This window comes from Pseudomonas sp. B6001 (assembly GCF_013386015.1).
GTDB lineage: Bacteria > Pseudomonadota > Gammaproteobacteria > Pseudomonadales > Pseudomonadaceae > Aquipseudomonas.
In genome coordinates, this window is record NZ_JACAOX010000020.1 from 1 (window position 1) to 55555 (window position 55555).

Annotated in this window: 55 protein-coding genes and 1 pseudogene; 32 read left to right on the forward strand and 24 right to left on the reverse strand. The window is 61.7% G+C overall.

What is annotated here, in order from left to right; all coding sequences use genetic code 11:
• Positions 1–148: 148 nt before the first annotated feature.
• Together HX821_RS21985 and HX821_RS21990 are read right to left on the reverse strand one after the other, a co-directional pair.
• The gene (locus HX821_RS21985) at positions 149–1642 is read right to left on the reverse strand and encodes a CoA-acylating methylmalonate-semialdehyde dehydrogenase (RefSeq protein WP_003211182.1); all 1494 of its coding nucleotides are present in this window, start codon (positions 1640–1642) and stop codon (positions 149–151) included.
• A gap of 39 nt (positions 1643–1681) precedes the next feature.
• Entirely contained in the window at positions 1682–3031 is a 1350-nt protein-coding gene (locus HX821_RS21990; RefSeq protein WP_008430786.1) for an aspartate aminotransferase family protein, read from the reverse strand.
• 125 nt (positions 3032–3156) lie between these two features.
• On the opposite strand from HX821_RS21990, the gene HX821_RS21995 reads away from it, so the two are divergent.
• From HX821_RS21995 to HX821_RS22010, 4 genes are all read left to right on the forward strand, one after another.
• The gene (locus HX821_RS21995; protein WP_087693467.1) at positions 3157–4077 is read left to right on the forward strand and encodes a LysR family transcriptional regulator; all 921 of its coding nucleotides are present in this window, start codon (positions 3157–3159) and stop codon (positions 4075–4077) included.
• An 86-nt stretch (positions 4078–4163) separates the two neighbouring features.
• Positions 4164–5558 (forward strand): uracil-xanthine permease family protein, encoded by a 1395-nt coding sequence (locus HX821_RS22000; protein ID WP_003211176.1) that lies wholly within the window; start codon positions 4164–4166, stop codon positions 5556–5558.
• A gap of 87 nt (positions 5559–5645) precedes the next feature.
• Positions 5646–6305, forward strand: coding sequence for a TetR/AcrR family transcriptional regulator (locus HX821_RS22005; RefSeq protein ID WP_003211175.1), 660 nt, complete (start codon positions 5646–5648; stop codon positions 6303–6305).
• Between the two features lie 12 nt (positions 6306–6317).
• Complete coding sequence (locus HX821_RS22010) at positions 6318–6899, forward strand: YigZ family protein (protein ID WP_102368022.1); 582 nt, start codon at positions 6318–6320, stop codon at positions 6897–6899.
• A gap of 302 nt (positions 6900–7201) precedes the next feature.
• On the opposite strand, the gene HX821_RS22015 is transcribed toward HX821_RS22010, so the two are convergent.
• Entirely contained in the window at positions 7202–7594 is a 393-nt protein-coding gene (locus HX821_RS22015; RefSeq protein WP_177036397.1) for a hypothetical protein, read from the reverse strand.
• A gap of 83 nt (positions 7595–7677) precedes the next feature.
• Between HX821_RS22015 and HX821_RS22020 the strand changes: the two genes are divergently transcribed.
• The 3 genes from HX821_RS22020 to HX821_RS22030 all read left to right on the forward strand — a co-directional run bounded on the left by HX821_RS22020 (position 7678) and on the right by HX821_RS22030 (position 10245).
• Complete coding sequence (locus tag HX821_RS22020) at positions 7678–8028, forward strand: MerR family transcriptional regulator (protein ID WP_003211171.1); 351 nt, start codon at positions 7678–7680, stop codon at positions 8026–8028.
• A 26-nt stretch (positions 8029–8054) separates the two neighbouring features.
• Positions 8055–8741: an SDR family oxidoreductase gene (locus HX821_RS22025; protein WP_003211169.1), complete on the forward strand. Its 687-nt coding sequence runs from the start codon at positions 8055–8057 to the stop codon at positions 8739–8741.
• Between the two features lie 145 nt (positions 8742–8886).
• A complete protein-coding gene (locus tag HX821_RS22030; protein ID WP_003211168.1) occupies positions 8887–10245 on the forward strand; it encodes an 8-oxoguanine deaminase in 1359 nt (452 codons plus the stop codon).
• Between the two features lie 155 nt (positions 10246–10400).
• Here the strand turns inward: HX821_RS22030 and HX821_RS22035 are convergent, their stop codons facing one another.
• On the reverse strand, positions 10401–11489 hold the full coding sequence (locus tag HX821_RS22035; RefSeq protein ID WP_003211166.1) for a calcium:proton antiporter: 1089 nt from the start codon (positions 11487–11489) through the stop codon (positions 10401–10403).
• Positions 11490–11683: 194 nt separating this feature from the next.
• Here HX821_RS22035 and HX821_RS22040 point away from each other — a divergent pair, with 194 nt between their 5' ends.
• Positions 11684–12637: an adenosine deaminase gene (locus HX821_RS22040; protein WP_008430770.1), complete on the forward strand. Its 954-nt coding sequence runs from the start codon at positions 11684–11686 to the stop codon at positions 12635–12637.
• Here the strand turns inward: HX821_RS22040 and HX821_RS22045 are convergent.
• Positions 12634–13326 (reverse strand): helix-turn-helix transcriptional regulator, encoded by a 693-nt coding sequence (locus HX821_RS22045; protein WP_177036398.1) that lies wholly within the window; start codon positions 13324–13326, stop codon positions 12634–12636. The genes HX821_RS22040 and HX821_RS22045 overlap by 4 nt on opposite strands.
• Positions 13327–13464: 138 nt before the next feature.
• Positions 13465–14394, reverse strand: coding sequence for a LysR family transcriptional regulator (locus tag HX821_RS22050; protein ID WP_003211159.1), 930 nt, complete (start codon positions 14392–14394; stop codon positions 13465–13467).
• 117 nt (positions 14395–14511) lie between these two features.
• Between HX821_RS22050 and HX821_RS22055 the strand changes: the two genes are divergently transcribed.
• The 3 genes from HX821_RS22055 (at position 14512) to HX821_RS22065 (ending at position 16171) form a co-directional block, all read left to right on the forward strand.
• Positions 14512–14805 carry a putative quinol monooxygenase gene (locus HX821_RS22055; protein WP_003211158.1) on the forward strand — a complete coding sequence of 98 codons (294 nt, stop codon included), beginning with the start codon at positions 14512–14514 and terminating at the stop codon, positions 14803–14805.
• Between the two features lie 27 nt (positions 14806–14832).
• A complete protein-coding gene (locus HX821_RS22060; RefSeq protein ID WP_003211156.1) occupies positions 14833–15846 on the forward strand; it encodes a zinc-binding alcohol dehydrogenase family protein in 1014 nt (337 codons plus the stop codon).
• 145 nt (positions 15847–15991) lie between these two features.
• On the forward strand, positions 15992–16171 hold the full coding sequence (locus tag HX821_RS22065; RefSeq protein ID WP_003211153.1) for a hypothetical protein: 180 nt from the start codon (positions 15992–15994) through the stop codon (positions 16169–16171).
• Between the two features lie 6 nt (positions 16172–16177).
• Here the strand turns inward: HX821_RS22065 and HX821_RS22070 are convergent, their stop codons facing one another.
• Together HX821_RS22070 and HX821_RS22075 are read right to left on the reverse strand one after the other, a co-directional pair.
• Positions 16178–17371 carry a multidrug effflux MFS transporter gene (locus HX821_RS22070; RefSeq protein WP_003211152.1) on the reverse strand — a complete coding sequence of 398 codons (1194 nt, stop codon included), beginning with the start codon at positions 17369–17371 and terminating at the stop codon, positions 16178–16180.
• Between the two features lie 86 nt (positions 17372–17457).
• On the reverse strand, positions 17458–17658 hold the full coding sequence (locus HX821_RS22075; protein ID WP_177020798.1) for a heavy-metal-associated domain-containing protein: 201 nt from the start codon (positions 17656–17658) through the stop codon (positions 17458–17460).
• A 147-nt stretch (positions 17659–17805) separates the two neighbouring features.
• On the opposite strand from HX821_RS22075, the gene HX821_RS22080 reads away from it, so the two are divergent.
• The 4 genes and pseudogenes from HX821_RS22080 to HX821_RS22095 form a co-directional block, all read left to right on the forward strand.
• Positions 17806–18186, forward strand: a complete 381-nt coding sequence (locus HX821_RS22080) for a hypothetical protein (RefSeq protein WP_003211148.1) — start codon at positions 17806–17808, stop codon at positions 18184–18186.
• 76 nt (positions 18187–18262) lie between these two features.
• Complete coding sequence (locus tag HX821_RS22085; protein WP_102368020.1) at positions 18263–20464, forward strand: cation-translocating P-type ATPase; 2202 nt, start codon at positions 18263–18265, stop codon at positions 20462–20464.
• Complete coding sequence (gene cueR, locus HX821_RS22090; RefSeq protein WP_177036399.1) at positions 20461–20862, forward strand: Cu(I)-responsive transcriptional regulator; 402 nt, start codon at positions 20461–20463, stop codon at positions 20860–20862. Before HX821_RS22085 ends, cueR begins: the two co-directional genes overlap by 4 nt.
• A 213-nt stretch (positions 20863–21075) precedes the next feature.
• Positions 21076–21286: pseudogene (locus tag HX821_RS22095) on the forward strand (MerR family DNA-binding protein); the annotation flags it as partial.
• Positions 21287–21431: 145 nt separating this feature from the next.
• Here HX821_RS22095 and HX821_RS22100 read toward each other — a convergent pair.
• Both HX821_RS22100 and HX821_RS22105 read right to left on the reverse strand, forming a co-directional pair.
• Positions 21432–22331 (reverse strand): PA4780 family RIO1-like protein kinase, encoded by a 900-nt coding sequence (locus tag HX821_RS22100; protein WP_008438985.1) that lies wholly within the window; start codon positions 22329–22331, stop codon positions 21432–21434.
• Between the two features lie 151 nt (positions 22332–22482).
• Positions 22483–23760 (reverse strand): acetyl-CoA C-acetyltransferase, encoded by a 1278-nt coding sequence (locus tag HX821_RS22105; protein WP_177036400.1) that lies wholly within the window; start codon positions 23758–23760, stop codon positions 22483–22485.
• Between the two features lie 114 nt (positions 23761–23874).
• Here HX821_RS22105 and HX821_RS22110 point away from each other — a divergent pair, with 114 nt between their 5' ends.
• The 4 genes from HX821_RS22110 to HX821_RS22130 all read left to right on the forward strand — a co-directional run bounded on the left by HX821_RS22110 (position 23875) and on the right by HX821_RS22130 (position 29944).
• Positions 23875–25227, forward strand: a complete 1353-nt coding sequence (locus tag HX821_RS22110) for a 3-oxoacyl-ACP reductase (RefSeq protein WP_177036401.1) — start codon at positions 23875–23877, stop codon at positions 25225–25227.
• A 2-nt stretch (positions 25228–25229) separates the two neighbouring features.
• A complete protein-coding gene (locus HX821_RS22115; protein ID WP_003218642.1) occupies positions 25230–26078 on the forward strand; it encodes a MaoC family dehydratase in 849 nt (282 codons plus the stop codon).
• A gap of 292 nt (positions 26079–26370) precedes the next feature.
• On the forward strand, positions 26371–28083 hold the full coding sequence (locus HX821_RS22125; protein ID WP_218168051.1) for a collagen-like triple helix repeat-containing protein: 1713 nt from the start codon (positions 26371–26373) through the stop codon (positions 28081–28083).
• A 175-nt stretch (positions 28084–28258) separates the two neighbouring features.
• A complete protein-coding gene (locus HX821_RS22130; RefSeq protein ID WP_177036403.1) occupies positions 28259–29944 on the forward strand; it encodes a ShlB/FhaC/HecB family hemolysin secretion/activation protein in 1686 nt (561 codons plus the stop codon).
• A gap of 115 nt (positions 29945–30059) precedes the next feature.
• Here the strand turns inward: HX821_RS22130 and HX821_RS22135 are convergent, their stop codons facing one another.
• Together HX821_RS22135 and HX821_RS22140 are read right to left on the reverse strand one after the other, a co-directional pair.
• Positions 30060–30467, reverse strand: coding sequence for a response regulator (locus HX821_RS22135; protein WP_003212897.1), 408 nt, complete (start codon positions 30465–30467; stop codon positions 30060–30062).
• Positions 30468–30531: 64 nt separating this feature from the next.
• Positions 30532–30723, reverse strand: coding sequence for a Flp family type IVb pilin (locus HX821_RS22140; protein WP_008438993.1), 192 nt, complete (start codon positions 30721–30723; stop codon positions 30532–30534).
• 315 nt (positions 30724–31038) lie between these two features.
• On the opposite strand from HX821_RS22140, the gene cpaB reads away from it, so the two are divergent.
• The 8 genes from cpaB to HX821_RS22180 are packed head-to-tail and all read left to right on the forward strand — an operon-like array spanning position 31039 to position 38484.
• Positions 31039–31974, forward strand: coding sequence for a Flp pilus assembly protein CpaB (gene cpaB / locus HX821_RS22145; RefSeq protein WP_087693096.1), 936 nt, complete (start codon positions 31039–31041; stop codon positions 31972–31974).
• A gap of 20 nt (positions 31975–31994) precedes the next feature.
• Positions 31995–33218, forward strand: a complete 1224-nt coding sequence (locus HX821_RS22150; protein WP_087693097.1) for a type II and III secretion system protein family protein — start codon at positions 31995–31997, stop codon at positions 33216–33218.
• Complete coding sequence (locus HX821_RS22155) at positions 33215–34405, forward strand: pilus assembly protein (RefSeq protein WP_177008345.1); 1191 nt, start codon at positions 33215–33217, stop codon at positions 34403–34405. The genes HX821_RS22150 and HX821_RS22155 overlap by 4 nt, the downstream gene beginning before the upstream one ends.
• A complete protein-coding gene (locus HX821_RS22160) occupies positions 34402–35673 on the forward strand; it encodes a CpaF family protein (RefSeq protein ID WP_177036404.1) in 1272 nt (423 codons plus the stop codon). Before HX821_RS22155 ends, HX821_RS22160 begins: the two co-directional genes overlap by 4 nt.
• Positions 35674–35684: 11 nt before the next feature.
• The gene (locus HX821_RS22165) at positions 35685–36569 is read left to right on the forward strand and encodes a type II secretion system F family protein (RefSeq protein ID WP_177022461.1); all 885 of its coding nucleotides are present in this window, start codon (positions 35685–35687) and stop codon (positions 36567–36569) included.
• A 1-nt stretch (position 36570) separates the two neighbouring features.
• The gene (locus HX821_RS22170) at positions 36571–37455 is read left to right on the forward strand and encodes a type II secretion system F family protein (RefSeq protein WP_087693099.1); all 885 of its coding nucleotides are present in this window, start codon (positions 36571–36573) and stop codon (positions 37453–37455) included.
• An 11-nt stretch (positions 37456–37466) separates the two neighbouring features.
• Positions 37467–38189, forward strand: a complete 723-nt coding sequence (locus HX821_RS22175; RefSeq protein WP_087693100.1) for a tetratricopeptide repeat protein — start codon at positions 37467–37469, stop codon at positions 38187–38189.
• Between the two features lie 22 nt (positions 38190–38211).
• Positions 38212–38484 carry a DUF3613 domain-containing protein gene (locus HX821_RS22180; protein ID WP_008439006.1) on the forward strand — a complete coding sequence of 91 codons (273 nt, stop codon included), beginning with the start codon at positions 38212–38214 and terminating at the stop codon, positions 38482–38484.
• Here the strand turns inward: HX821_RS22180 and HX821_RS22185 are convergent.
• Both HX821_RS22185 and HX821_RS22190 read right to left on the reverse strand, forming a co-directional pair.
• Positions 38481–39269, reverse strand: coding sequence for a response regulator transcription factor (locus tag HX821_RS22185; RefSeq protein ID WP_003212915.1), 789 nt, complete (start codon positions 39267–39269; stop codon positions 38481–38483). The two genes, HX821_RS22180 and HX821_RS22185, sit on opposite strands and share 4 nt — an antisense overlap.
• Positions 39270–39383: 114 nt before the next feature.
• Entirely contained in the window at positions 39384–39869 is a 486-nt protein-coding gene (locus HX821_RS22190) for a prepilin peptidase (RefSeq protein WP_003212917.1), read from the reverse strand.
• A 71-nt stretch (positions 39870–39940) separates the two neighbouring features.
• Between HX821_RS22190 and HX821_RS22195 the strand changes: the two genes are divergently transcribed.
• Both HX821_RS22195 and HX821_RS22200 read left to right on the forward strand, forming a co-directional pair.
• On the forward strand, positions 39941–40381 hold the full coding sequence (locus tag HX821_RS22195; protein ID WP_003212919.1) for a TadE/TadG family type IV pilus assembly protein: 441 nt from the start codon (positions 39941–39943) through the stop codon (positions 40379–40381).
• Positions 40378–43125, forward strand: coding sequence for a PAS domain-containing sensor histidine kinase (locus tag HX821_RS22200; protein ID WP_177036405.1), 2748 nt, complete (start codon positions 40378–40380; stop codon positions 43123–43125). The genes HX821_RS22195 and HX821_RS22200 overlap by 4 nt, the downstream gene beginning before the upstream one ends.
• Here HX821_RS22200 and HX821_RS22205 read toward each other — a convergent pair.
• From HX821_RS22205 to HX821_RS22225, 5 genes are all read right to left on the reverse strand, one after another.
• Entirely contained in the window at positions 43122–45143 is a 2022-nt protein-coding gene (locus HX821_RS22205) for a pilus assembly protein TadG-related protein (protein ID WP_256344328.1), read from the reverse strand. The genes HX821_RS22200 and HX821_RS22205 overlap by 4 nt on opposite strands.
• A 129-nt stretch (positions 45144–45272) precedes the next feature.
• On the reverse strand, positions 45273–45830 hold the full coding sequence (locus HX821_RS22210; RefSeq protein WP_003212927.1) for a DUF4136 domain-containing protein: 558 nt from the start codon (positions 45828–45830) through the stop codon (positions 45273–45275).
• A gap of 45 nt (positions 45831–45875) precedes the next feature.
• Complete coding sequence (locus tag HX821_RS22215; protein ID WP_177036406.1) at positions 45876–46481, reverse strand: DUF4136 domain-containing protein; 606 nt, start codon at positions 46479–46481, stop codon at positions 45876–45878.
• A gap of 24 nt (positions 46482–46505) precedes the next feature.
• A complete protein-coding gene (locus tag HX821_RS22220; RefSeq protein ID WP_076017967.1) occupies positions 46506–47255 on the reverse strand; it encodes a methyltransferase domain-containing protein in 750 nt (249 codons plus the stop codon).
• Positions 47252–47557, reverse strand: coding sequence for a MazG-like family protein (locus HX821_RS22225; RefSeq protein ID WP_008439012.1), 306 nt, complete (start codon positions 47555–47557; stop codon positions 47252–47254). The genes HX821_RS22220 and HX821_RS22225 overlap by 4 nt, the downstream gene beginning before the upstream one ends.
• Before the next feature lie 162 nt (positions 47558–47719).
• On the opposite strand from HX821_RS22225, the gene HX821_RS22230 reads away from it, so the two are divergent.
• From HX821_RS22230 to HX821_RS22240, 3 genes are all read left to right on the forward strand, one after another.
• Complete coding sequence (locus HX821_RS22230) at positions 47720–48010, forward strand: hypothetical protein (RefSeq protein WP_177036407.1); 291 nt, start codon at positions 47720–47722, stop codon at positions 48008–48010.
• 294 nt (positions 48011–48304) lie between these two features.
• Positions 48305–48607 carry a DUF6124 family protein gene (locus HX821_RS22235; protein WP_023659366.1) on the forward strand — a complete coding sequence of 101 codons (303 nt, stop codon included), beginning with the start codon at positions 48305–48307 and terminating at the stop codon, positions 48605–48607.
• A gap of 164 nt (positions 48608–48771) precedes the next feature.
• Entirely contained in the window at positions 48772–50118 is a 1347-nt protein-coding gene (locus HX821_RS22240) for an MATE family efflux transporter (RefSeq protein WP_177036408.1), read from the forward strand.
• Here HX821_RS22240 and HX821_RS22245 read toward each other — a convergent pair.
• From HX821_RS22245 to HX821_RS22265, 5 genes are all read right to left on the reverse strand, one after another.
• Positions 50102–50965 (reverse strand): alpha/beta hydrolase, encoded by an 864-nt coding sequence (locus HX821_RS22245; protein ID WP_134325668.1) that lies wholly within the window; start codon positions 50963–50965, stop codon positions 50102–50104. The two genes, HX821_RS22240 and HX821_RS22245, sit on opposite strands and share 17 nt — an antisense overlap.
• A gap of 181 nt (positions 50966–51146) precedes the next feature.
• Positions 51147–53060: an arginine decarboxylase gene (speA, locus tag HX821_RS22250; protein ID WP_003217295.1), complete on the reverse strand. Its 1914-nt coding sequence runs from the start codon at positions 53058–53060 to the stop codon at positions 51147–51149.
• A gap of 212 nt (positions 53061–53272) precedes the next feature.
• A complete protein-coding gene (locus HX821_RS22255; protein ID WP_003217297.1) occupies positions 53273–53644 on the reverse strand; it encodes a translation initiation factor Sui1 in 372 nt (123 codons plus the stop codon).
• A 173-nt stretch (positions 53645–53817) separates the two neighbouring features.
• Positions 53818–54354 (reverse strand): NUDIX hydrolase, encoded by a 537-nt coding sequence (locus HX821_RS22260; protein ID WP_008439015.1) that lies wholly within the window; start codon positions 54352–54354, stop codon positions 53818–53820.
• A gap of 2 nt (positions 54355–54356) precedes the next feature.
• Complete coding sequence (locus tag HX821_RS22265) at positions 54357–55424, reverse strand: DUF2333 family protein (protein ID WP_003217301.1); 1068 nt, start codon at positions 55422–55424, stop codon at positions 54357–54359.
• Positions 55425–55555: the final 131 nt, after the last annotated feature.

The window sequence follows — 55555 nt, forward strand, 5'->3', positions numbered from 1 at the left end:
TTCCGTTTCGACTGCGCCGGAAGTGGGGCGAATTATAGACTTCCAGAATCTGCCGTCAACACCTTTTTTCACAATACTGTCATATCGGTCAAAAAAGCCCTGAAAAGCAAAGGCCGGCCCCAAGGGGCCGGCCTTCTACTTACCGAACCTACAAGCTAGGAAAGGCAAACTGCGACGCCTCATGACTGGCCCGTTGCGGCCAGCGCTGGGTAATCGCCTTGCGACGCGTATAGAACCGCACCCCATCCGGCCCATAGGCATGCAAGTCGCCAAACAGCGAGCGCTTCCAGCCACCAAAGCTGTGATAAGCCACCGGCACCGGCAACGGCACGTTGACGCCAACCATACCCACTTCAATCTCGTCACAGAACAACCGCGCCGCCTCACCGTCACGGGTGAAGATACAGGTGCCGTTGCCGTACTCGTGATCGTTGATCAACTGCATGGCCGCTTCCAGGCTGTTCACCCGAACCACACACAGCACCGGCCCGAAGATCTCTTCTTTATAGATGCGCATCTGCGGGGTCACGCGGTCGAACAAACTGCCCCCCAAGAAGAAGCCATCTTCATTACCGGCAATACTCAGGCCACGACCATCGACGACCAACTCAGCACCCGAAGAAACGCCGTCCTCTATATAGCCACTGACTTTATCGCGCGCCTGGCCAGTGACCAGCGGCCCCATGTCCAATCCACACGTGGTGCCCGCACCAATCTTCAGCGCCTTGATCTGCGGCACCAGCTTGGCGACCAATGCGTCAGCCACCTGGTCGCCGACACACACGGCAACAGAGATCGCCATGCAACGCTCACCGCACGAACCATACGCCGCGCCCATCAAGGCACTGACAGCGTTATCGAGATCCGCATCCGGCATCAGCACCGCATGGTTCTTCGCCCCGCCCAACGCCTGTACACGCTTGCCGCGCTTGGTGGCTTCGGAATAGATGTACTCGGCGATCGGCGTCGAGCCGACAAAGCTCAACGCCTTGACTTCCGGCGCTTCGATCAACGCATCCACCGCGCCTTTATCGCCATGCACCACACTCAGCACGCCTTTAGGCAAGCCAGCTTCCTGCAACAGTTGTGCAATCAGCAGCGTCGAGCTTGGATCACGCTCCGACGGCTTGAGGATGAAGCAGTTACCGCAGACGATCGCCAGCGGATACATCCACAACGGCACCATCGCCGGGAAGTTGAACGGCGTAATACCGGCCACCACACCCAACGGCTGGAAGTCAGACCAGGCATCGATATTCGGGCCAACGTTACGGCTGTACTCGCCCTTGAGGATTTCCGGTGCCGAGCACGCGTACTCCACGTTCTCGATCCCGCGCTTGAGTTCACCAGCCGCATCTTCCAGGGTCTTGCCATGCTCTTCGCTGATCAGCTGGGAGATACGCGCTTCGTTCTGCTCAAGCAATTGCTTGAAACGAAACATCACCTGGGCACGCTTGGCCGGTGGCGTATTACGCCAGGCTGGGAAAGCCGCCTTGGCCGAATCGATGGCGCTTTGAATGGTTTCACGGCTGGCCAACGGCACCTGGTGAATCACCTGGCCAGTCGACGGGTTGTACACGTCGGCAGTGCGACCGTTTTCGGTGACCAATTGGCCGTTGATCAAATGCTGGATGAGGCTCATGCAGGGCTCCTGAAAAGTTGTTCTATATAGAAGGAGGAATCAGTCGATCTTGTTCAGCACTTCGCCGACCGCATCGAACAAGCGATCCAGGTCCTGCGGCTTGCTGTTGAAGGTTGGGCCGAACTGCAGGGTGTCGCCGCCAAAGCGCACGTAGAAGCCGGCTTTCCACAAGGCCATGCCCGCTTCGAACGGACGCACGATGGCATCACCATCACGCGGGGCAATCTGGATCGCACCGGCCAGGCCATAGTTACGAATGTCGATCACGTTCTTGCTGCCCTTCAGGCCGTGCAGCGCATTCTCGAAATGCGGTGCGACTTCGGCCACGCTCTGCACCAGGTTTTCCTTCTGCAGCAGGTCGAGTGCCGCCAAGCCAGCCGCGCAGGCAACCGGGTGGGCCGAGTAGGTGTAGCCGTGCGGGAACTCCACCGCGTACTCTGGCGTCGCCTGATTCATGAACGTCTGATAAATCTCGGTGCTGGCAATCACCGCGCCCATCGGGATCGCGCCGTTGGTGACTTGCTTGGCAATGCACATCAGGTCCGGGGTCACGCCGAAGCTGTCAGCACCAAACATCGAACCGGTACGACCGAAGCCGGTGATCACTTCGTCGAACACCAACAGGATGTTGTGCTGATCGCAGATCTCACGCAGACGCTTCAGGTAACCCTGCGGCGGAACCAGCACGCCGGCAGAGCCCGCCATCGGTTCAACAAACACCGCAGCGATGTTCGACGCATCGTGCAACTCGATCAGCTTGAGCAGCTCGTCCGCCAAGGCAATCCCGCCCAGCTCCGGCATGCCACGGGAGAACGCATTGCTCGCCAGCAGGGTGTGAGGCAGATGGTCAACATCCATCAGCCCCTGACCAAAAATCTTACGGTTACCGTTCACGCCGCCCAGGCTGGTACCGGCGATGTTCACGCCGTGATAACCACGGGCACGGCCGATCATCTTGGTCTTGGTCGCCTGGCCTTTCAGGCGCCAGTACGCACGCACCATCTTCACCGCGGTATCGGCACACTCGGAGCCGGAGTCGGTGAAGAACACATGGTTCAGGTTGCCCGGGGTCAGGTCGGTAATCTTTTCTGCCAGTTGGAACGACAACGGATGACCGTATTGGAAGCCCGGCGAGTAGTCCAACGTACCCAGTTGCTTGGAGACCGCTTCCTGGATTTCCTTGCGGGTGTGCCCGGCGCCGCAGGTCCACAGACCCGACAGCGAGTCATACACCTTGCGCCCCTTGTCATCGGTCAACCAGCTGCCTTCGGCCGCCACGATCAGGCGCGGGTCACGATGAAAGTTGCGGTTGGCGGTGTACGGCATCCAGTGCGCGTCCAGCTTCAATTGGCTGGCCAGGGTGGACGGAGCGTTTTCGGGCATGTTCATGAGCAAAACCTCGCAAGGCAAAAGGCAGCGTCGGGATTGAAAAGCGTTGTTGCAGCTAAATTGCCACGGGGATAAAGTCGGTGAAATCCAACTCTTCTAACCTTCAGTCAGGCCTTCACTAAACTATGAGCAGCCGTCGACCCGACCCTCTGGCCCAAGTCAGCGACTTCGATATCCGCCTGTTGCGCATCTTTCGCAGCGTGGTGGAGTGCGGTGGCTTCTCGGCGGCGGAAACCGTTCTGGGGATTGGCCGCTCGGCCATCAGCCAGCAAATGAGCGATCTTGAACAGCGCCTTGGCCTGCGCCTGTGCCAACGCGGGCGGGCGGGGTTTTCCCTGACCGAGGAAGGACGCGAGGTTTACCAGTCGGCACTGCAGCTGCTCAGCGCCCTGGAAAGTTTTCGCACCGAGGTCAACGGCCTGCACCAGCACTTGCGCGGCGAGCTGATCATCGGCCTGACCGACAACCTGGTCACCCTGCCCCACATGCGTATCACCCACGCCCTGGCACAGTTGAAGGAACGCGGCCCGGACGTACAGATCCAGATCCGCATGATCGCCCCCAATGAAGTCGAACAAGGGGTGCTCGACGGCCGCCTGCATGTCGGCGTAGTCCCCCAGGCCAGCGCCTTGTCGGGACTTGAATACCAGCCGCTGTACAGCGAACGCTCGCTGCTCTATTGCGCAGTGGGCCACCCGCTGTTTTACGCCGACGACAAGCAACTGGACGACGACCGCGTCAACAGCCAGGACGCCATCGCCCCAACCTTCCGCCTGCCCGCGGATATCCAGGCGCACTACCAGGCACTCAATTGCACCGCCAGTGCCTCGGACCGCGAGGGCATGGCCTTCCTGATCCTGACCGGCCGCTACATCGGCTACCTGCCCGACCACTACGCCAGCCTGTGGGTACAACAAGGCCGACTGCGCGCGCTGAAACCGGCTACACGTTTTTACGATTTGAGCCTCGCTTCGGTCACGCGCAAGGGCCGTCGCCCTCATTTGGTGCTGGAAAGCTTCCTCGAAAGTCTGGCCGCAACGCGCTAACACGGGCCTTACATAAAAACCTGAGCAACTGGACAGCTTTTTGCAAGACAAGGGGATCTCGAACCGTCAGCCATGAGTTCCCCGCCATGCCGCCAGAATCCAACACCCCCAGCGACCTGATCTACGGCCTCAACGATCGGCCCAAACCTTTGCCTGCATTGCTTGCCGCGTTGCAGCATGTGTTGGCTGCCTTCGTCGGCATCATCACCCCGCCGCTGATCATCGGCTCTACCCTGGGCCTGACCGCCCACCTGCCCTACCTGATCAGCATGGCATTGATGGTTTCCGGTGTGGGCACCTTCATCCAGGCGCGCAGGCCGTTTGGCATTGGCGCCGGGATGATCTGCCTGCAAGGCACCAGCTTCGCGTTTCTCGGCGCCGTATTGTCGGCCGGGTTTCTGGTCAAGCAACGCGGCGGCAGCCCGGAAGACATCCTGGCGATGATTTTCGGTATCTGCTTCTTCGGCGCCGCAGTGCAGGTCGTGTTGAGCCGTTTCATCGGTCAGCTCAAAAGGGTAATCACGCCGCTGGTGACCGGCATCGTCATCACACTGATCGGCATCAGCCTGATCAAGGTCGGCATCACTGACCTTGGAGGCGGCTTCAATGCCCCGGACTTCGGCGCGCCAACCAACCTGGCACTCGGCCTGTTCGTGGTACTGACCATCATCCTGCTGAACCGCTCGAACACGCCATGGGTACGGCTCTCCGCCATTATCATCGGCCTCGCACTGGGCAGCCTCGCCGCCTGGTTCAGCGGCAAGTTGGTGCCCCAAGCCTTGCCTGATTTGCCATTGATCAGCCTGCCTACACCGTTCCACTTCGGTTTCAACTTCGATTGGAGCGCTTTCCTGCCGGTAGCACTGATTTATCTGATCAGCACCATCGAAACCGTCGGCGACCTCACTGCCAATTGCATGATCGCCCGCCAGCCCATCAGCGGCCCTTCCTATATAAGCCGACTCAAGGGTGGCGTACTGGGAGATGGCATCAGTTGCATGATCGCAGCCACCTTCAGTGCCTTTCCCAACACCACATTCGCCCAGAACAACGGCGTGATCCAGCTGACCGGCGTGGCCAGCCGTTACGTCGGCTTGTACATCGGCGCGGTACTGTTTTGCCTCGGGCTGTTTCCGTTGATTGGTGCGGTGCTGCAGCAAATCCCCAAGCCGGTGCTGGGCGGCGCAACCCTGGTGATGTTCGGCAGCGTAGCGGCGGCCGGCGTGCGCATTCTCGCCCAGGCCCCGCTGGATCGGCGCAGCATGCTGATCATCGCCACCTCGTTCGGCGTCGGCCTGGGGATCGCGGCGCAACCGAACCTGCTGCACCTGATGCCAACCCTGGTGCAGAACCTGTTCGACTCGGCCATCACCAGCGGCGGCCTGACCGCCATCGTATTGTGCCTGCTGCTACCTGAAGCCAAGGCTCCCGTGGATGCCGCAAACCGGACCCTGGAAAGCGACACTCTGGAGCCGCTTTAAGGGTTTTATCGTATCGGGACTTGTCTGGGGCTTGAGGGTGGGTTATCTGTGCACACGTCGCCTTCATCGATCTGCACGGAAACCTCCATGAGCCTCGAAGTTCCTGCCCACAGCAACCACGCCGGAAAACCTGCAAGCCGCATTCGCCAAAAGAACGAACAAGCGATTTTGCAGGCCGCCGAAGACGAGTTCGCCCGTCATGGCTACAAAGGCACCAGCATGAACACCATCGCGGCGAGTGCCGGGTTGCCGAAAGCCAACTTGCACTACTACTTCACCAACAAGCTGGGCCTGTACATCGCGGTGCTCAGCAACATCCTCGAATTGTGGGACAGCACCTTCAACACCCTGACCGCCGAGGATGACCCGGCGGCCGCCCTGACCCGCTATATCCGCACCAAGATGGAATTCTCCCGGCGCCAGCCACAAGCCTCGCGGATCTTCGCGATGGAGATCATCAGCGGCGGTGAGTGCCTGACCGAATATTTCAGCCAGGACTACCGCGCCTGGTTCAGCGGCCGTGCGGCGGTATTCCAGGCCTGGATCGACGCCGGCAAGATGGACCCTATCGACCCGGTGCACCTGATCTTCCTGCTGTGGGGCAGCACCCAGCATTACGCCGACTTTGCCACCCAGATCTGCCGCGTGACCGGGCGCACCAAGCTGACCAAGCAGGACATGGAAGACGCCGGCACCAACCTTATCCACATCATTCTCAAAGGCTGTGGCATCAAGCCGGCCCTCTAAACGAAGTTACCCATGCCTTTCACGCTTACCGGCCTTTGCGAGTTTCGCGAAGAAATTCGCAAAAGCCGCTTCATTACCCTCGCCGCCCCGATCAGCAGCCCCCAGGACGCCCAGGCCTTCATCGACCAGCACAGCGACCTGAACGCCACGCACAACTGCTGGGCCTGGAAACTCGGTGATCAATACCGCAGCAACGACGACGGCGAACCCGGCGGGACGGCCGGGCGCCCGATCCTGGCCGCGATCGAAGCGCAGGATTGCGACCAGGTCGTGGTGCTGGTGATCCGCTGGTACGGCGGCATCCAACTGGGCACCGGCGGCCTGGCCCGCGCCTATGGCGGCGGCGCGAACAAATGCCTGCAAGCCGCCGAACGCGTCGAGCTGATCAAACGGGTGCCGCTGAGCTGCTCCTGTGGTTTTGCCGAGCTGCAGTTGGTGAAGCTGCGAGTGGCCGAACTGGGTGGGCTGGTGATGGAAGAAACCTTCACCGCCAATGGCGTCGACCTGCAGCTGGCCCTCGGCGAGGCACATATCGACACCCTGCAAGCGCAGCTCGCCGACCTGAGTCGCGGGCGCATTCTGCTGGAGCGCTGAAACTGCCCACATCTACTGTGCACCTGCCTGTGGATAACCTGAGCACACTCGCCTGTAACCCTTCTGTCACAAGGGTTTCAGACGGTTGTACAGTTTTTGTTCAAGGCACTGCACGAAAGTATTAATCCAGCTCAAAAACAGTCAGTTAGGCGGGTTATGTCCTTTAGAACAAAGGGCCACAGCGCTTATATCCACCGGTCACGCTTGCGCACAATTACTGTGGAGCAACCTGTGGATAACCCGTGCAAGAGTGACCCCGCAGCAGAGCCTGCAACGTTCCGGCACAACTGAGCGTTTTTTGATCAACTTGCTGCTAGGCGCACCGGTATCAACTGAGCCACCGCCCACAGCACTTCAAACACCACGACAATCACCAATACAGTACTGGCACCATGGGCCAGCGCGTAGATCTGCCAGGTGGCAAACAGCACTCGGCCGGCGGCGTCGTAGCGGCCAAAGATCGCTTGTGGGTCGCGGATTCGCAGCACCGACCACACGCAGACAATCGAGCCCATCAGGTTCGCCATCAACATATGCACAGGCGCGAACGGCGGCAGCTCGCCGGGCAGGTTCAACGCCACCAGGGCGTTATGCAGCAGGACAAACGTCCAGGGTGTGACCAGTGCGGCGGTGACGATCAGGTCGTACCAACCGCTGGCCCGAACCAGTCGACGGTATTGGTGTGCGGTCCACATAGCCGTAAGCTCCTTAAATTCAAGAAGCCAGCAGGCTAAAGCCTGGAGTATGCTCCAGGGTCAAGCCCCCTTGAGCCCTCTACATGCGTATCGGCGAATTAGCCCAGGCCAGCCAGGTCAGTCGCGACACCCTGCGTTTCTACGAGCAACGCGGGCTGATTGCCGCGCAACGCAGTGCCAACGGTTACCGTGACTACCCCGCCGACATGGTGCAACTGGTGCTGTACATCAAGACCGCCCAGCGCCTGGGCTTCAGCCTGGGTGAAATCGGCAACAGCGTCGGCGCATTATGGCAAGCTCCAGACCCCGACAGCGCCGTGACCCAGCTCCTGCAAGACAAGCTCAACCTGATCGAAACCCGCATCGCCGAACTCGACCAACTGCGCCAGGAGTTGCAGCAAAGGCTCGGCCAGCGTTGTCCACTGAACCCGTGAACCTCCACCGTCAAAGGAAGCCATTCATGTCCACTTCAAAAACCGCACTGATTATCGGCGCCTCCCGGGGCCTGGGCCTTGGCCTGGCCAAGCAACTGCTGGCGGACGGCTGGGAGGTGACCGCCACCGTGCGCGACCCGCAAAAGGCCGATGCCTTGAAGGCCTTGGGCGAGGTGCAAATCGAAAAGCTCGACATGGATGACCAGCAGGCGGTAATCGCCCTCAGCCAGCGCCTCAAGGAAAAAACTTTCGACCTGCTGTTCGTCAACGCAGGTGTCAAAGGCCCGGCCAACCAGGAACCGGGCCACGCCACCCTGGCTGAAGTCGGCCAACTGTTTTTCACCAACGCCGTGGCGCCGATCAACCTGGCCCAGCGTTTTGTCGGGCAGATCCGCCCAGGCACCGGCGTGCTGGCCTTCATGAGTTCGATCCTGGGCAGTGTCACCATTCCCGACGGCTCGGACCTGGCGCTGTACAAGGCCAGCAAGGCCGCCCTCAACTCCATGACCAACAGCTTCGTCACCCAATTGGGCGATCAGAAACTGACCGTGCTGTCGTTGCACCCGGGCTGGGTGAAGACCGACATGGGTGGCGAAAACGCCCACATCGACGTGCCCACCAGCGTGCGCGGCCTGGTTGACCAGGTGAATGCCTACACCGGCAAGGGCGGCCATCACTTTGTGGACTACAAGGGCGACACCATCGCCTGGTAAAAAACCGGGATCGTTATCGGCCGATTGCCGTCGATAACGATCCACACGTAAACTGCGCACCTCGCCCTCCCCGGCGACCCTGGATCAGCAGACAGGGCAACACTGAGCTGGCAAACCTGAACCCATCATTCAGAGGAGCCGGCCAATGCCTGCGACCCGTATCTGGTTAAAAAACCCCCTTGCGATTTTCACTGCCAATGGCCTCGACGCCCGTGGCGGCCTGGTGCTGCAGGACGGTGTGATCACCGAAGTGCTGGGCTGGGGCCAAGAACCCGCCGTGCCCTGTGGACAAGTATTCGATGCCCGCGAGCATGTGGTGCTTCCGGGGCTGATCAACACCCACCATCACTTCTATCAAACCCTCACCCGCGCCTGGGCGCCGGTGGTCAACCAGCCGCTGTTTCCCTGGTTGAAAACCCTGTATCCGGTCTGGGCCCGACTCACCCCGGAAAAACTCGCCCTGGCGAGCAAAGTGGCCCTGGCCGAACTGCTGCTCTCGGGCTGCACCACGGCGGCAGACCACCACTACCTGTTCCCGGACGGCCTGGAACAGGCGATCGACGTGCAAGTCGACAGCGTGCGCGATCTGGGCATGCGCGCCATGCTCACCCGCGGCTCCATGAGCCTGGGCGAGGCCGACGGCGGGCTGCCACCGCAACAAACCGTGCAGCAAGGCGAAGTGATTCTGGAAGACAGCCGCCGCCTGATCCGCCAGTACCACGAGCGCGGTGACGGCGCACAAATCCAGATCGCCCTGGCGCCCTGCTCGCCGTTTTCCGTCACCCCGGAAATCATGGAAGCCAGCGCCGAGCTGGCCAACAACCTCGACGTGCGCCTGCATACCCACCTGGCGGAAACCCTCGACGAAGAAGACTTCTGCCTGCAGCGTTTCGGCCTGCGCACCGTGGATTACCTCGACAGCGTCGGCTGGCTAGGCCCGCGCACGTGGCTGGCCCACGGGATTCACTTCAACCCTGAAGAAATCGCACGCCTCGGAGCTGCCGGTACCGGCATCTGCCATTGCCCGAGCTCGAACATGCGCCTGGCTTCCGGGATATGCCCAACGCTGGACCTGCTGGCCGCCGGCGCACCGATTGGCCTGGGGGTGGACGGTTCGGCGTCCAATGATGCGTCGAACATGATCCTCGAAACGCGCCAGGCCCTGTACATCCAGCGCCTGCGTTACGGGGCAGAGAAGATCACCCCGGAACGGGTGTTGGGTTGGGCGACAAAAGGTTCGGCGCAGTTACTCGGTCGCAGCGACATCGGCGAACTGGCCGTAGGCAAACAGGCCGACCTGGCGTTGTTCAAGCTCGATGAACTGCGCTTCTCCGGCAGCCATGACCCGATCTCGGCGCTGCTGCTGTGTGGCGCCGACCGAGCGGACCGGGTGATGGTCGGCGGCAAATGGCGGGTGATCGACGGGCAGGTCGAAGGATTGGACCTGAAAGGCTTGATTGCCGATCACAGCCAGGCGGCGCGGGAACTGATCAACCGGACTTAACTGAAGAAACACTTTTCAAATGTGGGAGCGGGCTTGCTCGCGAATGCGTTGGGTCAGTCAACATATCTGGCGACTGACACTCCGTATTCGCGAGCAAGCCCGCTCCCACACAAGCCCGGTTTCCACAATTATTTCTGCGGTGTTTTCAGGATTGGTTACAGTCCAAGCAGCGACAGCATGATAAACGTCGCAAACAACACAAAATGGGTCATCCCTTCGATGGCGTTGGTTTCGCCATCGTTGAGGTTGATCGCACTGACAATCAGCGTGATAAACACCATCACGGTCTGCACCGGCGTCATCGCCATCTGAAACGGCTGGCCGGTGTACAAGGCCATGGCTTCCATCACCGGCACGGTCAAAATCACCGTCGACAGTGAAGCCCCCAGCGCGATGTTCACCACCGACTGCATGCGGTTGGCCAGCGCTGCGCGCAACGCGGTCAAAATCTCCGGGGCGGCGGAAATCGCAGCCACGATGATCGCCGTGATTACCGGTGGAGCGCCCGTGCCTTCCAGGCCCAGGTCGAGGGTCTTGGACATCACCTCGGCCAACGCACCAATCACGATCACGCCAAACACCAACGTCCCGATGGAAAACGCCAGGTTGATCGGCGGCGACTCTTCTTCCGGCTGTTTCTTGCGGCGTTTTTCCGGGTAGCTGTAGCTGAAGAAATAACTGTGGGGCCCCACCTGCATCCGCAGGAACAACGTGTAGAGCACTACCATCGCGCCGATGGTGAAGGCCGAGTAAATTTTCCAGTCGGCCTCGGGGATAAATTCCGGCACCACCATCGACACACCCATGGCGGTAAGGATCATCACGCTGTAGGTGCGCGCCGAATCGTCGTTGTAGGACTGTTCGCCATGCTTGATGCCGCCCATCAGCGCGGCCAGGCCGAGGATGCCGTTGATGTCGAGCATCACCGCCGAATAAATGGTGTCGCGCACCAGGGTCGGCGAGGGCTCGTTGCTCATCATGATCGCCAGGATCACCACTTCCACCAGCACGGCGGCGAGGGTCAGGATCATGGTGCCGTAGGGGTCGCCGACCTTTTCCGCCAGTTGCTCGGCGTGATGGGCCACGCGCATCGAGGCCACGACGATAAAGCCGATCAGCGCTATGCCAGCCAACAGCGCCACCATCTGCCCGCTGTGCAGCATCCAGTGCTCCAGCGGGTAGGCAGCGATGGCGGCAATCAGCGCCAGCAGCATGAATTTTTCTTGCTTGATAGATGTGAGCATTGCAGGCCTTTTGAACGCGGCGAATCCGTCATTGATGGGGTACAGACTGCACCGCGCCGCTAACGTTTCGTTACACCTTAGTTCATGCACTGCTTGCACGGTGCCTGTGGATGCTCACCGCTTGGTCAGGTTTTGCCGATTATTTCGGCGTGCGCCTGTAGAATGCCGCCATTGCACCTGATGAGAATTTATAAATGTACGATTGGCTCAACGCCCTGCCCAAGGCTGAATTGCACCTGCACCTGGAAGGCTCGCTGGAGCCTGAGCTGCTGTTCGCCCTGGCCGAACGCAACAAGATCGCGCTGCCGTGGAACGACGTCGAAACCCTGCGCAAGGCCTACGCCTTCAACAACCTGCAAGAGTTTCTCGACCTCTACTACAAGGGCGCCGATGTACTGCGCACTTCCCAGGATTTCTACGACCTGACCTGGGCCTACCTGCTGCGCTGCAAGGCGCAGAACGTGATCCACACCGAACCGTTCTTCGACCCACAGACCCACACCGACCGTGGCGTACCGTTCGAAGTGGTGCTCAACGGCATTGCCGCCGCCTTGAAAGACGGCGAGCAACAACTGGGCATCACCAGCGGTTTGATCTTGAGCTTCCTGCGCCACTTGAGCGAAGAAGAGGCCGAAAAAACCCTCGACCAGGCACTGCCATTCCGTGATGCGTTTGTTGCCGTGGGCCTGGACAGCTCGGAAATGGGCCACCCACCGAGCAAGTTCCAGCGCGTGTTTGATCGTGCCCGTCACGAAGGTTTCCTGACCGTCGCCCACGCCGGTGAAGAAGGCCCGCCGGAGTACATCTGGGAAGCCATCGACCTGCTGAAGATCCAGCGTATCGACCATGGCGTACGCGCCATTGAAGACGAGCGCCTGATGCAGCGGATCATAGACGAACAGATCCCGCTGACGGTGTGCCCGTTGTCCAACACCAAGCTCTGCGTGTTCGACGACATGTCCCAGCACAACATCCTCGACATGCTTGAGCGTGGGGTGAAAGTGACGGTGAACTCGGACGATCCGGCGTACTTCGGCGGTTATGTCACCGAGAACTTCCATGCGCTGTACACCTCGCTGGGCATGACCCAGGACCAGGCCAAACGCCTGGCGCAAAACAGCCTGGATGCACGGTTGGTCAAGCCTTAATCACCGACCGGTCTGGCGAGCCGGGCAATTTCCAGTTGCCCGGCTTCACTGACCTGCAACGCCTGGGACTCATTGATCACGCTGACCCAGTTCGACTGCAGGCACAACTGCAACAACGCGGCCCCCAACGCACCGCCCAGGTGTGGCTGCTGTTCGCTCCAATCAAAACAATCGCACACGATCGGCTGAGCCAGTGCCTGGGTAAAAATCCCCAGCGCTGCGAATTTGCGCGCACCTGACGGCGTCACGTCCGTACGCTGTTCCGCGCGCTCGATCCACCCGGCCGCCATCATCCGTTGATACAAACCCGCTGCCAGCTCGCCCCCCAGGTGACCATGGCACAGCCGCGCTCGCCGTAAAGCCGCAGGCGCAGTCAATGACCGCGAATGAATGGGCGTGCTGCGGGCGACACTGGCCATCGTGGTGCAGGCCAATGCATCCACGGCGGCCGCCACATCGGCGGCGGCCACCCGGAAAAAGCGTTTGCCGCTGCGGGCTTCGACACGCAACAGGCCACCGGCCGTCAATCGCGTCAGATGCGCATTCGCCGAGGCCGATGACAGCCCGGCAAGTGCCGCCAACTCATCGGAGGGTTTGGCCGACCCGTCCATCAATGCCCACACCATCGCGGTGCGTTTCGGGTCGGCCAGCAAGGTGGCGATCTGACTGATGCAAGGTGCCTGTTCCATGTGCTCATTCACTCCCTGTTGAATCATTTGTCTGCTGCGTCTGGCGGAAAAGTATAAGCGTGAAAACGCCGGGTTCCGTGCCGTCTTACAGCGCAACCAAGGACAGAAGCTGAAGGAAATTTCCCGATATCCCCGGGGTTATGGTGTAGAGGCTGATCGCTCCGGCAATTGCGCAGTCAATGTCGCACAACGGGCAACGAGCATTTCCCGCAGAAGATTGATCGGCTTGCTCAGTTGCGCGCGATGGGCACACAACAGATTGAGCGGCGTACGTTCGCCCCGCAGCTCCGGCAGGATCAGCCGCAGGCGCCCCGCCAGCACATCCGAGCTGACATCCAGCCAGGACTTGTAGGCGATACCCACCCCCGCCACCGCCCAGCGTCGCACCACATCGGCATCATCACTGAAGCGGTCACCGGTCACCGTCAGGCCGACATCACGCTTGCCATCATTAAACCCCCAATGGTCATGCACCCGGCTGCCGAGCATGTACAGCAGGCAATTGTGCTGGGTCAGTTGCTCCAGGTGGCGCGGCTCGCCGTGCCGCGCCAGATAGCTGGGAGCAGCGCAGAGCACGCGGCAGTTGTCCGGGGCGATGGGCAACGCGATCAGGCTGGAGTCTTCGGGTTCGCCGTAGCGCAGGGCGATGTCCACCGGCTGGCGGAACAGGTCGGCAATCCGGTCGCCCAACAACAGGCGTACGCTCAGGTTTGGGTATTCGCGCTGGAACTCATCGAGCCAGGGCAACAACTGGTTACGGCCAAAGTCCGACGGCGCCGAGAGTTGAAGCACCCCGCTGACCTGATCCTGGCCGCTGGCCAACAACCGCCGGCCTTCATCCAGGCTGCTCAAGGCGGCCCGGGCGTACTCCAGGAAGCCTTCGCCCTCGGCCGTCAGGCGCAGGCTGCGGGTGGAACGCGCCAACAACCGTGCGCCCAACTGCTGCTCGATGCGCTTCAACGCCGCGCTGGCCACCGCCGCCGACATGTCCATCACCCGTGCTGCCGCCGAAAGGCTGCCCAGGTCTGCCGCACGCACAAACAACTGCAAGTCATCAAAACGCAGCACGCCGACCGCCCATTATCAAAAAAGCATTGAAAGAGACTGCTCTTTTAGCGGGTTTTATCTTCCAGAGAAATAGCCAATCATCTGTCCATCCCGTTCATCACGTGTCTGGAGTCGAATATGTCTGCTGCCTTTAACGTCATCGCCACGCTGATCGCCAAACCCGGCCAACAGGCCACCCTGGAAACCCTGCTGCGCGAGCTGCTGGAACCGACCCGCATCGAAGCCGGCTGCCAGCAGTACGACCTGCACCAGGACCTGCAACACCCCGAGACCTTCTACATGCTCGAACGCTGGAGTGACGACGCCGCGCTGGCCGACCACGACCAGAGCGCGCATATCCAGAATTTCCGCACCAAGGCTGCCGACGTGCTTGAACATTTCGAACTCAAGCGCCTGAAGTTTATTGCCTGATCAACCGCCCCCTTTTTGGAAACCATCATGAAAGCCATCGCCTACTACGCCGCACTGCCGATCAACGATCCAAAATCCCTGCAAGACATCGAACTGCCCGAACCGGTCGCCGGCCCCCGCGACCTGCTGGTGGAAGTCAAAGCCATCTCGGTGAACCCGGTGGACACCAAGGTGCGCCAGAACGTCGCCCCGGAAAACGGCGCGGCCAAAGTGCTGGGCTGGGACGTGGCCGGTGTGGTCAAGGCCGTGGGCAGCGAAGTCAGCCTGTTCAAGGTCGGCGACAAGGTGTTCTACGCCGGCTCCCTGGTACGCCCCGGCGGCAACAGCGAACTGCACACTGTCGATGAGCGCATCGTCGGCCATATGCCGAAAACCCTGGGTTTTGCCGACGCTGCTGCACTGCCGCTGACCGCCATCACCGCCTGGGAATTGCTCTTCGAACGCCTGCAAGTGCGTGAAGGCAAGGCCGATGAAGGCCAGAGCCTGCTGATTGTCGGTGCTTCGGGTGGTGTGGGATCGATCCTGACCCAACTGGCGAAACAGCTCACCGGCCTGAAAGTCATCGGCACCGCCTCCCGTCCTGAAACCCAGGCATGGGCCAAGGACCTGGGCGCCGACCTGGTGATCGACCACAGCAAACCGTTGAGCGAAGAGCTGAAAAACGCCGGCCATCCGCAGGTGAACTACGTCGCCAGCCTGACCCAGACCGACCAGCACCTGGACCAACTGGTGGAAGCGCTGATTCCCCAGGGCAAACTGGCGCTGATCGACGATCCAAAGGCATTGGACGTAAGCAAGCTCAAGCGCAAGAGCCTGTCGCTGCATTGGGAGTTCATGTACACCCGTTCGATGTTCGAGACCAGCGACATGATCGAGCAGCACAACCTGCTCAATCGCGTCGCCGAACTGATCGACGCCGGTACTCTGAAAACCACCGTGGGCGAGCACTTTGGCGTGATCAACGCGGCTAACCTGCGCCGCGCCCACGAACTGCTGGAAAGCGGCAAGGCCAAGGGCAAGATCGTGCTGGAAGGGTTCTAACGAAAGGTTCTGTCAGTGTCGTCTGTTATTCATGTGAGTAATGGACGACACCGCTAGTCAGAGACTTGATCCTTGTCATATTTGTGAGCGTATTCGGGTTTATATTGGCCGCCTTTGCCACGCAATTTACGTGAGGAAGTCAGCAATGAAGATCCTGATAAAAGCGCTAGCAAGATCCGAAGGCAACAAATGGCAGGTCCGTCTCGACCAGAACGCCTTTACCTTCCGCAGTGAGGCCGAGGCCCGCGCGTTTGCCGACACCCTGCAAACCCGTATCCAGGCGCCTCACCGATTCCCCGAAAGCCAGCAGCGCTCTGCTGGCTGATCCTGATCAGTCCGCCGCTTGCAGTGCCCGTTGGCGCTGCAGGCGCCGGGTCAGCATCGCGAACGTTACGGCCAATACGCCACACAAGCTGATGACCATCGCCATCGGCATCGCCGTGCCGTCGTGCAGCACGCCGACCAACGACGCTGCGCCTGCGGCCACACCAAACTGAATGCAGCCGAGCAACGCCGACGCGCTGCCCGCCCGAGCGCCCTGCCCGCTCATGGCGCAGGCCGAGGTATTGGGCAAAATGCAGCCCAGGCTGGCGATGCAGATAAACAGCGGTACCAGCAGTGGCCACAAGGCGTCCGTGCGCAGCGCAGTAATTGCCAGCAACGACAGACCCGCCGCCAGGTAAACCCACACCGTGCGCGACAGCAAAAATGCCGGGCCACGCGAAGCGAGCAAACGCGCATTGACCTGCGCCACCAGGATAAAGCCCGCGGCATTCGAGCCGAATACCCAGCCATAGTGTTCGGCGGGCACGCCATAGAGCTTGATAAAGACGAAGGGCGAGCCCGCGATGTAGGCAAACATACCGGCAATCGAGATGCCGCCGGTCAAGGCATAGCCCAGGTACACCCGGTCCGACAGCAACCGGCCGTACTGGCGCAGTGCACCTGACAGCGGCTGGCGCGGTTGATGGGCCGGGAAGCTTTCCGGCAGCCCGACTGCTACCGCAATGGCCGCCATCACACTGAACGCCGTCAGCGCCAGGAAGATCGACTGCCAGCCCCACACGCCAACCATCACCCCGCCCGCCAGCGGCGCGAGGATCGGCGCCAGCCCGGTGACCAGCATCAGTTGGGAAAACACCTTGGCCGAGCCCACCGCGTCGCATTTATCGCTGACCACCGCCCGCGAGATCACCATGCCCGCGCAGCCGCCCAGGGCCTGGACGAAACGCGCGCCGATCAGCCATTCCAGGGACGGCGCGTACGCACAGGCGAAGGACGCCAGGGTGAACAGGGTGACGCCGCTCAGCAGCGGCCCGCGCCGGCCAAAACGGTCTGCCAGCGGTCCATAGATCAACTGGCCGATCGCCAGGCCCGTGAAGTACACGGCCAAGGTCAGCTGAATATGTTTTTCGTCGGTGCCGAATGCCACGGCCATGGCCGGGAACCCCGGCAGGTAGAAGTCGATGGCCAACGGCGCGAACGCGCTCAAGGCCCCCAAGATCAGGATTATACGAAGGTTCATCAGGCACCCAGGTGAGTCGGCAGCCCGACAGTCTAGCCGGGCGCGGGTGCCTTGAACATTAAGTTAGCTCGCTAACTATCAGAAAATCAGGCGAGCTTGACGCTGTAGCCTTCCTCGCTGATCAGGTTGATCACCTCTGCCGGCGACAGCAGGCTGCCTTCCACCCTGACTTCCTTTGCCGCGAGGTCAACGAGCACGCTGGCCGCCGGGTCCTTATCCTGCACCGCCTGGGTTACCGAGCGGACGCAGTGGCCGCAGGTCATTCCTTCAACGCTGAATACTTGCATGACATGACTCCTTTAATGAGGTTGCCCGCAGTGTTGACCTTGCCATGATGGCAAGGTCAAGTTCTGAAAACATCGGCCGGGCTGGCATTCATTCGCGCCCTCGGCCAAGCTGCACTTATCCACGATGTGAACCTCGGAGAATTCGCCATGCGCTGGTCATTTTTTGGCCTTGTCAGCCTGATGGGCTTGTTTGCTGCTGTGCCACCGGCCAGCGCAGATGAAGATTATGCGGTGCTGATCATTTCCCGGGAGCGCCTGGAAGTGCCAACCAACTGCGAGATTGGCTTGTACATCCAGGACCAGTTGGCCGGGCGGCTGTTCCAGGAGCAGGCCACCTCCTTCAACTTGCCGGCCGGGAATGTGTCGTTGCGCCTGAAGTTGTTGCCGGGGCAATCCCAGGGTTGCTTGCCGGGCATGCTCGCACCACCGGCGCAAAACATTACGTTGAAGGCGGGTGACGTGCGCAAGTTGCGTATCGCGCAAGGGCCGGACGGCATGTACCTGAAACCGGCCGCACTGGAATACTGAAACATTGATCTAACGCCTTGACCTTCCCCACAGGTCAAGGTTGATCCTAGGGGCAATCTCTCCTGGAGTACTGCCCATGAACGGATCCACCACCTTCGACCTGCCGATCAGCGGCATGACCTGCGCCAGCTGCGCCGGGCGGGTTGAACGGGCACTGGGCAAAGTGCCCGGGGTGCAAAGTGTCAGCGTCAACCTGGCCAACGAACGCGCCCACATTGAAGTGCTCGGCCAGATGGACCCCGGCGTCCTGATCGCCGCCGTCGACAAGGCCGGCTACACCGCCACCCTGCCCCAAAGCGAAACCGCCACACAGGCCAGCCAGGAACAACGCCTGAGCCATGAACGCTGGTCGCTGCTGCTGGCAATCCTGCTCGCCGCGCCGTTGGTGCTACCGATGCTGGTGCAACCGTTCGGGCTGCACTGGATGCTCCCGGCCTGGGTGCAATTTGCCCTGGCCACCCCGGTGCAATTCATCTTCGGTGCGCGCTTCTATATCGCGGCCTGGAAAGCCGTGCGCGCCGGAGCGGGCAATATGGACCTGTTGGTCGCCATCGGCACCAGCGCCGGTTACGGCCTGAGTATCTATGAATGGCTCACGGCGTCCGCCGGCACAATGCCCCACCTGTATTTCGAAGCCTCGGCGGTGGTGATCGCCCTGGTGCTGCTGGGCAAATATTTGGAAAGCCGCGCCAAGCGCCAGACCGCCAGTGCCATCCGCGCTCTGGAAGCCTTGCGCCCCGAGCGGGCGATTCAAGTAATCGACGGCCGCGAGCAGGACGTCGCCATCACCGCCCTCAAGCTGAATGACCTGGTGCTGGTCAAGCCCGGCGAACGCTTCCCGGTGGACGGCGAAGTGGTCGAAGGCCAAAGCCACGCCGACGAAGCCTTGATCAGCGGTGAAAGCCTGCCGGTGCCGAAGCAGCCTGGCGACGCAGTCACCGGCGGCGCCATCAACGGCGAAGGCCGGCTGCTGGTGCGCACCCTGGCCCTCGGCGCGGAAAGCGTGCTGGCGCGGATCATCCGCCTGGTGGAAGACGCCCAGGCCGCCAAGGCACCGATCCAGAAACTGGTGGATAAAGTCAGCCAGGTGTTCGTGCCGGTGGTGCTGGTGCTGGCCTTGGCCACGCTGGTCGGCTGGTGGCTGTATGGCGCACCGCTGGAGGTCGCGCTGATCAATGCGGTGACCGTATTGGTGATCGCCTGCCCTTGCGCCCTTGGCCTGGCCACACCTACCGCCATCATGGCCGGTACCGGCGTTGCCGCCCGCCACGGCATCCTGATCAAGGACGCCGAAGCCCTGGAGCGCGCCCATGAAGTCAGCGCCGTGGTGTTCGACAAGACCGGCACCCTGACCTCCGGCGCACCAAAGATTGCGCACCTGGCCGCCATTGACGGCAATCAAGGGGCGCTGCTGCAACAGGCCGGCGCGCTGCAGCGCGGCAGTGAACACCCATTGGCCAAGGCGGTGCTGGATGCCTGTGCCGAACAAGGTTTGAACGTCGCGGATGTCAGCGCCAGCCAATCCCTTACCGGGCGTGGCATTGCAGGCACCCTAGATGGCCGGCAACTGGCGCTGGGCAACCGTCGCCTGCTGGAAGAAACCGGCTTGAGCACCGGTGATCTCGCCGACTCGGCCAGTGCGTGGGAGGCCGAAGGCCGCACCTTGTCCTGGCTGATCGAGCAAGGCCCGCAGCCCCGCGTGCTGGGTTTGTTTGCCTTCGGTGACACGCTTAAACCGGGCGCCCTGCAGGCGATACAAGCACTCAAGGCTCGGCATATCAGCAGCCACCTGCTGACCGGCGATAACCGTGGCAGCGCCCGCGTGGTGGCCGAAGCCCTGGGCATCGATGACGTGCACGCCGAGGTGTTGCCTGCGGACAAGGCGGCTACCGTCGCCGAGCTGAAAAAGACCGGCGTGGTGGCAATGGTCGGCGACGGCATCAACGACGCACCGGCCCTGGCCGCGGCCGACATCGGCATCGCCATGGGCGGCGGTACCGACGTGGCGATGCACGCGGCAGGCATTACCCTGATGCGCGGCGACCCACGGCTGGTGCCGGCAGCCCTGGAAATAAGCCGCAAGACCTATGCGAAAATTCGACAGAATCTGTTCTGGGCCTTTGTGTATAACTTGATCGGCATTCCGCTGGCGGCGTTCGGCCTGCTCAACCCGGTGATGGCTGGCGCGGCCATGGCCCTGTCCAGTGTCAGCGTGGTGAGCAACGCACTGCTGTTGAAAACCTGGAAACCCAAGGACCTGGAGGACGAGCGTCCATGAACATCGGCCAAGCAGCACGCCAAAGCGGCCTGAGCGCGAAGATGATTCGTTACTACGAATCCATCGGCTTGTTGAAAGCCGCCCATCGCACCGACAGCGGCTACCGCATTTATGGCGCCGATGACTTGCACACCCTGGCGTTTATCAAGCGCTCGCGGGACCTGGGGTTTTCCCTGGAAGAGGTCGGCAAGTTGCTGACGCTGTGGCAGGACCGGGGACGCGCGAGTGCCGACGTCAAGGCGCTGGCCCGCCAGCATATCGATGAGCTGAACCAGAAGATCCGCGAGTTGGGGCAATTGCGCGATACGTTGCAGGACCTGGTGGAACACTGCCAGGGTGATCACCGGCCGGATTGCCCGATTCTCAAGGAGTTGGCGTCGGGCAGTTGTTGCACCTGAGCAAGTTTAACCAGGCATGCACGGAACCTAATGTGGGAGCGGGCTTGCTCGCGAATGCGGAGTGTCAGTCAATACATCAGTTGACTGAACCAGCGCTTTCGCGAGCAAGCCCGCTCCCACATTAGGATATCCACTCGCCGTTGGATCACTGCATCCAAGGCGGCGGTGGCGGCTCTTCCGACGCTTTGCTCGGTGGCGCATCGTCTGCCGCACGAGTTGCTGACCCTCTGGCAGGACCGGGGCCGTGCGAGTGCCGACCTGAAGGTCGCTGGCCCGCAAGCATATCGATGAGCTGAACCAGAAGATCCGCGAGCTGGGGCAATTGCGCGATACGTTGCAGGACCTGGTGGAACACTGCCAGGGTGATCACCGGCCGGATTGCCCGATTCTCAAGGAGTTGGCGTCGGGCAGTTGTTGCACCTGAGCAAGTTTAACCAGGCATGCACGGAACCTAATGTGGGAGCGGGCTTGCTCGCGAATGCGGAGTGTCAGTCAATACATCAGTTGACTGAACCAGCGCTTTCGCGAGCAAGCCCGCTCCCACATTTGGATATCCACTCGCCGTTGGATCACTGCATCCAGGGCGGCGGTGGCGGTTCTTCCGACGCCTTGCTCGGTGGCGCATCGTCTGCCGCGCGAATCGCCTGGCGACGCTCTTCATCGAGCCGCGCCGCTTCGATCTCGCGGATAACACCGCCCACGTCAGCCAGCTCTTCCGGTTCGTCGAACTCGCCGGTCAACACACTGGCCGGGTGCAGCGTGCCGGCTTCATACAGCGCCCACATCTCCTTGGCGTACTTGGTCTTCTTCAATTCCGGGGCAAAGCGCCCGAAGTAGGAAGCCATGTTGCCCACATCCCGTTCCAGCATGCTGAACGCGTGATTGTTGCCCGCGGCATCCACCGCCTGAGGCAGGTCGATGATCACCGGGCCCGTCGGCGTCAGCAGCACGTTGAACTCGGAAAGGTCACCGTGCACCAGGCCGGTACACAACATCAGCACGATCTGGGTAATCAGGAAGGCGTGGTATTCACGGGCCTGGTCCGGCTCCAGCGTCACGTCGTTCAAACGTGGCGCCGCGTCGCCGTATTCATCGGCCACCAGCTCCATCAGCAGCACGCCTTCGAGGAAGTCGTACGGCTTGGGCACGCGAACACCCGCACCGGCCAGGCGAAACAGCGCCGCTACCTCAGCGTTCTGCCAGGCGTCTTCGGTTTCTTTCTTGCCGAACTTGGAGCCCTTGGCCATGGCCCGGGCCTGCCGGCTGTTGCGGACCTTGCGGCCTTCCTGGTATTCGGACGCCTGACGAAAACTTCGTTTATTCGCCTCCTTGTAGACCTTGGCGCAACGTAACTCGTTGCCGCAGCGCACCACGTAAACAGCTGCTTCTTTACCACTCATGAGTGGGCGCAGCACCTCGTCGACCAGACCGTCCTCGATCAGGGGTTCAATGCGTTTAGGAGTCTTCATCAGCTTTTATTGTGGGTCCTTTATTACCAAACACGCGTATGGCACTCGTTATACGGCAATCCTCTCGCCGCGGGGAGAGGGTACCGACCTTTGACCGCTTAAGAATGCATCCAATATGCCAAATTGACCGGCGGCCCGATCATAGCCGAGATCAGCGCTCAATAATCGCGATGACGCCCTGGCCCCCGGCGGCGCAGATCGAGATCAGGCCCCGGCCCTTACCGGCTGCGTCCAGCAGCTTGGCCAGGTTGGCGACGATACGCCCGCCCGTGGCAGCAAACGGATGGCCGGCGGCCAATGAGCTGCCCTTGACGTTCAAGCGGCTGCGGTCGATAGAGCCCAGCGGTGCATCCAGCCCCAGGCGGGTCTTGCAGTATTCCGGATCTTCCCAGGCTTTCAGCGTGCACAACACTTGGGCAGCAAAGGCTTCGTGAATCTCGTAGTAATCGAAGTCCTGCAGGGTCAGGCCATTCCTCGCCAGCAGGCGAGGCACGGCGTACACCGGCGCCATCAGCAGGCCTTCGGCGCCGTTGACGAAATCCACCGCCGCCGCTTCGCCATCGCGCAGGTAGGCGAGAATCGGCAAGCCGCGCTCCTTGGCCCAGGCTTCACTGCCCAGCAGCACCAACGAGGCGCCATCGGTCAGCGGCGTCGAGTTACCGGCGGTGAGGGTGCCCTTTTCACTGCGCTCGAAGGCGGGCTTGAGGCTGGCGAGTTTTTCCAGGGTCAGGTCGGGGCGCAGGTTGTTGTCGCGGGTCAGGCCAAGAAAGGGCGTGAGCAAATCGTTTTGCCAGCCTTCAGCGTAGGACGCAGCCATTTTCTGATGGCTTTCCAGCGCCAACTGATCCTGCTCGGCGCGGGGGATCTGCCAGGTCTGCGCCATCAACTCGCAATGCTGGCCCATGGACAACCCGGTGCGCGGCTCGCCGTTGCGCGGCAGCTCCGGCTTGAGGTGATGGGGACGAAGTTGTAACAAGACTTTAAGTTTATCCGCCATGGATTTGCTGCGATTGGCTCGCAGCAGGATTTTGCGCAGGCCCTCATTCACCCCGATAGGCGCGTCGGACGTGGTGTCGACGCCGCCGGCAATCCCGCTTTCGATCTGCCCCAGCGCAATCTTGTTCGCCACCAGCAACGCGGCTTCCAGCCCCGTGCCACAGGCCTGCTGAATATCGTAGGCCGGGGTTTGCGGCGACAGGCGCGAGCCCAGCACGCACTCGCGGGTCAGGTTGAAGTCGCGGGAATGCTTGAGCACCGCCCCGGCGGCCACCTCGCCAATACGCAGGCCGTGCAGGTTGTAGCGTTCGATCAGGCCTTCGAGGGCGGCGGTCAACATCGCCTGGTTGCTCGCCGTGGCGTAAGGGCCGTTGGAGCGGGCGAAGGGGATGCGGTTACCGCCAATGATCGCTACACGGCGCAATTGAGTCATGGAAAGCTCCCTTGAGGTTATGGGGTGAATCTCTGAGCCTAGCCTAGGCTCAATCGAACGACTTTCACCTATTGATGGTCCACCGTTTGAACCCCAGCACTCGGAGAGCGTTCCATGTCTGACCGTTATATCGACTTCGCCAACTCCAGCCTCGGCCATCGCCTGGTCGCCGCCATTGGCCTGCCGTCACCGGTACGCCTGGAACGCTGGCAGGCCGGACGCCTGCGTCCGGTGGAGGGTGCGCTGCTGATCGGCGGCGGCCCGCTGGCGACAAAAATCCTGCCGTTCGCCAACAAGCTGACCGACGCTATCTATAGCTACGGCACCGAACCGTCGACGGCAACCACCTGGATTCCCGGCCACGGGCCCAAGCTCAAGGCCGTGGTATTTGACGCCAGCCAGTTGCAGCACACCGATCAACTCAAGCAGTTGCGGGAATTCTTTCAGCCGTTGATGAAGAACCTCGACCACAGCGCGCACCTGGTGATCCTTGGCCGCGCCCCGGAAAGCCTCGGCGACCCGTTTGCCGCCAGTGCCCAACAGGCCCTTGAAGGCTTCAGCCGGTCGCTGGCCAAAGAGCTGCGCAGCGGCGGCGTCCTGCAATTGCTGTACGTGGGCGACGGGGCCGAGGATCAATTGGAGGGTGCGTTGCGGTTCTTCCTCTCGCCGAAAAGTGCCTATATCTCCGGCCAGGTCATTCGCCTGAACCCTTGCGCGACCCAGGTCGCGGACTGGACGCGCCCGCTCGCCGGGCACAAGGCCCTGGTGACCGGCGCCGCCCGCGGCATCGGTGCCTCGATCGCCGAAACCCTGGCCCGCGACGGTGCCGAGGTGATCCTGCTGGACGTGCCACAAGCCAAGGCCGACCTCGATGCCCTGGCCGCGCGCCTGGGCGCCCGCAGCATCGCCCTGGATATCTGCGCCGAAGACGCCGCCACCCAACTGATCGAACACCTGCCGGACGGCATCGACATCGTGGTGCACAACGCCGGCATCACCCGCGATAAAACCCTGGCCAACATGACGCCGGAATATTGGGACGCAGTCTTGGCGGTCAATCTCAACGCGCCGCAAGTGCTGACCAAGGCGCTGCTGGACAGCGGCACCCTGCACGACAACGGTCGCGTGGTGCTGCTGGCATCCATCAGCGGCATCGCCGGCAACCGCGGGCAAACCAACTACGCCGCGAGCAAGGCCGGGCTGATTGGCCTGGCCCAGGCCTGGGCGCCGTTGCTCGGTGAGCGCGGGATCAGCATCAATGCCGTGGCCCCAGGCTTTATCGAAACCCAGATGACCGCACACATTCCCTTCGCCCTGCGTGAGGCCGGGCGCCGCATGAGTTCGCTGGGCCAGGGCGGCTTGCCCCAGGACGTCGCCGAGGCGGTGGCCTGGCTCGGCCAGCCGGGCTCGGGCGCGGTCAGCGGGCAAGCGTTGCGGGTGTGTGGGCAAAGTCTATTGGGAGCGTAAGCATGGAGTGGCACACATTAGGCAGCACCCCGTTCCTGCCACCGCTGTATTGGCGCGCGGCACTCAAGCGCAAGATCACCGGCACCACGCTGCCCGAGCAAGGGTTGCGCTGCCGGGTCAGTGTGAACCCCAGGGAAGTCGCGGCCTATCGCAAGGTCTGCGGGTTTGCCGACAGCCCGGTCTTGCCGGCCACCTATCCGCATATCCTGGCATTCGGCCTGCAGATGCAATTGCTCACTGACAAGGCGTTTCCTTTCCCGCTGCTGGGATTGATCCACCTGAGCAACCGGATCCGCATCCTGCGCCCGTTGGGCGGTGTGAGTGACTTGACGGTCGGCGTTTACGCGCAGAATTTGCAGCCCCATGCCAAGGGCGCGACATTCGATATTGTGACCACGGTCGAAGATTCACTGGGGCTACTGTGGGAAGCGCAAAGCCGGATGCTCTGTCGCGGTGTGAAACTCGATGGCGCAGCAACGGACAACCCGCTGCAACCCCCTGCCGCTGTCGCCGAACTGACCCGCTGGAAAGCCCCCGCCGATGTTGGCCGCCGCTACGCCCGGGTGTCCGGCGACTACAACCCGATTCACTTGAGCGCCCTCACTGCCAGGTTATTCGGCTTTCCCCAGGCCATCGCCCATGGGCTGTGGAACAAGGCCCGCACACTGGCGGCACTGAGTGAGCATTTGCCAGCCGCCAATCTCGAGATAGATGTCGAGTTTAAAAAGCCGGTGCGCTTGCCCAGTGAGGTAACGTTGTTCACGAGCGCCCCCGGCTCCAGCGGTGAGCTGCAACTTAAAGGCGCCGGGGACATTGAACACATGGTCGGCCGCTGGCGGCCCATCGCCTGATAAATTGTATATATACATCTTAAGTTATAGCGAGCTATCGATAGCTCGCTACTCTTATCAACTCATTGATTTTAATAAACTTACAACTTAAACACCGCTGCCTTCTACACCCTTGGTATTAGTCGTTAAGCAAACTAACTCTTCGTGTATATAAATCGTTAATACCAAGTTGAGCGTTGCGAGAGCGCGCACCCGGGACTGTTATAGCCATAACGGACGAATGTATCGCTGTCCCTAGAAACAGCGAACTTCGAAAACAACAAAGGCTGTACCAGGTGCAAGGAACTCAATCATGAAAACTCAAGTCGTGTTGTGGAAAGCAAGTACCGCGCTGGCCCTGATTCTGGCAGTAAGCCTCGGAGGCTGCAGCAGCGGTGGTGGTGGTCATCACAGTAGCGTCGCAGCCTCCTCTCCGGATGCTGGCGGCGGTACTGGCGGTGGAACAGGTGGAGGCACCGGCGGCGGTACCGGTGGTGGCACTGGCGGCGGCACTGATGGTGGCACTGATGGTGGCACCGGCGGCGGCACTGGTGGAGGTACCGGCGGTGGTACTGGCGGCGGCACCGGTGGTGGCACCGGCGGCGGTACTGGTGGAGGTACTGGTGGAGGTACCGGTGGTGGCACCGGCGGCGGCACTGGTGGAGGTACCGGCGGCGGTACCGGTGGCGGCACTGGCGGTGGTACTGGCGGCGGCACCGGCTCGACCACTCCCCTGGTCACCGGCCAGGTAGTAGGCGCTGTGGGCGGTGTCGTCGGTAATGTCGGCACCACGGTAGGTAACCTGGGCACGACCCTGACCACTGTTCCCATTGTCGGCACCACTGCCGGCGGGCTGGTCACCGCGACAGGCACCGCCGTCAACAGTATCGGCGGCGGCTTGAGCAACGGCCTGGGCACGCTGGGTACCAATAGCAACTCCGTGGGCACAACCGTTGCCGGTGTGGCCGATGGCGTTGCCGACCTGGGCACCGGCGTTTCCAACACCGGCAAATCCCTGGGCACCACACTCGGCGGCATTCCCGTAGTCGGCGGCTTGACCGGTGGCGTGGGCGGTGCGGCAGGTGGCGTGGTTGATCAGGTCGGCCAGGCCGTCACCATGCTCGGCGATACCTTGAGCACTGCCAGCACCACCGGGCCATTGGGCAGCGTGACCAATACGGTGGGTAAAAGCGTATTGGTACCGGTGGTCTCCCTGGTGGAAAACACCACCGGCAACCTGGGCAATAAAACAGGCCTGGGCAACCCGGTCGGCGGCGTACTGGATAAAGTCGGCTCCACTGTCACCGGCCTTGGCGGCCAGGTGGCCAGCGCCGGCGGCGCAGGCAACCCTGTCGGGACACTCGTCGGTGGCGTGTTGACTGGCGTTGGCACCACCCTTGATAAGTCGAGCGGTTACGTCAACCCGGCTACCACGACCCCTCAATCGGGCCTGCCTGAACTCGTCGGCGGTCTTGTCGCCAACGTCGGCAACGGCCTGAATGCCGGCAACACCAACGGCACTGTCAGTGCAGCCGGTGTAACCGGTGGCCAAGTGGGTAACACCGTCGCGTCGCTCGGCACCCTGATCGGTGGCAATGGCGTGGCCAACACTGCAGCCACGGCTCCTGTTGCAGGCCTGGCGACCAATGTCGGCACCGCACTCAACCCAGTGACCTCGGGTGTTGCCAACCTGACGCAAAACATCGGCACCAGCACCGGGATCGGCGCACCGGTGAATGGTCTGGTTACCCAGGTCGGCGGCGCAGTCAGCAGCCTGGGCACCAACCTGACGGCGGCGAATGCCAATCCGGTGACTAACGCTGTGGGCGGTACCCTGAATGCCGTCGGCAATACCGTCGGCTCGGTGGGTGGCCTGGTAACCGGCGGCACCAGCAGTAACGGTGGCGGTCTGCTCGGTGGCTTGAACGTGGGTGCCGGTGCCACCGCTACGGGCACTGCCAATGCAAATGCAAACACAGGCGGCGGCCTGGGAGGTCTGCTCGGTGGGCTGACCGGCAAAAAATAGAATTGCACCTGGCCATTAGACGGCCTCCCCTACAGCGCCTACGCTTGGTTGAGACGAGAGATTCCAACGAGTCTCTCGTCTTTTTTATTGGCCAATGAATGGCTTTGCGAACCGTGTCCCAGAACCCGGCGGGCCTAGCGAAAACGCTGCAGCAGTTTTGACCATGGAGTGTCCTATGCGCGCCTTGACGCCTTTGTTTCTACTCACCCTCATTGCTGCCAGCGTCCATGCCGAGACCCTGCCCAGCTACCTCAACAGCAACGACACCATTCGCAACCTGCCGGTACCCAACCTCCCCGCCGATGCCTATCGCCCGGTCACCCCACAGACCCAACTGCCCGAGCCGGCGGCAACCCAGGGCCAGCCATTGTTGATGGACACCAAAGTGACCATCCGCAAGCTGCAAATCGACGGAGGGACGATCTACCCGCTCCAGGATGTGGCCAAGGTTTTCGAACCGCTGATTGGCCATGAAACCAACCTGGCACAACTGATCGAAGCCACCCGCGGCATCACCCGCCGCTACCAGCAGGACGGCTACCTGTTGTCCTACGCGTACCTGCCCGACCAGCGCTTCGAAAACGGCCTGGTGCGCGTGGTGCTGGTGGAGGGCTACATCAAGGATTACAACGTGCAGGGCGACATTGGCTCGGTCTCGGCCTACGTCGACAAACTGGCGGCCAAGCTGCTGGCCGAGCGCCCGCTGACCCGCAAGACCTTCGAACGCTACACCACCTTGATGGGCCGCATTCCAGGTGTAACGCTGCAGGCGCAAGTACCGCCGCCGGGCACCACCGATGGCGGCACGCGCATGCAGATCCAGGCCTCGCGCAAACCCTTCACCAGCAGCATGAGCATGACGGACGACAGCCGTGGCGGCCTGCAAGCCCTGATCACCGGCACCAGCAATTCCCAGACATCCCTGGGCGAACAACTGAGCGTCAGCGGCCTGTTCCCGCCCGGCGAGGACAAGGAGCACTACTACCGCCTGGGCTACAGCCAGTTCGTGAATGCCGAGGGCACTCAACTGGTGGTCAACGCCGAGCGCTACCGCGCCGACCCGCGCAGCAACGTGCAGCTGGACGGCGGTTTTGAACTCAAGCCACACCAGGAGGTTGACCGCTACTCCGTCGGCCTCAGCCATCCGCTGATTGCCTCCCCTACCGAGTCATTGACCCTGGGCACGCGACTCTATGCCGTGGACCAGACCACCCGTTATCAACTGGTGGGTTTCCCGCAACGTTTCGACCTGGAAACCAACCTGCGCGCCCTGGCGTTCGAAGGTGACTGGCGCAAATCCGACACGCGCCAACTGCGCATTCTCAGCGCCGGCCTGTACCAGGGCATCGACGGCCTGGGCGCCAGCACCCGGAGTGACTTCGAGGGCATAAAACCCGACATCGACTTCTTCCGCCTGCGCGTCTCGGGCGTACAGAGCGACAAGTTCTTCGACAACTGGCAAGGCGTGGCATCGGGTGCCTTCTACTGGAGCAACGACACCCTGCCCGACAGCGAACGCGCGACGTTCGGCGGGCAGAATTTCGGGCGTGGCTACCCGGATGACCAGGGCTCGGGCGACAAGGGCTGGGGCGTGGCGTATGAGGTCAACTACAGCTTCAACCGCAGCGGTGAGTGGGTAAAAATCCTGCAGCCGTACGTGGTGCTCGACAAGGCCAAGACCTGGTTCAACGAACTGCCGGCCAAGGGCAACAACATGTCATCGGCAGCGGTGGGCCTGCGCTTCGGGGATAACAAGTACTACAACATCGCGCTGGAAGCGGCCAAGCCAATGTCGGATATCGCCCTGGACAGCTTCAATCGGCGGCCGCGGTATACGCTGAGTTTCAGCTACCAACTCTGAACCCTGTGGGAGCGAGCTTGCTCGCGAAGAACGTCCAGACAACGCGGGGAACCAGACTGCCCGCGTTATCGTTGACGTTTTTCGCGAGCAAGCCCGCTCCCACACAAGCTCGCTACTACATCAATCTGATCTTGGGGATGGGGAAGAGGTTGTTGAGGGTATCGATCAAGCGCACCAGGTAGATCGGCTTGCGGAACAGGTCCAGCACCTGCAGGCGCAGCATGTCACTGACATCATCCATCTCGGCGTGGCCGGACATGACGATCACCGGCAAGTGCTGGCGAGCGGTGTGTTCGCGCAGACGCTTGATCAAGGAAATACCACTTTCCTCGGGCATGCGCAGGTCGGTAATCACCAGTGCGATATCGGGGTGCAGGGTCAGCTCCTGCAAGGCAAAGGTGACCGAGGTCGCGGTAAAACAGACAAAGCCTTCATTCTCCAGCGACTCGGCCAGTTCAATAAGGGCGTCCTCTTCGTCATCCACCAAAAGGATTTGTTGCCGGGGAGCCGAAGAGGAGTTCATGTGGAAATGCCTGATACGCAATAGATCATTCAGCGGAACCTGCACGTTTAGGCGAGTACCGGGGTCAGGTATGAATGCCGGCCTGTATCGAGTTGAAGACGCCGGTTATGGCCGTCCGGATAGGTGTAATAAAAGCAGCCAGCGCCACAGCGACCATCGCCGCAACCAGTGCGTATTCGATACCCGATGCGCCCTCTTTGGAATAGAAAAAAATCTGGACTTTGATGAAACCCATGCGAATAAGATCAAGGAACATAATGACTTCTCCTTTGCGCCCACGGCGCTGGTATCGCGGCATCACAAAAATGATTTCGGTGTGCCACTAGAGCATTGTCAACAAACCCCAGACCAACAACTGTAAGAACTGATTAATCACAAAGTATTAGTCGGCCGGCTGACGCCAAAAATCCCACTTTCGCAGAGGTTTCTGGAGATATTTTTCGCCCGGTAATGGCGTTTTGTCTTAGCTGAACTACCTTCAAATAGCGAAATAGTTAGAAGCTTGAAGCGATCCGGATACGCAAGCATTAGTGGGAACAGCAGTGGATGCAGCAGGAAAGGGAGAGCCTTCATGAACAGTCGGATTAGCTTGATCCTCGCCGGGCTGCTGTTGGTAGGTGCACTGATTGCAGGCTACTGGGGCCTGGTACTCAGCCGCCCTGCCCCTGTCGCACCGCCCGTGCCCCAAACGCCTGAAGTCGTGCAACCCGTAGCCGAAGACCAGACACGCCAACCCGTGGTGGTGCTGGCCCATGACGTTGCACCTTTTGTTGCGCTCACCGCCGCCGACCTGACCCTGGAAAAACTGCGCACGGTTCCCGCCGGCAGCCTCACCAGCCTCGACCAGGCCGTGGGCAAGATCCCGTGGCGGCCGCTGTCGGCCGGGACCTGGCTGACCGAGGAGAGCTTCAACTCCGGCGGCACCGTGGCGCGAATGATCCGCCCTAACGAACGCGCGCTTGCCGTCGCCGTGGATGAAGTGATCGGCGCCAGCGGGCAACTCTCCCCGGGGGACTATGTGGACGTCCTGCTCTTCCTGCGCCAGGAAGCCAGCAACCCGCAGCAGTCCGCACAAATCGTGGTGCCCGCCTTGCGCCTGCTGGGCGTCGGCGATCAACTGGGGCTGACCAACGACGGCACGCCCGGCTCCGTGCCACCGACCACCCCCGACGAAAAACTCAAGGCGCAGCAGAGTCGCGCCAGCGCGCGCACGGTACTCCTCGCCGTACCGGAGGAGCTCCTGAGCCGGCTGATGCTCGCAGCCCAGTCCGGCGTACTGCGCCTGGCTGTACGCAGTGCCGACGAACAACTGCTGAGCCAATACTGGGCCGGTGAAACGGAGTCCGCGACCCACCTAGAAAACACCCGGCGCGAGCTCTACCAGTTCAACCAGCTGGCCTTCAGTACAGCGCCGGTCAACGGCCTGAGTCCCGCCGGCAATGGTGCGCCAAGGCGTTCAGGCGTCGAAGTAATACGTGGCAATCAGGTTACCCAACAAACGCCCTGAAAGAGCTAAGGATGCCTTGAATGAGCAGTCGTTTCGTGTGGTCTTTTTCGCGAATTTTCTGGGCACTTCTCACCCTGAGCCTGCCTGTCGGCGTTGCACTGGCAGCACCCGGCAACTGCACGGGCCTGGGCCAGCTGCCGGCAGTGCTGGAGGTGGGTGAAGGCGCTCAACAGGCTATCCAGTCGCCGGTGCCGATTACGCGGCTGGCCATTGGCGATCCGAAAGTGGCCGATGTGCAGGTCAACGGCAACCAGGCGTTCCTGCTCACCGGCATCGCCTCGGGCACCACCAGCCTGATGGTCTGGACGGCCTGCTCCAGCAGCCCGCGCCAAAGCATGGTGTTCGTCAAGGGCAAGGCCACGTCAGCCCTGACCAGCCTGGCCCTGGCGCCGTCCGATGACCCGACGCTGCCCAGCCAGGTGCAAACCGACATCCGCTTTGTAGAAGTGAGCCGCACCAAACTCAAGGAGGCCAGTACCTCGATCTTTGGCCGGGGCGGCAACTTTCTGTTCGGCGCCCCGAACAATGTTGCCAACCCCGCGGCCACAGGATTCCGTGGGCTCCCGGTGAACAACGACACCTTCAACATCGGCTTTGGCGGCGGCCGTGTCTCGGCCATGATCAACGCCCTGGAAAGCAGCGGCTTTGCCTACACCCTGGCCCGGCCGAGCCTGGTGGCGCTCAGTGGCCAAAGTGCGACCTTCCTCGCCGGTGGTGAAGTACCGATCCCGGTGCCCAGCAGCGGCAGCAACACCATCTCCATCGAATACAAAGAGTTCGGTATTCGCCTGACCCTGACCCCGACCGTCATCGACCATGGGCGAATTTCCCTGAAGGTCGCGCCAGAGGTCAGTGAGCTGGACTACACCAACGCGGTCAACATCCAGGGTATCTCCGTGCCGGCGCTGACCATCCGGCGCACCGACACCAGCATCTCCCTGGCCGACGGCGAAAGCTTCGTGATCAGCGGCCTGATCAGCACCAACAACACCTCCAGCGTCAGCAAATTCCCGGGCCTGGGTGACATCCCGATCCTCGGTGCATTCTTTCGCGACTCCAGCATCAATCGCCAGGAAAAAGAGCTGCTGATGATCGTCACCCCGCACCTCGTGCAGCCCTTGGCGGCCAACGCCCAACTGCCTTCGTTGCCAGGGGAAAAGCTGCGCAATTACGACCCTAACTGGTACCGCCTGTATTTCCTCGAAAACGGCAATTTCGACCGCCGCAGTGGACTGTCCGAATGAGTGAGAGCCTGAGCCAGACCTTTTTGGCAATTACCCGCAACACCACGGATCTGGAATGGCTTCAGGGCGCACTCGCGCCCCTGGGGCAAGTGGTCAGCGCCGGTGCCGGCAGCCTCGACGAACTGTTGGCACTGGTAGACGTGACGTTCGCCAACCTGGTGTTCATCGGCCTGGACCGGGAACACGTCACCACCCAGTGCGCCCTGATCGAAGGTGCCCTGGAAGCCAAGCCGATGCTTGCCATCGTCGCCTTGGGCGATGGCATGGACAACCAGCTTGTACTGAACGCGATGCGCGCCGGCGCACGGGATTTCGTGGCCTACGGCTCGCGCTCCAGTGAGGTTGCCGGCCTGGTTCGGCGCCTGAGCAAACGCTTGCCGGCGGTCACCCCGAATACCCATTTGGGCGGACTGACCGTGCTCTACGGCACCCAAGGCAATGCCGACGGCGCGCTGATCGCCAGCCACCTGGCGCTGGTGGTGCAAAAAAGCGGGCAGCAAACGCTGTTGCTCGACCTGGGCCTGCCACTCGCTGACAGCCTCGCACTGCTGGGGCTGGAGAGTTCTTTTCATTTCGGCGACGCCCTGCGTCACTTGCGGCGCCTGGACTCAACCCTGATCAACAGCGCCTTCACCACCGCCGAAGCCGGTCTGCGCATCCTCGCCTACCACAACAACGACGAGCCCCTGGAGCGTACCAGCGCGGCCGAGCTGTACATGTTGCTCAGCGCCCTGCGCCAGCACTTCCAGCACATCGTGGTGAACCTGACCGGCCAACCCGACAGCGAAGCCTTGCGCACCTTTGTCAGCCATTGCGACAAACTGCTGTGGTGCACCGACCAAAGCGTGCCGGACTGCCGCCGCAACCTGGCCGTACTCAACCTGTGGCGGGAAAAAGGCATGAAACTCGACCATGCCCGCCTGCTGGTAGACCGCTACCTAAAGGGGGCCGCCCCGGACTCGGAGGCACTGGGCAAGAGCTTCGGGCTGGAGGTAATCGCCGTCCTGCCCTGGAGCCCGGAAGTGCGCCTGAGTGCCAAGAACCAGGCCCAGACCCTGTTCGCCCTGGCCCCACGGGAAGCCCTGACACAGACGTTGCGCGGCTTGGGTGAGCGCCTGGCAAAACGCTCCGAGGGCCTGGAAAAACCCTCCACCAATTGGCTCAACCGCCTTCTGAGGACCAAATGAACGGCGAGAAGCTGTTTGGCGTCGCCCCGCGCGGCAACGTCGGCAACACTGATCACGACGGCCTGAAGCTGGTGCTGCATCGCTACATCATCGATGCCATCGAGGATTCGGGAAAAAATCTGCTGGAAGGCACACGCCAGTCCCTGGCGCAGTTTGTGATCGACAAGGTGGCCGAATACATCACACGTATGCACCTGGCGATTTCCCGCTATGAGATGGAGCGCCTGGCCGAAGAGATCGTCGATGAGCTGACCGGTTTCGGCCCGCTGGAAGTGCTGCTGCGCGACCCGACCGTCACCGAGATCCTGGTCAACGGCCCGCACCGGGTATTCGTCGAACGCGATGGCCTGCTGCAACAAAGTGACTTGCGCTTCATTGACGACCACCATGTCGAGCGGGTCATGCAGCGCATCCTCGCACCCCTGGGACGCCGGCTGGATGAGTCGTCGCCGATGGTCGATGCGCGCCTGCCCGATGGCAGCCGGGTCAATGCGATCATTCCGCCGATTGCCCTGGACGGGCCGTGCCTGTCGATTCGAAAGTTTCGCAAGGACATGCTTAAAAGCAGCGACCTGGTGGCCATGCAAACCATCGACCAGGCCATTTTCGACTTTTTCAAGGAAGCCGTCGGCAAGCGCTGCAACATCCTGATCAGCGGCGGTACCGGCACCGGTAAAACCACACTGCTGAACATTCTCAGCCAGTTGATCAACCCCCGCGAGCGCCTGGTCACCATCGAAGACGTGGCCGAGTTGCAACTGGGCCATCCCCACGTTGTGCGCCTGGAAACCCGCCCGCCCAATGCCGAGGGGCATGGGGAAGTGAAGGCCAGTGACTTGATCCGCAACGCCCTGCGGATGCGCCCCGACCGGATCATCCTCGGCGAGATCCGGGGCGTGGAAGTCATCGATGTGTTGACCGCCATGAACACCGGCCACGACGGCTCGATGAGTACCGTGCACGCCAACAACGCCCAGGACGCCTTGCTGCGCCTGGAAACCCTGGTGGGCCTGACCGGCCGGGTCGTCGCGGAAAAAACCCTGCGGCAAATGATCTGCGCGGCGCTGGATGTGGTGATCCAGCTGACGCGCCTGCCCGATGGCCGCCGCTGTGTCAGCGAAGTGGTGGAAGTGGTGGGCATCCGCGAAGACGTGTACGTCACCAACACCCTGTTTCGCCACGACAAGCGCACCGGCTTTGGCTTCCTGCGCGAAGCGGTCAACCCGGCCGGTGACAAGTTGCGTCACGAAGGTCACCTGCCGATGTAGGAGGCAACCCGATGATCGGTCCGATTCTGCTCGCCCTGCTCGCCGTGGCCCTTCTGGTGCTGGGGATAAGCCTGATGCGCAACGGTTTGCGCAAGGCCCAGACCGACCGGGTATTGGAACGCCTGGCCGAAGGGCAACCCCAGGCCATGAAAGACAACGCGGTGACCACCAGCCTGGAACGCACGTTTATCCGTGCAGGCCTCGGCCGGCCAACCGAGCGCCTCGGCCTGTGGCTGACCCTGTGGGCCTTTGGCGCCCTGCTGGGGGGGCTCGTGGGACAGTGGATAGGCTTGTTTGTGATGGTGGCGGCACCGCCCTTGGCACTGCGCCTGTACATCGCCGTACGCTACCAGCGGCGGCTGCGCCGGATGATCGAACAACTCCCGCAATTGCTCGATCACGCCGTACGCAGCCTGAAATCCGGACGCACCCTGGCGGACGCCATCCTGAGCGGAATCGATGCCAGTGACGACCCGTTGAAAAAGTCCATGGGTCGTATCAAGCGCAATGTGCAATTGGGTGTCAGCCTGCCGGAGGCCGCTCATGACTATGCCGAGTTTTATGAACAGGATGAATTGCGCCTGTTTGCCCTGGGCCTCAAGGTCAACCACCGCTACGGCGGCAACGCCAGTGAGCTGCTGGAAAACCTGATCAAGATGATCCGCGAGCGCGACCAGGGCGCACGGCAATTACGCGCCATGACCGGTGAAACCCGGGTGACCGCGCTGGTGCTGGCGGTACTGCCGGTGAGTGTCGCGGGCTACTTCCTGCTCGTTAATCCGACGTACCTGATGGCCATGTGGGATGACCACAGCGGCCAACGCCTGATGCTCGGTGCGTTCGCCTTGCAAGTCATCGGATGCGTGGCGCTGTGGCGCATGTTGCGGAGTATCTGAGATGGCGATACTGATCAGTGCCGTATTGTTTCTTGCCGCGTTATCACTGCTGCTGGCGAATATCCTGAGCAGTCGTCGTCAACAACGCGTGGTCGCCCAGCGGCTGCAGGGCGAGCCAAGCCGCAATGACAAAATGAGTGAGTGGTTGCACCAGTTGGGCAGCACCCGGATCGGCCAGCGCACCATCAGCCTCGATAACGAAACCCAAATCCTGCTCAACCGCATGGGCTGGAGAAAAACCAGCCAACGCTCGATGTTCGCCGCTTGCCAGATCGGTTCACCGATAGTTTTGCTGGGGCTGACCGCGATGACACTGGAGCTGTTCTTTCCCGGCACCGAGCATGAGTTTGTGATCTCCCTGCTGGGCCTGATCATCGGCTACCTGCTGCCCAAGCGAATACTGGTGGCACTCGCCAAAAGGCGCCAGGGGAAAATCTCCCGGGAAGTAGCGACCTTCATCCCCCTGGTGCGCATTCTGTTTGAGTCAGGCATGGCCGTGGAGCAGGCGCTGCGGGTCATGGCCTACGACGCGCAAAAGTTGCTGCCGGTACTGACCGCCGAACTGCGCCTGGTGCTGGCACGCGTCGATTCCGGGCTGGAACTGGGGGAGGAATTGAACAAGGCCAGCCAGATGCTGGACGTCGATGAACTCAGCGACACGTGCCTGATCCTCCAGCAGCTTCTGCATCAGGGCGGCGGGGCGATGAAGTCGCTGCAATCGCTCAAGCAGTTGCTGGATGACCGGCGCCTGACCCGCCTGCAGGAATACATTTCCAAGATGTCCGCCAAAATGTCCGTGGTGATGATGCTGTTCCTGTTTCCCGCATTACTGATCGTATTGGCCGGCCCTGGCTTTATCGCCATCGCCAAAGCCTTCGTGCCTTGAGAGGACATGCAATGAAGACATTGATGGTCGCCTGCAGCCTGTTGTTGTTAAGTGGTTGCGCCAGTAACGGGCAACTGCCGTGGGCGGGTTTCAGCGCGCAGGGCAGTTGTGCCAAGCCCAACTCCGATCAGGAGTTATCGCTGAACCTGGCCGACGACATGGCCAACGAGGGCAAGCTGCACGCCAGCCTGGCCAACCTGCAAAACCTGCCGGACAACCTGCCCCAGGTGCGCCAGCGCCAGGCCAAGGTGTACCGCCTGCTGGGCCGCAGCGAAGCCGAACCGTTGTACCGCAGCCTGCTCGGCACCTGCATGGCTGCCGAAGGCGAGCACGGGCTCGGCCAGCTGGCAGCGGCCAGGGGAGACAACGGCCAGGCCATGGCGCACTTGCAACGCGCGGCCAGGATGTCGCCCACCGACGAGAAAATCCGCAACGACCTGGGCGTGGTGTACCTCAATCAACGGCGCGTGGAAGATGCACGCTTCGAATTCCTGACGGCCATGGAGCTCAAGCAGAGCGATCAACTGGCGGCGATCAATCTGGTGACGCTGATGATCTACCAGGACAACTGGGAACAAGCCGCACAAGTGGCCAGCCGCATGGGCCTGAGCCCGGAACAAGTGACGCAAGCCCAGGCCCGGGCGCAGCAACTCAAGGCGCCCGTCTCACCGACGACAGCGCCAAAAGATCAGGTCGCAACCGTAGGCGACGTGCTGCAAGCGCCGGTCAAATAGGTCTCTGAAGGGAGTACACACGATGAAATTCACACTGCTCGCCACGCTGCTGTTCGCCAGCCTGCCGCTGACGGTGCTGGCTATTGAGCCGGGGCCTTCTTCGCCACAGCAAAAACAGACCGAAGGCTGGCTGCAACTGCAGGTCAGTGGCGAACGCGCATCTCCCATCCGGCAGAAGGCCACGCCCGCTGAACGCGACCAGGCCATGCAACGCCTGCTGGACAGTTACAAACACCCTATTCCTGAGTACTACGACCAGAAACTGGGCGGCAACACCCCAGGCAGCAACAACTAATGCGCAGTGACGCGCTGGCGCGCCGCAGAATTGTTCGGCGATAACGCCAGCGCCAACTGGGTTCGGTTGTGCATATGGGTCAGGCGCAGCACTTGGGACACGTAGAGTTTCACGGTGTTTTCAGTGATGCCCAGCTCACAGGCAATCTGGTAGTTGGTCTGGCCCTTGCCTACCAGCCTTGCGACATCCAGTTGGCGGGGCGACAACTGATTGAAGATCGCCGGTATTTCAACCCGGTCAGTGTCGCTGACTTCACCCTCGGCTTCAGTCGACAGGCCGGATTGCGGACTGCTGCGCACCTTGTCGAGGTCATGATAAAGGTCATCGATGGACGCCGAGAGAAACTGCAGCTTCTGGTTCAGGTGCCCCAGGTCGAGATCTTTCTGCCGGTCCTGCAGCGCGACCACCTGGCGTTGCAACCCTTCGAGCAGCTCGCCCAAATTGATCGGCTTCTGGTAGTAATCGGCAATCCCGGCGCGCAAGGCCTTGATCACGTCCTGCTTGTCTGCACGCCCGGTCAGCATGATGGCCTCAAAGACCCGTTGCTTGCCGGCCAGGTGTTGCAGGGCCTGGACCAGTTCGATGCCATCCATCTCGGGCATATGCAGATCGCACAGCACCAGGCCGATCTCGGCATCGTCGCGAAAACGCTCGATGGCTTCCTGGCTGGATGCGCAAGGGACGCAACGGTAACCGTTGCTTTCAAGAAATTCGCAAAGCTCTTCCACGATCAAAGGCTGATCGTCCACCACGAGCACTTTCACTTGAGAGGTAAGCTTGTTCACGCGCTACTCCATGCCTGGCAAGCAAAAGGACCGATGTATCCATTCCGACCATTTTTCCTATGCAACTTACCCATAAACGTAGACGTACTTTCCTACTATGTACATAGCGATACCCTACGTGGCGACTAATGGGATCCAAAACCAGGACAGGCAAAAACCGATCAGTAAAAACGGCACGAACGGCTGCCTGGCCGAATGTGCCGGATCAAGGTACTGCAAGGTATTCCTAAGCCCTTGATTCATCAGCGGCCACACCCTTGGCGCCAGCAACAGCCAGGCTGCGCTCGCGAGGCCGGCGCCGATAAAAGTGCCCAGTACGTAGAGGTAGTCGGTTGCCAGCCCCAATGCCGCGATCAGCTTCACGTCACCGGCGCCCAGGCGGCCCAGCGCGTACCCCGGCAGGGTGAACAACAACGCCAGGACAAAGGCCACACCGCCCTCGACAGCCGGTGCACCGAGCCAGGTCGTACCGCTCCAGAACAGGTAACCCAACGCCAGCAAGGCTGCGCCGAGGGTCAAACGGTTGGAGACCTGACGTAGACGGATATCTTGCACAGCGCACAGCGCGAGCCAAACGACCAGGACGAGGCTTTGAATCACGTAAAAAAAATCCCTTTTTGCTGAATGATTCTATGCTGATATCAGGTAGTAGTAGTCAGGGTAGACGAGTCATGAAAAAAGGCCTCGCTAAAAAGCAAAAAGGTGCCGCCGCGCTGGAGTTCGCGATGGTCTTCATGATTTTTTTTGCGATTTTTTATGGCCTGGTCAGCTACAGCTTGCCGTTATTGCTGATGCAGTCCTTTACCCAGGCCGCCGCCGAAGGCGTAAGACGTAGCGTCGCGCTGGACCCCGCCACGCCTGGCTACGTCACGGCACTGCCGCTGCAGGCCGTCAGTGCGGCGCAGGCACAACTGGCGTGGATCCCCTCCCAGTTCAAATTCCTTCCCGGGTACGTGACGGCCGTCTACAACTCGTCAGGCGTGTTGACGGTGTACATCAACTACCCGACGTCCAGCCTCCAAAGTGTGCTGCCGTTCCTGGTACTGCCAGGCATCGGTACCGTCCCCGCCCTGCCTCCCATGCTGTCCGCCCAGTCGAGCATGCAGTTTTGACCTCAGGCGATAAACTCTTCGGCCGCCTGCTCGGACGCGGCAACCAGCTGCCTGCTGACGCACCGGCAGCGATCCCGGCAACCGCCGCGTTGTTGTTCTACCTGGACGCCCAGGGCCGCGTAATGGATGTCCATGGCCCGCTTCGCCATCGACTCGAACACCCCGCTGCGCAACAGCAACAGGCACCCTCGCTGCTCGACTACCTCACTGCGGCGAGCCGCCTGGTGATCGAGGGCACGCCCAGCGACTGGCAGGGGCAAAGCCTGGACCTGGAGCTCAAGGGGCTCGCCGGGCAAACCCTGCATACCCGTGGCTGGGTCCAACCCGAAGGCAAGTGCTGGCTCCTGCAATTGCTGGACATTGGCGACCTGATTGCCCATCGCCAACTCACCCAGGTGCGCGAACACAATCAACGGGTGAGCGACCAGATCAGCGAGCAACTGCGGGTCTGCAGCCTGGTGCGCCTGCCCGAAGTACTGCAAGACACTCTGCAGGCTATTTCCCAGCACTGGCACATCCCCTGCGTCGCCATCGCCTTGCTGGATGAGCAGGGCCAGGCGTGGTGCATCGAGGGCTGTTACACCGCCCACGATGCGCCGGTACTCTGGAGCAACGGCCAAGCCCTGGGCTCCAGCCTCGACAGCCTGGGCGGCACGGCGCCAGTGAGCCTGGAGGTAAACCGTGGCCACAGCGAACACCCACGCCTGCAAGGCCTGTTTGGCAATACCGATGGTTTTCTGGTGCCCTACCGCGACGGCCTGGGCGTGGGCGCATGGCTGCTGTGCGGGGTGTATCACCGCCAGGAACACACCAGCGACCGTGACTGGTTGCAACTGACCGCCGCCCTCGCGGCACCGCTGCTCGGCCGCCTGCGCGAACTGCGCCATCAACAGCAGCTGGAACGCCTCGACGCGCTGCAAGGATTGCTCGGCACCGGCTGGTGGGAGCTGTCCCCACACACTGAAGACCTCGAACTCGCCCCACCGCTGCTGCACACCCTGAGCCAAGGCGAGGCGATCACACAGCTGTCGCTACCCATGTGGCTCAAGCTGATTCACCCTGCCGACCGGGAAGAACTCGCCAGCCGCCTGCAAGACCTGAAGACCCTGGGCAAACCGCTGTCCACCAGTGTGCGCCTGCAACGTGCCGACGCGGCGCTTAACCCCATCTGGTATCGCGTGCAGGGGCAAGCGTTGGGCTCGGGTGAGCATCGCCGCCTGGTGGGCTTCATGCTCGACATCAGCGACATAAAAAACCAGGAGCAACAGGCCGCCGCCGCCCACGCACGCCTGGATAACCTGATCGCCAGTTCCCCGGCTGTGATCTATGTGCAGCGCTACGTCGAGGGCACGCTGCAACCGGTGTTCTTCAGCGACAGTTTGCTGCCGCTGCTTGGCCGCACCCTGGCCGACTTCACCCCGGCGACGCTGAACCAGTGGATCCACCCCGAAGACCGCGACCTCTACTTCGACCGTACCCGCCAACTGCTGCGCGAAGGCAGCGTGCGCAGTCGCTACCGGGTGCTCGACACACAGGGCAATTACCACTGGCTGCTGGATGAAGCCCGGCTGCTGCGCGACGACCTCGGGTTGCCCGTGGAAGCCGTGGGCCTGTGGCTGGATGTGACCGAGACGACCCTGGCGGCGCAACGGGTCAAGGAAAGCGAGGAGCGCTATCGAATCCTCGTGGAAGACTCCCCGGCCATGATCTGCCGCTACCTTCCGGACCTGACCCTGACCTTCGGCAACACGCCCCTGGCCAACTACATGGAATGCCTGCCTGGACAGCTGCCGGGCATGAACCTCAGCCAGTGGTTGTCCGAAGAACAACGCGAGGCATTTGTGCAGCGCATCCGGCAGTTGACCCCGGAGTTCCCCGTGAGCACCGCCGAAATCAGCCTGCAACTGCCGGGGCGCACACATGCCTGGTGGGTGTGGTCGGACCGGGGCGTGTTCGACGAACAGGGCCAATTGCAGGAAGTGCAGGCCGTGGGCCGCGACAACACCGAAGTGCGCCGCTCCCAGCAGCAACTGACCCAAAGCGCCAAAATGGCCACCCTCGGCGAAATGGCCACCGGCCTGGCCCATGAGATCAACCAGCCGTTGAATGTGATGCGCATGGCCATCGTCAACGTGCTCAAGCGCTTGAGCAACGGTGATGCACAAATCGACTACCTGACGGAAAAACTCCAGCGTATCGACTCCCAGGTCCAGCGCGCAGCCCGCGTGGTAGACCACATGCGGGTGTTCGGCCGCCGTTCGGAAGTCGAACAGCAGCCCTTCAACCCGGCGCAGGCGGTGGAAGGCACCCTGTCGCTGCTCAGTGAAGGCATGCGCGGCAAAGGCGTGGACCTGCGCGTGGCACAGCTAGACGTGACGGTGCAGGTCAAAGGCTATGTCGACCAGCTGGAGCAGGTGCTGATCAACCTGATGGTCAACGCCCGCGATGCCCTGCTGAGCAAACGCGAACACGACCGCGACCTGCAACCGTGGATCTCGGTGCAGATCGAGCAGGACAGCCGCCACGTACGCATCTGGGTCGAGGACAACGGCGGCGGGATTGACCCGCGGCTGCTGGAGCGGATTTTCGAGCCGTTCTTCACCACCAAGCCGATTGGCGTGGGCACCGGCCTCGGGTTGTCAGTGAGCTACGGCATTGTCGAGAACATGGGCGGCCGGTTGAGCGTCGCCAACAGCGAGCATGGGGCGAAGTTCTGTGTGGAGCTGCCGGTGGTTGAAGCCTAATTCACCAGGGCCGCTTGCCCATGCGGCCGGCAACTGAGGTTGGCGCCCACTTCCACCGCGTTCAGGTTAACCCCAAGGTTCGACAACAGGCTGTTCACCACCGGGTCCAGAATAGGGCTGAGCACTCCGCCAATCACGGTGCCCAAGGTGCTGTTGAGCCCGTTTAGCACTGTGCCCGCCGTCGTCAATAACCCTCCCAGCAGATTGAACCCCGTTGGCTTGTAGACCTGGAACTGGATACCGCTCAACGCGTTACTGATCGCGCTGAGAAGGCTGGCTGTCGATGAGGCGTAGTACTGCGGCGGCAGGTTGATTTCCGGCGGCTGAAGGTACGTGTGGGGGGGCAAGGCACTTGTCGCAGCGCCCACCGGACTGTTGACGCTCAAGCCCAGGCCGCCCCCGTAAAACGGTTTGCGGGTGGATGGATCACAAGTGGTAGGCCCCAGGCCCAGCAAGGGTTTGAAACAGGTAATGGATCCGATATCCACCACCGGCACTGGAGGAATCGGATTAAGGGTGGTGTTGCTGTTGAACGCGTTGATCAGTTGCGGGCTCTGGCCAATTTGCACGGTAACGATCGAGGCATTGGTCTGGGTGGTCAGGGTCTTGGTAGCGTCGCTGACGCAGGTAAACCCGGTGACATAGCTTTCAGCCGTGCCCAGTTGAAGGACCACATCTATCCTGGCGGCCGGCGGGTTTGAGGATGACGACAGCACCTGCAAATTCGTCATCTGGCAATAACCACCCAGTACACACAGCACCGAACTGATGGTTCCTCCCAGGTTCAAGCTCAACAAGTTGTTCAAAACGTCCGAAAGCGGCCCGACCAAGCCGTTCAGGGCGGCCTGCACCGTGGGAGAATCCAGCGGTGGCAACCCTAACGTCAGGCCGACGCTGATCTGAGCCGTTTTTACGTAAATGCGGGTTGCTGAAGTTTTATCCACGGCAAACCGCGGATCGCCAATAGCGGACAACTGCGGTGGCTGAATCACCTTGACCTGAACACCTGCATTCACCAGGCCCGGAATATTCACCGGGATGGTCGCCACCACCCCGTTCTTGGTATTGGCCAATTGCACAAAGGCTTCGGCCAGCTGGAACACATTCAGGCTGGTGTTCAGCCCCGCCGACACCGCCCCCGTTTGCAGCTGCAGCAGGCTGCCCAGGGTGACATCAAGGTTGCCGATTATCGCGTTGATACTGGTAAGACCGCTGACCGCCACGCTGGCTGTATTGCCTCCGGCACTGAGCACCGTAATGGCTGCGTCGACCAGTTGACTGATCTTGACCGTCTTGGTCAGCAGTTGATCGTAGGCTCCGGCCGTGACGCCCACGTTCAACGCCAACTGGTTGAGGTAGCTGAGCAAGTTGATGTTGGTGTCTACCAGGCCCTGCCAGCCTGCCACGCTCAGGTTTAGTGAGCCGCCCAAGAGTTGGCCGAACAACAGGTTCAGTGCTGCTGATTTGCTCGAGTCCACAGTGACCAGGGTCGATTTGATCGTCAATTGCGCCTGAGGCGGCAGGATCTTCGGCGCCGCCACCGCGACGGCAGACAACTGGGTGTTGAAGTTGTAGCCGCTACCACTGAACAACGCCCAGACCCCCCCGGCAACGCTGGTCATGATCGGGCGCGAGGCAGTCACCTGGATGGCATCGGTCTTGGTCGCGTCTGCGGAGAACACCCGCTGGTTGGTGGCGCCGGTGGTCAGCACGCCGCATTTCACTATCAGGGCGTTTGCTGGCGGGATGACATAACCGTTGCGCACTGCGCTGGCACCGGCATAGGTGGGCGCGGTATTGGTGGCGGGCAGGCAATCCCCCTTACGCTGCACTGCCTCCAGTGCCGCCATATCGGCAATCCCCTGCAACTGGCGTTTTTCCAGGTACAAACGGCTGCTATCAACCACCAGCAACATGAATACCAGCACCATGCCCAGGGTCAAGACCGCCACCAAGCCAACCGCACCGCGCTGCCTTGCAGGCCCGGCGTGGTGACCGGAACGAAGTCGAAGAGACATCGAGCACTCCTTTGCCGGCACACTGCCGAGCGCTTACTCTCCTGTGTTGCTTGGGAGTGTAGTCAAGAGCGGCGGGGGCTGCAGGCCAGTCGCCATAGATCGACGACTGGCGGAGGGCTGATCAGACGATCAATGCGGCGGGTAGTTGGAAAGCACCTTGGTCACCGTGGCACGAATAGCGGCACTGCGGTCTTGGGGTTCAGGCGAGCTGGCGAGGATCTGCTCATCGCTGCCACGCCACACCAGCTTGCCGTCCTTGCCGTCGAGCAAGTCAATCTGGATGGTCGCGACCTTGTAGGTGATGTTGCGGGTTTCGTTATACATCGGCGCGCCCCAGTAACCATTCCACGGGCCGCCCCAGGCGCCGCCGTAATTGGTGGTGACTTGTTGCTGGCGGTCTTCGACGATCAGGTAGGTCTGTACATTCAGGTCAGCTTTGGTGCCCGGCGCCGCAGGACGCAGGCCACGCTGGTCGAGCTGTTCGCCCACGGCCTGGCGGATGCGCTGTTCGGTGAGGTCACTCTTGATCCGTGGGTCATCCGGGCGGTATTGCAGCGCGGGCTCTTTCCAGCTCCAGCTGCGGTAGGCGCCAAAGTCCCGGCTGGCGTCGAAATCATGGTTGACCTGGCTGGTCTGGCAACCGCCCAGCAACACAACAACAGCAAGTGCAGCAATACGACGAAGCATGGTTTTTCTCCAAAAGACAATCCGGGCCTGAGATGAGAATAGCTGCTAACTGGGTGGGTAGGCAGTCATTGCCTTTTGCATCGCCTCACGCAGCGAGTCGGCGCGCTCGCTGAGGCTGCCCTGGCTCGTGGTTTCGGCGCTGGTGCTCCATACCGGCTGGCGGGTGCGCGCGTCGAACAGGCTGATGCGCGCCACGGCCACCGTCACTTCATAAGTGCGTACCACCGGCACCGTGTTGTACATGCCGTAGCCGTTGCCGTAGCGGTTATAACCGCCGTAACCATAGCCATAGTCGTCCTGGACCTGGCGCAGGCGTTTTTCCAGGCGCACGTCGGCGCTTACCAGCAGGTCGGGGGCGCGGTTGTCATGCAAGGGGCGCAGGCCGCGCTGGTCGAGGGCGCCGCTGACCGCCTCGGCAATCTGCGCCGAATCCGCCCAGGCCGAGCCCGCCGGCAGCTGGTTGTTGAGCCAGGCCCAACTGCGGTACACGCCGTAGTCGCGCACCGGCGCCGGGTAAGCGCTGGCATCAAAGGTGTTGGCCGCCTGGGCAGGCGCCGGCGGCATCGGGGCAGACGCCGCCACATACGGGTTGGGGCTTTGGCAACCCGCCAGGCCCAGGCCCAGCAGGATCAGTCCAAGACAGCGCTTCATTTCGACCTCCGCAGACTGGGCCGCTTAAACCGGACGGCAGATCCAGTGCAAATAACGCCCAAGTCCGGCAAAGCTTGGGTGACGACGGTGTGCGAGCTCCATCTCCAACAAATCCTGCAACTCGGCGCGGGCCTGGAATTCCACCGGCATATAGTCGTGGAACACCCGCACGCCACTTTGGGTTTCGACCTGCCACAGGCCCTCTAGTTGCGTCGCCAACTCCCGTGGGTCCAGGGGTTGTTGCGGCGTAAGGCTCTGCTTTTCGCCGGCCATGTCGTTCTTGCGCATTTTGCGGAAGTGGCCTTTGAGCAGGTTGCGGTAAATCAAGGCGTCGCGGTTATAGAAGGCCAGCGACAGCCAGCCACCGGGCGCGGTCAACTGGTGCAGCACCGGCAGGATCGCATGGGGTTCGGCCAGCCATTCCAGCACGGCGTGGCACAGCACCAGGTCGTAGGGTTCGGTGAGCTGGCCCAGCAGGTCTTGCCAGGGGGCTTGAATGAACGTGGCTGTCTGCCCGGCTTCGGCGAAACGCTGGCGGGCGCCTTCGAGCATCGGCTCGGCGGGTTCGGCCAGGGTTACATCGTGGCCGCGCTCGGCCAGCCACAGCGACATATGGCCCAGCCCCGCGCCGATATCCAGTACCCGCAGCGGGCGGTCCGGCAGCGCTTCAATCAGATCGGCTTGCAGCACCGCCAGGCGAATCGCGCCCTTGGCGCCGCCGTAGATCTTCTCGGCAAAGCGGGTGGCCAACTGGTCGAAATGACGGTCGCTCATTTGGCAAACCGCCGTTCGCTGTCGGCCAGCTTGGCCTGTACCACCTGATCCATGTCCAACCCCAATTCACTGCACAACAGCAGCAGATACAGCACAATGTCACCCACTTCCTGGCCGGCATGGGCGAGTTTGTCGGCGGGTAACTCGCGCGACTGGTCTTCGCTCAACCATTGGAAAATTTCCACCAGCTCTGCCATTTCGACGCTGGCGGCCATGGCCAGGTTCTTGGGGCTGTGGAACTGCTTCCAGTCGTTGGTATCGCGGATGCGGTGCAGGCGTTCGGTGAGGTGATCGAGGTTCATGGGGGGCTCCTGAAGGTGTATAGCTTCGGGCGCAAGCCGCGCGAAGGCAAGTGAATCCCTGCGGCCCGTAAACCTCTATGCTAGAAGGGAACTAGCTTGGGCCAATAACGAACAAAGGCTCAGGTTCGGCAGCTACGCCCACCGTCTTATCAGGACACACACATGCAAACAGACTTTTTCGGATGGCTGGGTCTCAAGATCGGCCAGATCATCCACTTTATCGTCGAGTTGTTCAGCGGGCTGTTCAATACCCTGTCCCTCGCGGGCGGCGACTTTGTCGACGGGCTGTCCAGATCCTTGGGGATGGACACCTCGATCATCAGCATCCTCATGCTGATTATCGGCTTGATGCTGCTGTACTCGGCGGTGCGCGCGTTTATGCGGGCTTCAATCATCATGGGGATTATCTGGTTGATGCTCGGGCTCTGGGTGCTCAGTTGGGTGGTGCATTAATAAAGGGCCAGCAGGGTAAATCCCTTTAATTTGAGGGACGTTTCCGAGACAATCTTTCGGCCTTGTGCCTGTTGGGATGGGTGGCTAGTCTTCGGCCCTTCACTGCATATCAGTGATCGGGTTTAGTCGCCCGGAATTAGTGAGCGCAAGTTGTCGCCATGCTTCATGGCGGCTGTGCGCAGGGCACCTTCGGGTGCGCCGGGTTCCACTAGCCGGTCGACTAACCTGCGTACAGCCGCCACCCTCGTTTAGTCGCGCGGGTGTCAGCTCCTTACCTACTAGTGGAGTTACACCATGCATAAGCTCGTCCCCGACCCACCCAGCGACCTCCTCAACGACCGCGCCGCCTTCAATCGCGCCCTCGAACATTACCTGCCATCCCAAGGCTTCCACACCATCAACGAAGACCTGAGCTTCGAAGATTCCCTGCTCTACACCGCCAGCCTGCTCAGCAGCGCCTCGGCGACTGCGCTTGATTGCGGCGAACTGCTGGAAAGCCCGCAGCGCGCGAAGATCCTGGCGGTGTGGCATCTGCTGGAAATTGCCAAGACCACCGTCGACCGCTCCATCGAATGCCTGCACCCGCGCAAAACCTGACACTACGCGGTCAAAAATGTGGGAGCGGGCTTGCTCGCGAAAGCGGTGGATCAGCCAATACATCCGGCGACTGACACACCGCTTTCGCGAGCAAGCCCGCTCCCACATTGGCCCTGCGGCGCAGCTAATGGACAGTTACACTACCGCTCCCCAAAGGAGCCCGCATGACTTCCCTGCTAACCGACTGGCGCGACCGCCCTACCCACCGCCGCGTGTGGGCCCTCGCCGCGCCGATGATCCTGTCGAACATCTCCGTACCACTGGTGGCGCTGGTGGACAGCATGGTCATCGGCCACCTGCCCCACGCCCACCAACTCGGCGCCGTGGCCGTTGGCGCCAGCCTGTACACCTTCCTCGCCTGGGCCATGGGCTTCCTGCGCATGGGCTCCACCGGGTTTGCCGCCCAGGCCGCCGGGCGTGGTGATGGCGCGGCGCTGCGGCAGATTCTGTTGCAAGGACTGCTGCTGGCGCTGGGCCTGGCGATGTTGCTGGGCAGCATCGGCATTCCGTTAAGCGGCCTGGTGCTGGACTGGATGCAGCCCTCGCCCGAACTTAACCAACTGACCCGCGAATTCTTCCACACCCGGCTCCTCGGCCTGCCCGCAGCGCTGGCCAGCTATGCGCTGGTGGGCTGGTTCCTTGGCACCCAGAACGCCCGCGCGCCGCTGGCGATTCTGCTGACCACCAACCTCGTGAACATCGCGCTCAACCTGTGGTTCGTGCTGGGTCTGGATTGGGGCGTGGTCGGCTCGGCCCGCGCCTCGGTGATCGCCGAATGGACCGGCGCCCTGCTCGGCCTGGCCCTCACCCAAAAAGCCCTGCGCGCCTACCCCGGCCATATCGCCTGGGCCGCGCTCAAGCTGTGGCAAAGCTGGCGCCCGCTGCTGGCGGTGAACCGCGATATCTTCATCCGCAGCCTGGCCCTGCAATCGGTGTTTTTCATGATCACCGTGCAAGGCGCTCGCTTGGGGGATGCCACGGTGGCGGCGAATGCGCTGCTGCTCAATGGTCTGTTGCTGACGGCCCACGCCCTGGACGGACTGGCCCACGCCGTGGAAGCCTTGTGCGGCCACGCCATCGGCGCCCACGACCGCCAGGCCTTGCGCCGCTCGCTGGTGGTGGCCTGTGGTTGGTCGTTGCTGGCGAGTATCGGCTTCGCGATCCTGTTCGCCGTGTTCGGCCACCTGTTTATCGCCATGCAAACCGATATCCCGAGCGTGCGCGAAACCGCCGACATCTACCTGCCCTACCTCGCCGTACTGCCGTTGATCGCCGTGTGGAGCTACCTGCTGGACGGCCTGTTCATCGGCGCCACCCGCGCCCGGGAAATGCGCAACGGCATGCTGCTGACGGTGGTGATTGTGCTGCCCTTCGCCTGGGCCTTGCAGGGCCTGGGCAACCACGGCTTGTGGATAACCTTCCTGTTGTTCATGGCCCTGCGCAGCCTGACGCTGTGGGCAATTGTCTGGCGCCTGAACAAGCAGGACCGCTGGCTTACTGGCCCGGCGTGAACGTGATAAACGCCGTGACCCGGTCCAGCACGGGCGCCAGCCAGCGCAGCGGCCGGGACATCGACGCCACCAATGTGGCGTGGCTGGTCTTGGTGAAGTAGAACTCCTCCACCGGCACACCCGCCGCTCGCAGCTTTTTCGCCAACCCGCCGGTGTTGCGCTTGGGGTTGACCAGGTTGTCGTCCACCGAAGCAATCAACAGGCTGGGGGGTGCGCTTTGGCTCACGTGGTTGATGGGTTGGGAATCGGGCGGCGAGTCCGGGTAGAAGAACACCGGGCGCACATCGCGGTTTTCAATCGGCAGAAAGTCATACGGCCCGGCGAGGCCGATCCATCCCTTGAAGACTGACGGCGACAGGCCAACCCCGGCCAGCCACTGCGGGTCCAGTGCCAGCATTGCCGCGTTATAGGCACCGGAACTGTGGCCCATCACATACAGCTTGCGGGGGTCGCCGCCGTATTCGGCACTGTGCTGATACGCCCACGCGACTGCTTGGGCGCCGTCCTGCAAAAACAGTGGGTAGCGCACTTGCGGGTAAAGCCGGTAATCGGCGATCACCACCACGATGCCGCGCGAGGCCAGGGCTTCGCCGACGAAACCGTAGTCATCCTTGGAGCCGCTGTTCCAGCTGCCGCCATAGAAAAACACCACGACGGGCGCGTCGGGCAAGGCGGTGACGGGGCGGTAGATATCGAGTTTCTGGCGGGGGTCATCGCCGTAGGCGAGGGAGGAGGTTTTGGTGAAGGTGCTGGTGGGGGTGAGTGCGTTGAGCACTTTGATCGGGGAGCAGGCTGCGAGCAGCGTCGCGATGGCCAGGGTGAACACTTGCAGGAGCTTTTTCGACATTATTCAGGCCCTATAAAAACTGCAGGACTTGCGGCGATCCAAATGTGGGAGCGGGCTTGCTCGCGAAGGCGGTGTATCAGTCTGCACATGTATCGACTGACACACCGCCTTCGCGAGCAAGCCCGCTCCCACACTGGATCTCTGTCACATTGAGATCTTTGTCAGCCTGGAAGCGGTGTGCTTACGAGGACAGGTACGACGAACGCGTCAAACCAAGACGCAACGCATCCAGGAACTGAGTCCGCTCCGCCGCCGTGATCTTCGCGCTGGCGCACTTGTCACGGTAGTGAGTCATCAACTCCTCCGGCGACAAGTGCACGTAGCGCAGCATGTCTTCGATGGTGTCGTGGGTCTCGATCCCGGCGCTGTACACCGACCCGTCGTCACGCTGGTAGATGTTCACCGAGTCGGTGTCACCGAACAGGTTGTGCATGTCGCCGAGAATTTCCTGGTAGGCACCCACCAGGAAGATCCCCAGCAGGTAGTCCTCGCCTTCTTTCACAGCGTGCACCGGCAAGCTGGTCTCGATGCTTTGCTCATCCACGTATTGCTTGATCTTGCCGTCGGAGTCGCAGGTCAAATCCTGCAGCACCGCACGGCGCAAAGGCTCTTCGTCGAGGCGATGCAGCGGCAATATCGGCAGCACCTGGCCGATGGCCCAGGTGTCCGGCAGGCTCTGGAAGACCGAGAAGTTGCAGATGTACTTGTCGGCCAGCTTGTCGTTGAGTTCGTCCAGCACCTGACGGTGGGAACGCTGGCGGGCTTTCAGCGAGTCGTGCAGGCGGCGGCAGACGGCGAAGTAGCACTGCTCGGCCAGGGCTTTCTCGGCCAGGGTGATCTTGCCGTCAGCGTACTGGGTTGCCACGTCGCTCATGTAGTGAGTGGCGCGCCAGTAGGTTTCGGTGACCATTTCAATGTCGGTCGGGCCCAGCAGGTCCACCAGCCATTGCACGGTTTCCGGCAGGCTTTCCTTGTTCTCGATCAGCGGCACGTCGTCGTTGTGCTTCTCGACGTCGGTAACTTGCACCACCAGCATGGCGTGGTGGGCGGTCAGGGAACGGCCGCTCTCGGAGAAGATGTTCGGGTGCGGCAGGCTCTGCGCGTCGCAGAATTCCTTGAGCATGCCCACGACCACGCCGGCGTAGTCGTCCATGTCGTAGTTGATCGAGCTGGCGTTACGCGAGTGGGTACCGTCGTAGTCCACGCCCAGGCCGCCGCCCACGTCGATGTGGTCTACCGGCAGGCCGAGGTTGCGCAGTTCGCCGTAGTAACGAATGGCTTCCTTGAACCCGTGCTGGTAGTCGGCCAGGTTGGCGATCTGCGAACCCATGTGGAAGTGCAGCAGGCGGATGCCCTGGTCCAGGCCCGCCGCGCGGAAGCGCTCGACCACCGACAGCAGTTGCGCCGCCGACAGACCGAATTTGGATTTCTCGCCACCGGTGTCTGCCCACTTGCTCGACGCCAGGGACGACAGGCGCACCCGCAGGCCCACCTGTGGCTTGACCTTGAGGTTGGCGGCTTCTTCGATCACCAGGCCGACTTCGGATTCTTTCTCGATCACGATGAACACGTTGTGGCCGAGCTTCTGGCCCATCAGCGCGAGGCGGATGAACTCACGGTCCTTGTAACCGTTGCAGACGATGGTGCCGCCTTTCGGCGCCAGGGCCAGCACGGCCAGCAGCTCGGGCTTGGAGCCGGCTTCCAGGCCAATGGACACGTCCTGGGTGGCGATGATGTTCTCGATCACCGCTTCCTGCTGGTTCACCTTGATCGGGTACAGCGCGGTGTATTTGCTCTGGTATTCCAGGCGCTCGATATTGGAGTCGAACGCGCCGGTCAGCTGGCGCACGCGGTCTTGCAGGATGTCGGGGAAGCGCACCAGCAACGGCAGGGACAGGCCGCTTTTGCGCAGCTCGTCGACTTGCTCGTACAGGTCCACAGGCGTGCTGTTCGGGCCGTTCGGACGGACTTCAACGCGACCGGCATCATTGATCGCGAAATACCCGGCCCCCCAATGGCGAATCCCGTAAACACTGCGGCTGTCCGCAACTGTCCATTGGCTGCCATCGTCTTTGCGTGTGCGTCGTACGGACATCGAAGTCCCCTATAAATGAAGTCGAAGTGCACCGGCCTGATCAGAGGCTGGCGCAGTCTAAAGAATGAAAATGACGATTTGCCTGTGAGAGGGGTAGACCCCACTTGCAGGACAGAGTTTAGACACCGGTCAGGAACAGGCTCTGTGAAAACCATGGAGACGACAGTTCGCGTTCAGCCAGCGGGCTATCGGGGTGGTTTTCACAGAGGCTGCTAGCCGCCGGATTTCTTCGCCTTGTAACCCAGCTTGATCAGCTCGGCCAACAGCAACTCGACGTGGTCGCCCTGGATCTCGATCACGCCGTCTTTCAGGGCGCCACCGGTGCCACAGCGCTTTTTCAGCGTGGTGGCCAGTTCCTTCAAGGCTTCTTCGGCCAGGGGCACGCCAGTGATGGTGGTCACTGTCTTGCCGCCACGGCCCTTGCTCTCGCGACGAACGCGGGCAATACCATCGCCTTCGGGAATCAGGGTTGTTTTGCAGGTACAAGCGTCCACGGGCTGGCGACAGTCCGGGCAGTGTCGACCTGCGTCGGTGGAAAATACCAGGCCACCAAGGGCGGCGAAGGATGCGGCTTTTTTGGCCACCGGCAATCCTCTTGGGAGGACAAAGACTGATCGATGGGGTCATCGACCGCGAAGCCCCACTCAGGCAGGGGCAGCGCTACTGAACCGCGAGAGCGGTTCAGCCTGAAAAGTCGCGCAGTGTAACGGCAAAAACGCCCCTTGCTAAGAGCCAAATGGCGCCAATTTATGCAACTTTAGCGACGCAGGGCCAAATAACGACGCAACCCTTCCTGGGCATCCGGGCAATAGGGCTTTTGCTCGGCCTCCTGAAGCACAGTGGCCAGGGGCAGAAAGCGCGCTTCCATGACTTCTTCCGGCTGGATTCGCAGCGGCCCGTCCCACACGGCCGAGAACGAGGTGCACCAGAGCCGGCTGTCGCCGTCTTCGAAGTAGAAGTGATCGTGGGCGGTCAGTTCGACGCCGCTGACGCCCAACTCCTCTTCCAGCTCACGGGCCGCCGACTCGGCATAGGACTCGTGGGCCGCCACCATTCCGCCCGCCGCCGTGTCCCAGAAACCCGGGTACATGGCTTTGCTCAGGGTGCGCCGGTGCACACACAGCTCACCGGCCGAGTTGAACAGGAAAATAAAGGTGCAGCGCCCGATCAGCCCGCGCCGGCGCAGATCGGAGCGCACCAGGCTGCCGAGCAGGTTGTCCTGCTCGTCGACCCAGGCAATCAGTTCGGCGTCGGAGGCGGCGCGGTGCGCTGCCTCCCTGGTGGAAGCGTCCATCATCAACCCTGGTTCAGGAGCTGACGCAGGTCGATCACTGCAGCGTTGGCCCGGGAAATATAGTTGGCCATGACCAGCGAATGGTTGGCCAGGATGCCAAAGCCACTGCCGTTGAGAATCATCGGGCTCCATACCGGCTCTTGCGAAGCTTCCAGCTCACGAATGATCTGGCGCACGCTGACGGTGGCGTTCTTCTTGGCCAGCACATCGGCGAAGTCGACTTCAATGGCGCGCAGCAGGTGCGACAGGGCCCAGGCCTGGCCGCGGGCTTCGTAGAACACGTTGTCGATCTGCATCCATGGGGTTTCCACCACTTCTTCGTCGACCTGCGGCACTTCACCCGGCGCCAGCGCTTCGGTTTTCAGCGCGGTGTTGAGCTTGACCCGACCCACACTGGCCGACAGCCGTTGCGACAGCGAACCCAGGCGAGTCGCCACATCACCCAGCCAGTTGTTCAGGTTGTCGGCACGTGCATAGAACAGCGCGCCTTTTTGATTCGGGTCGGACAAGCGCGCTTCGTAGCGGCTCAGGGAATTGATGCCTTCCTGGTATTCCGACTCGCTGGACGGCAGCACCCAGCTCTTGTTGTCGAAGTTGAAGCGCGGCTCGGCCTTGGCCAGGTCTGCGTCTTCCGCCGACTGCGACTGGGAGCGGGCGAAGTCCTTGCGCAGGGCACGGGTCAGGTCACGCACCTGCACCAGTACGCCGTACTCCCAGCTCGGCATGTTGTCCATCCACAGGCCCGGCGGGAAACGGTCGTTGGAAATGTAGCCACCCGGCTTGTTCAGCAGGGTGCCCACCACCGTCTTGAGGGTTTCGACGGTGGTAAAGCCCACCACCATCTGCTTGCCATCCTTCTCGGCGGCAATTTGCGCATTCTGCTGGACCGGGAACAACGCAGGCTCTTCGCTCCAGTACCAACCCAGGGCACCGGTGACCAACAGGTACAACGCAACCAGCGAGAGCAACGCGCGGCTCATCAGCAGGTTACGGAAATAGCTGCGGGGGGCCGACTTGGTTTCAGGGGCCGGGCCCTTTGCACTGCCTGCGCGGTTTTTCCAGTCCAGCATGGCGATATCCTTTCAATCACTTGAGTTCAATAGCTACGACCACAACCCTGCCCCATCGTGCCGAGCAGTGCGGCGCTTTTAGCCAGGGTGGCGCGAGTACGCGGTTCGACTATAAAGGATGCACGCTGTTT

What these genes read in the sequence shown, in the direction of transcription:
- HX821_RS22245 (WP_134325668.1), bottom strand. Translation starts at nt 50,965, where the DNA reads ATGTCGAAAAAGCTCCTGCAAGTGTTCACCCTGGCCATCGCGACGCTG.
- HX821_RS22235 (WP_023659366.1), top strand. Translation starts at nt 48,305, where the DNA reads ATGCATAAGCTCGTCCCCGACCCACCCAGCGACCTCCTCAACGACCGC.
- HX821_RS22220 (WP_076017967.1), bottom strand. Translation starts at nt 47,255, where the DNA reads ATGAGCGACCGTCATTTCGACCAGTTGGCCACCCGCTTTGCCGAGAAG.
- HX821_RS22265 (WP_003217301.1), bottom strand. Translation starts at nt 55,424, where the DNA reads ATGCTGGACTGGAAAAACCGCGCAGGCAGTGCAAAGGGCCCGGCCCCT.
- HX821_RS22010 (WP_102368022.1), top strand. Translation starts at nt 6,318, where the DNA reads ATGCCTTTCACGCTTACCGGCCTTTGCGAGTTTCGCGAAGAAATTCGC.
- HX821_RS22205 (WP_256344328.1), bottom strand. Translation starts at nt 45,143, where the DNA reads ATGTCTCTTCGACTTCGTTCCGGTCACCACGCCGGGCCTGCAAGGCAG.
- HX821_RS22060 (WP_003211156.1), top strand. Translation starts at nt 14,833, where the DNA reads ATGAAAGCCATCGCCTACTACGCCGCACTGCCGATCAACGATCCAAAA.
- HX821_RS22140 (WP_008438993.1), bottom strand. Translation starts at nt 30,723, where the DNA reads ATGTTCCTTGATCTTATTCGCATGGGTTTCATCAAAGTCCAGATTTTT.
- HX821_RS22225 (WP_008439012.1), bottom strand. Translation starts at nt 47,557, where the DNA reads ATGAACCTCGATCACCTCACCGAACGCCTGCACCGCATCCGCGATACC.
- HX821_RS22055 (WP_003211158.1), top strand. Translation starts at nt 14,512, where the DNA reads ATGTCTGCTGCCTTTAACGTCATCGCCACGCTGATCGCCAAACCCGGC.
- HX821_RS22215 (WP_177036406.1), bottom strand. Translation starts at nt 46,481, where the DNA reads ATGAAGCGCTGTCTTGGACTGATCCTGCTGGGCCTGGGCCTGGCGGGT.
- HX821_RS22030 (WP_003211168.1), top strand. Translation starts at nt 8,887, where the DNA reads ATGCCTGCGACCCGTATCTGGTTAAAAAACCCCCTTGCGATTTTCACT.
- HX821_RS22020 (WP_003211171.1), top strand. Translation starts at nt 7,678, where the DNA reads ATGCGTATCGGCGAATTAGCCCAGGCCAGCCAGGTCAGTCGCGACACC.
- HX821_RS22170 (WP_087693099.1), top strand. Translation starts at nt 36,571, where the DNA reads ATGGCGATACTGATCAGTGCCGTATTGTTTCTTGCCGCGTTATCACTG.
- HX821_RS22065 (WP_003211153.1), top strand. Translation starts at nt 15,992, where the DNA reads ATGAAGATCCTGATAAAAGCGCTAGCAAGATCCGAAGGCAACAAATGG.
- HX821_RS21995 (WP_087693467.1), top strand. Translation starts at nt 3,157, where the DNA reads ATGAGCAGCCGTCGACCCGACCCTCTGGCCCAAGTCAGCGACTTCGAT.
- HX821_RS22135 (WP_003212897.1), bottom strand. Translation starts at nt 30,467, where the DNA reads ATGAACTCCTCTTCGGCTCCCCGGCAACAAATCCTTTTGGTGGATGAC.
- HX821_RS22100 (WP_008438985.1), bottom strand. Translation starts at nt 22,331, where the DNA reads ATGAAGACTCCTAAACGCATTGAACCCCTGATCGAGGACGGTCTGGTC.
- HX821_RS22150 (WP_087693097.1), top strand. Translation starts at nt 31,995, where the DNA reads ATGAGCAGTCGTTTCGTGTGGTCTTTTTCGCGAATTTTCTGGGCACTT.
- HX821_RS22015 (WP_177036397.1), bottom strand. Translation starts at nt 7,594, where the DNA reads ATGTGGACCGCACACCAATACCGTCGACTGGTTCGGGCCAGCGGTTGG.
- HX821_RS22040 (WP_008430770.1), top strand. Translation starts at nt 11,684, where the DNA reads ATGTACGATTGGCTCAACGCCCTGCCCAAGGCTGAATTGCACCTGCAC.
- HX821_RS22035 (WP_003211166.1), bottom strand. Translation starts at nt 11,489, where the DNA reads ATGCTCACATCTATCAAGCAAGAAAAATTCATGCTGCTGGCGCTGATT.
- HX821_RS22080 (WP_003211148.1), top strand. Translation starts at nt 17,806, where the DNA reads ATGCGCTGGTCATTTTTTGGCCTTGTCAGCCTGATGGGCTTGTTTGCT.
- HX821_RS22195 (WP_003212919.1), top strand. Translation starts at nt 39,941, where the DNA reads ATGAAAAAAGGCCTCGCTAAAAAGCAAAAAGGTGCCGCCGCGCTGGAG.
- HX821_RS22175 (WP_087693100.1), top strand. Translation starts at nt 37,467, where the DNA reads ATGAAGACATTGATGGTCGCCTGCAGCCTGTTGTTGTTAAGTGGTTGC.
- HX821_RS22130 (WP_177036403.1), top strand. Translation starts at nt 28,259, where the DNA reads ATGCGCGCCTTGACGCCTTTGTTTCTACTCACCCTCATTGCTGCCAGC.
- HX821_RS22210 (WP_003212927.1), bottom strand. Translation starts at nt 45,830, where the DNA reads ATGCTTCGTCGTATTGCTGCACTTGCTGTTGTTGTGTTGCTGGGCGGT.
- HX821_RS21990 (WP_008430786.1), bottom strand. Translation starts at nt 3,031, where the DNA reads ATGAACATGCCCGAAAACGCTCCGTCCACCCTGGCCAGCCAATTGAAG.
- HX821_RS22165 (WP_177022461.1), top strand. Translation starts at nt 35,685, where the DNA reads ATGATCGGTCCGATTCTGCTCGCCCTGCTCGCCGTGGCCCTTCTGGTG.
- HX821_RS22105 (WP_177036400.1), bottom strand. Translation starts at nt 23,760, where the DNA reads ATGACTCAATTGCGCCGTGTAGCGATCATTGGCGGTAACCGCATCCCC.
- HX821_RS22115 (WP_003218642.1), top strand. Translation starts at nt 25,230, where the DNA reads ATGGAGTGGCACACATTAGGCAGCACCCCGTTCCTGCCACCGCTGTAT.
- HX821_RS22180 (WP_008439006.1), top strand. Translation starts at nt 38,212, where the DNA reads ATGAAATTCACACTGCTCGCCACGCTGCTGTTCGCCAGCCTGCCGCTG.
- HX821_RS22230 (WP_177036407.1), top strand. Translation starts at nt 47,720, where the DNA reads ATGCAAACAGACTTTTTCGGATGGCTGGGTCTCAAGATCGGCCAGATC.
- HX821_RS21985 (WP_003211182.1), bottom strand. Translation starts at nt 1,642, where the DNA reads ATGAGCCTCATCCAGCATTTGATCAACGGCCAATTGGTCACCGAAAAC.
- HX821_RS22025 (WP_003211169.1), top strand. Translation starts at nt 8,055, where the DNA reads ATGTCCACTTCAAAAACCGCACTGATTATCGGCGCCTCCCGGGGCCTG.
- HX821_RS22000 (WP_003211176.1), top strand. Translation starts at nt 4,164, where the DNA reads ATGCCGCCAGAATCCAACACCCCCAGCGACCTGATCTACGGCCTCAAC.
- HX821_RS22160 (WP_177036404.1), top strand. Translation starts at nt 34,402, where the DNA reads ATGAACGGCGAGAAGCTGTTTGGCGTCGCCCCGCGCGGCAACGTCGGC.
- cpaB (WP_087693096.1), top strand. Translation starts at nt 31,039, where the DNA reads ATGAACAGTCGGATTAGCTTGATCCTCGCCGGGCTGCTGTTGGTAGGT.
- HX821_RS22155 (WP_177008345.1), top strand. Translation starts at nt 33,215, where the DNA reads ATGAGTGAGAGCCTGAGCCAGACCTTTTTGGCAATTACCCGCAACACC.
- HX821_RS22070 (WP_003211152.1), bottom strand. Translation starts at nt 17,371, where the DNA reads ATGAACCTTCGTATAATCCTGATCTTGGGGGCCTTGAGCGCGTTCGCG.
- speA (WP_003217295.1), bottom strand. Translation starts at nt 53,060, where the DNA reads ATGTCCGTACGACGCACACGCAAAGACGATGGCAGCCAATGGACAGTT.
- HX821_RS22085 (WP_102368020.1), top strand. Translation starts at nt 18,263, where the DNA reads ATGAACGGATCCACCACCTTCGACCTGCCGATCAGCGGCATGACCTGC.
- HX821_RS22260 (WP_008439015.1), bottom strand. Translation starts at nt 54,354, where the DNA reads ATGGACGCTTCCACCAGGGAGGCAGCGCACCGCGCCGCCTCCGACGCC.
- HX821_RS22045 (WP_177036398.1), bottom strand. Translation starts at nt 13,326, where the DNA reads ATGGAACAGGCACCTTGCATCAGTCAGATCGCCACCTTGCTGGCCGAC.
- HX821_RS22075 (WP_177020798.1), bottom strand. Translation starts at nt 17,658, where the DNA reads ATGCAAGTATTCAGCGTTGAAGGAATGACCTGCGGCCACTGCGTCCGC.
- cueR (WP_177036399.1), top strand. Translation starts at nt 20,461, where the DNA reads ATGAACATCGGCCAAGCAGCACGCCAAAGCGGCCTGAGCGCGAAGATG.
- HX821_RS22125 (WP_218168051.1), top strand. Translation starts at nt 26,371, where the DNA reads ATGAAAACTCAAGTCGTGTTGTGGAAAGCAAGTACCGCGCTGGCCCTG.
- HX821_RS22240 (WP_177036408.1), top strand. Translation starts at nt 48,772, where the DNA reads ATGACTTCCCTGCTAACCGACTGGCGCGACCGCCCTACCCACCGCCGC.
- HX821_RS22110 (WP_177036401.1), top strand. Translation starts at nt 23,875, where the DNA reads ATGTCTGACCGTTATATCGACTTCGCCAACTCCAGCCTCGGCCATCGC.
- HX821_RS22005 (WP_003211175.1), top strand. Translation starts at nt 5,646, where the DNA reads ATGAGCCTCGAAGTTCCTGCCCACAGCAACCACGCCGGAAAACCTGCA.